The sequence below is a fragment of the Pantoea sp. FN0305 genome (genome assembly GCF_050113845.1).
GTDB classification, from domain to species: Bacteria; Pseudomonadota; Gammaproteobacteria; order Enterobacterales; family Enterobacteriaceae; genus Mixta; species Mixta alhagi.
The window spans coordinates 57672-115342 of sequence record NZ_JBNJSN010000008.1 but is presented as its reverse complement, the minus strand read 5'-3'; the positions used below and the strand labels follow the sequence as shown (position 1 = coordinate 115342).

48 protein-coding genes and 1 riboswitch (2 of these 49 cut by a window edge) are annotated in these 57671 nt (G+C 54.2%); of the genes, 20 read left to right on the top strand and 28 right to left on the bottom strand.

Annotated features, from left to right (window positions below):
* From murE to ilvI, 8 genes are all read right to left on the bottom strand, one after another.
* Positions 1 to 1418 carry the 5' portion of a UDP-N-acetylmuramoyl-L-alanyl-D-glutamate--2,6-diaminopimelate ligase gene (gene murE, locus ACQE3Y_RS16240; RefSeq protein ID WP_426974464.1) on the bottom strand. It extends 70 nt beyond the left edge of the window, so 1418 of the gene's 1488 nt are visible here — the first part of the coding sequence; the start codon lies at positions 1416 to 1418; its stop codon lies beyond the left edge, outside the window.
* Entirely contained in the window at positions 1405 to 3174 is a 1770-nt protein-coding gene (locus tag ACQE3Y_RS16235) for a peptidoglycan glycosyltransferase FtsI (RefSeq protein WP_426974463.1), read from the bottom strand. The genes murE and ACQE3Y_RS16235 overlap by 14 nt, the downstream gene beginning before the upstream one ends.
* A gap of 15 nt (positions 3175 to 3189) precedes the next feature.
* A complete protein-coding gene (ftsL, locus tag ACQE3Y_RS16230; protein ID WP_085068011.1) occupies positions 3190 to 3510 on the bottom strand; it encodes a cell division protein FtsL in 321 nt (106 codons plus the stop codon).
* Entirely contained in the window at positions 3507 to 4445 is a 939-nt protein-coding gene (gene rsmH, locus ACQE3Y_RS16225; RefSeq protein WP_426974462.1) for a 16S rRNA (cytosine(1402)-N(4))-methyltransferase RsmH, read from the bottom strand. Before rsmH ends, ftsL begins: the two co-directional genes overlap by 4 nt.
* 2 nt (positions 4446 to 4447) lie before the next feature.
* On the bottom strand, positions 4448 to 4906 hold the full coding sequence (mraZ, locus tag ACQE3Y_RS16220) for a division/cell wall cluster transcriptional repressor MraZ (protein WP_426974461.1): 459 nt from the start codon (positions 4904 to 4906) through the stop codon (positions 4448 to 4450).
* A 539-nt stretch (positions 4907 to 5445) separates the two neighbouring features.
* Complete coding sequence (cra, locus tag ACQE3Y_RS16215; RefSeq protein ID WP_426974460.1) at positions 5446 to 6450, bottom strand: catabolite repressor/activator; 1005 nt, start codon at positions 6448 to 6450, stop codon at positions 5446 to 5448.
* A 194-nt stretch (positions 6451 to 6644) separates the two neighbouring features.
* A complete protein-coding gene (ilvN, locus tag ACQE3Y_RS16210; protein WP_085068015.1) occupies positions 6645 to 7136 on the bottom strand; it encodes an acetolactate synthase small subunit in 492 nt (163 codons plus the stop codon).
* Positions 7137 to 7138: 2 nt separating this feature from the next.
* Positions 7139 to 8863, bottom strand: coding sequence for an acetolactate synthase 3 large subunit (ilvI, locus tag ACQE3Y_RS16205; protein ID WP_426974459.1), 1725 nt, complete (start codon positions 8861 to 8863; stop codon positions 7139 to 7141).
* Positions 8864 to 9600: 737 nt separating this feature from the next.
* Between ilvI and leuL the strand changes: the two genes are divergently transcribed.
* From leuL to leuD, 5 genes are all read left to right on the top strand, one after another.
* The gene (leuL, locus tag ACQE3Y_RS16200) at positions 9601 to 9699 is read left to right on the top strand and encodes a leu operon leader peptide (RefSeq protein WP_420851615.1); all 99 of its coding nucleotides are present in this window, start codon (positions 9601 to 9603) and stop codon (positions 9697 to 9699) included.
* Positions 9700 to 9798: 99 nt separating this feature from the next.
* A complete protein-coding gene (leuA, locus tag ACQE3Y_RS16195; RefSeq protein WP_426974458.1) occupies positions 9799 to 11364 on the top strand; it encodes a 2-isopropylmalate synthase in 1566 nt (521 codons plus the stop codon).
* A gap of 2 nt (positions 11365 to 11366) precedes the next feature.
* Positions 11367 to 12458, top strand: a complete 1092-nt coding sequence (gene leuB / locus ACQE3Y_RS16190) for a 3-isopropylmalate dehydrogenase (RefSeq protein ID WP_250651816.1) — start codon at positions 11367 to 11369, stop codon at positions 12456 to 12458.
* Between the two features lie 2 nt (positions 12459 to 12460).
* Entirely contained in the window at positions 12461 to 13861 is a 1401-nt protein-coding gene (gene leuC, locus ACQE3Y_RS16185; RefSeq protein WP_426982083.1) for a 3-isopropylmalate dehydratase large subunit, read from the top strand.
* Positions 13862 to 13871: 10 nt separating this feature from the next.
* Positions 13872 to 14477 carry a 3-isopropylmalate dehydratase small subunit gene (leuD, locus tag ACQE3Y_RS16180; protein WP_426974456.1) on the top strand — a complete coding sequence of 202 codons (606 nt, stop codon included), beginning with the start codon at positions 13872 to 13874 and terminating at the stop codon, positions 14475 to 14477.
* Between the two features lie 55 nt (positions 14478 to 14532).
* Here the strand turns inward: leuD and ACQE3Y_RS16175 are convergent, their stop codons facing one another.
* Complete coding sequence (locus ACQE3Y_RS16175) at positions 14533 to 15711, bottom strand: MFS transporter (RefSeq protein ID WP_250651814.1); 1179 nt, start codon at positions 15709 to 15711, stop codon at positions 14533 to 14535.
* A 329-nt stretch (positions 15712 to 16040) separates the two neighbouring features.
* On the opposite strand from ACQE3Y_RS16175, the gene sgrR reads away from it, so the two are divergent.
* The 4 genes from sgrR (at position 16041) to thiQ (ending at position 21154) form a co-directional block, all read left to right on the top strand.
* Positions 16041 to 17702 (top strand): HTH-type transcriptional regulator SgrR, encoded by a 1662-nt coding sequence (sgrR, locus tag ACQE3Y_RS16170; protein WP_426982082.1) that lies wholly within the window; start codon positions 16041 to 16043, stop codon positions 17700 to 17702.
* A 37-nt stretch (positions 17703 to 17739) separates the two neighbouring features.
* Positions 17740 to 17842: riboswitch (TPP riboswitch) on the top strand.
* A gap of 45 nt (positions 17843 to 17887) precedes the next feature.
* Positions 17888 to 18874, top strand: coding sequence for a thiamine ABC transporter substrate binding subunit (gene thiB, locus ACQE3Y_RS16165; protein ID WP_426982081.1), 987 nt, complete (start codon positions 17888 to 17890; stop codon positions 18872 to 18874).
* Entirely contained in the window at positions 18850 to 20460 is a 1611-nt protein-coding gene (thiP, locus tag ACQE3Y_RS16160) for a thiamine/thiamine pyrophosphate ABC transporter permease ThiP (protein ID WP_426974453.1), read from the top strand. Before thiB ends, thiP begins: the two co-directional genes overlap by 25 nt.
* On the top strand, positions 20444 to 21154 hold the full coding sequence (gene thiQ, locus ACQE3Y_RS16155) for a thiamine ABC transporter ATP-binding protein ThiQ (protein ID WP_426974452.1): 711 nt from the start codon (positions 20444 to 20446) through the stop codon (positions 21152 to 21154). Before thiP ends, thiQ begins: the two co-directional genes overlap by 17 nt.
* 89 nt (positions 21155 to 21243) lie before the next feature.
* Here thiQ and ACQE3Y_RS16150 read toward each other — a convergent pair whose 3' ends face one another.
* From ACQE3Y_RS16150 to ACQE3Y_RS16140, 3 genes are all read right to left on the bottom strand, one after another.
* Positions 21244 to 22008 carry a DedA family protein gene (locus ACQE3Y_RS16150; RefSeq protein WP_426974451.1) on the bottom strand — a complete coding sequence of 255 codons (765 nt, stop codon included), beginning with the start codon at positions 22006 to 22008 and terminating at the stop codon, positions 21244 to 21246.
* Between the two features lie 192 nt (positions 22009 to 22200).
* On the bottom strand, positions 22201 to 22665 hold the full coding sequence (locus ACQE3Y_RS16145; RefSeq protein ID WP_426982080.1) for a DUF943 family protein: 465 nt from the start codon (positions 22663 to 22665) through the stop codon (positions 22201 to 22203).
* A complete protein-coding gene (locus ACQE3Y_RS16140; protein WP_426974449.1) occupies positions 22662 to 23504 on the bottom strand; it encodes a DUF3289 family protein in 843 nt (280 codons plus the stop codon). Before ACQE3Y_RS16140 ends, ACQE3Y_RS16145 begins: the two co-directional genes overlap by 4 nt.
* Positions 23505 to 23705: 201 nt before the next feature.
* On the opposite strand from ACQE3Y_RS16140, the gene polB reads away from it, so the two are divergent.
* The 3 genes from polB to rluA all read left to right on the top strand — a co-directional run bounded on the left by polB (position 23706) and on the right by rluA (position 29800).
* A complete protein-coding gene (gene polB / locus ACQE3Y_RS16135) occupies positions 23706 to 26066 on the top strand; it encodes a DNA polymerase II (protein ID WP_426982079.1) in 2361 nt (786 codons plus the stop codon).
* Between the two features lie 153 nt (positions 26067 to 26219).
* Positions 26220 to 29123 carry an RNA polymerase-associated protein RapA gene (rapA, locus tag ACQE3Y_RS16130; RefSeq protein ID WP_426974447.1) on the top strand — a complete coding sequence of 968 codons (2904 nt, stop codon included), beginning with the start codon at positions 26220 to 26222 and terminating at the stop codon, positions 29121 to 29123.
* Between the two features lie 23 nt (positions 29124 to 29146).
* Complete coding sequence (gene rluA / locus ACQE3Y_RS16125; RefSeq protein WP_426982078.1) at positions 29147 to 29800, top strand: bifunctional tRNA pseudouridine(32) synthase/23S rRNA pseudouridine(746) synthase RluA; 654 nt, start codon at positions 29147 to 29149, stop codon at positions 29798 to 29800.
* A gap of 672 nt (positions 29801 to 30472) precedes the next feature.
* On the opposite strand, the gene djlA is transcribed toward rluA, so the two are convergent.
* Positions 30473 to 31300, bottom strand: a complete 828-nt coding sequence (djlA, locus tag ACQE3Y_RS16120) for a co-chaperone DjlA (RefSeq protein WP_426974445.1) — start codon at positions 31298 to 31300, stop codon at positions 30473 to 30475.
* Positions 31301 to 31482: 182 nt separating this feature from the next.
* Here djlA and lptD point away from each other — a divergent pair, with 182 nt between their 5' ends.
* From lptD to apaH, 6 genes are read left to right on the top strand one after another with little or no spacing between them, the layout of a single operon-like run.
* Complete coding sequence (lptD, locus tag ACQE3Y_RS16115) at positions 31483 to 33846, top strand: LPS assembly protein LptD (RefSeq protein WP_426982077.1); 2364 nt, start codon at positions 31483 to 31485, stop codon at positions 33844 to 33846.
* Positions 33847 to 33899: 53 nt separating this feature from the next.
* On the top strand, positions 33900 to 35195 hold the full coding sequence (gene surA / locus ACQE3Y_RS16110) for a peptidylprolyl isomerase SurA (RefSeq protein ID WP_426974443.1): 1296 nt from the start codon (positions 33900 to 33902) through the stop codon (positions 35193 to 35195).
* Positions 35185 to 36177, top strand: a complete 993-nt coding sequence (gene pdxA, locus ACQE3Y_RS16105) for a 4-hydroxythreonine-4-phosphate dehydrogenase PdxA (RefSeq protein WP_426982076.1) — start codon at positions 35185 to 35187, stop codon at positions 36175 to 36177. Before surA ends, pdxA begins: the two co-directional genes overlap by 11 nt.
* Entirely contained in the window at positions 36170 to 36991 is an 822-nt protein-coding gene (gene rsmA, locus ACQE3Y_RS16100) for a 16S rRNA (adenine(1518)-N(6)/adenine(1519)-N(6))-dimethyltransferase RsmA (protein WP_250651800.1), read from the top strand. Before pdxA ends, rsmA begins: the two co-directional genes overlap by 8 nt.
* A gap of 4 nt (positions 36992 to 36995) precedes the next feature.
* Positions 36996 to 37373, top strand: coding sequence for a Co2+/Mg2+ efflux protein ApaG (apaG, locus tag ACQE3Y_RS16095; protein ID WP_085068036.1), 378 nt, complete (start codon positions 36996 to 36998; stop codon positions 37371 to 37373).
* 53 nt (positions 37374 to 37426) lie between these two features.
* Positions 37427 to 38290: a bis(5'-nucleosyl)-tetraphosphatase (symmetrical) ApaH gene (gene apaH, locus ACQE3Y_RS16090; protein ID WP_426974441.1), complete on the top strand. Its 864-nt coding sequence runs from the start codon at positions 37427 to 37429 to the stop codon at positions 38288 to 38290.
* Positions 38291 to 38320: 30 nt separating this feature from the next.
* Here the strand turns inward: apaH and ACQE3Y_RS16085 are convergent, their stop codons facing one another.
* Together ACQE3Y_RS16085 and folA are read right to left on the bottom strand one after the other, a co-directional pair.
* Positions 38321 to 40204 carry a PhoX family protein gene (locus ACQE3Y_RS16085; protein WP_426982075.1) on the bottom strand — a complete coding sequence of 628 codons (1884 nt, stop codon included), beginning with the start codon at positions 40202 to 40204 and terminating at the stop codon, positions 38321 to 38323.
* A gap of 106 nt (positions 40205 to 40310) precedes the next feature.
* Entirely contained in the window at positions 40311 to 40796 is a 486-nt protein-coding gene (folA, locus tag ACQE3Y_RS16080) for a type 3 dihydrofolate reductase (RefSeq protein WP_237172446.1), read from the bottom strand.
* 783 nt (positions 40797 to 41579) lie between these two features.
* Here folA and ACQE3Y_RS16075 point away from each other — a divergent pair.
* Positions 41580 to 42116, top strand: coding sequence for a bactofilin family protein (locus ACQE3Y_RS16075; protein ID WP_426974439.1), 537 nt, complete (start codon positions 41580 to 41582; stop codon positions 42114 to 42116).
* 73 nt (positions 42117 to 42189) lie between these two features.
* Here ACQE3Y_RS16075 and carB read toward each other — a convergent pair whose 3' ends face one another.
* The 10 genes from carB to ACQE3Y_RS16025 all read right to left on the bottom strand — a co-directional run bounded on the left by carB (position 42190) and on the right by ACQE3Y_RS16025 (position 54572).
* The gene (gene carB / locus ACQE3Y_RS16070) at positions 42190 to 45417 is read right to left on the bottom strand and encodes a carbamoyl-phosphate synthase large subunit (RefSeq protein WP_426982074.1); all 3228 of its coding nucleotides are present in this window, start codon (positions 45415 to 45417) and stop codon (positions 42190 to 42192) included.
* 23 nt (positions 45418 to 45440) lie between these two features.
* The gene (gene carA, locus ACQE3Y_RS16065) at positions 45441 to 46589 is read right to left on the bottom strand and encodes a glutamine-hydrolyzing carbamoyl-phosphate synthase small subunit (protein WP_250651795.1); all 1149 of its coding nucleotides are present in this window, start codon (positions 46587 to 46589) and stop codon (positions 45441 to 45443) included.
* A gap of 455 nt (positions 46590 to 47044) precedes the next feature.
* Positions 47045 to 47863, bottom strand: coding sequence for a 4-hydroxy-tetrahydrodipicolinate reductase (dapB, locus tag ACQE3Y_RS16060; RefSeq protein WP_426982073.1), 819 nt, complete (start codon positions 47861 to 47863; stop codon positions 47045 to 47047).
* A 228-nt stretch (positions 47864 to 48091) separates the two neighbouring features.
* The gene (locus tag ACQE3Y_RS16055) at positions 48092 to 48370 is read right to left on the bottom strand and encodes a hypothetical protein (protein ID WP_426982072.1); all 279 of its coding nucleotides are present in this window, start codon (positions 48368 to 48370) and stop codon (positions 48092 to 48094) included.
* Between the two features lie 238 nt (positions 48371 to 48608).
* Entirely contained in the window at positions 48609 to 49562 is a 954-nt protein-coding gene (gene ispH, locus ACQE3Y_RS16050; RefSeq protein WP_426974434.1) for a 4-hydroxy-3-methylbut-2-enyl diphosphate reductase, read from the bottom strand.
* Positions 49559 to 50014, bottom strand: a complete 456-nt coding sequence (gene fkpB, locus ACQE3Y_RS16045; protein WP_426974433.1) for an FKBP-type peptidyl-prolyl cis-trans isomerase — start codon at positions 50012 to 50014, stop codon at positions 49559 to 49561. Before fkpB ends, ispH begins: the two co-directional genes overlap by 4 nt.
* Entirely contained in the window at positions 50011 to 50523 is a 513-nt protein-coding gene (lspA, locus tag ACQE3Y_RS16040; protein ID WP_250651789.1) for a signal peptidase II, read from the bottom strand. Before lspA ends, fkpB begins: the two co-directional genes overlap by 4 nt.
* Entirely contained in the window at positions 50523 to 53339 is a 2817-nt protein-coding gene (gene ileS, locus ACQE3Y_RS16035) for an isoleucine--tRNA ligase (RefSeq protein ID WP_426982071.1), read from the bottom strand. The genes lspA and ileS overlap by 1 nt, the downstream gene beginning before the upstream one ends.
* Before the next feature lie 27 nt (positions 53340 to 53366).
* The gene (gene ribF, locus ACQE3Y_RS16030) at positions 53367 to 54305 is read right to left on the bottom strand and encodes a bifunctional riboflavin kinase/FAD synthetase (RefSeq protein ID WP_250651787.1); all 939 of its coding nucleotides are present in this window, start codon (positions 54303 to 54305) and stop codon (positions 53367 to 53369) included.
* Positions 54306 to 54359: 54 nt separating this feature from the next.
* Positions 54360 to 54572 (bottom strand): hypothetical protein, encoded by a 213-nt coding sequence (locus ACQE3Y_RS16025; protein WP_426974431.1) that lies wholly within the window; start codon positions 54570 to 54572, stop codon positions 54360 to 54362.
* A gap of 50 nt (positions 54573 to 54622) precedes the next feature.
* Here ACQE3Y_RS16025 and rpsT point away from each other — a divergent pair, with 50 nt between their 5' ends.
* Positions 54623 to 54886, top strand: a complete 264-nt coding sequence (gene rpsT, locus ACQE3Y_RS16020) for a 30S ribosomal protein S20 (RefSeq protein ID WP_038628374.1) — start codon at positions 54623 to 54625, stop codon at positions 54884 to 54886.
* Positions 54887 to 54948: 62 nt separating this feature from the next.
* On the opposite strand, the gene ACQE3Y_RS16015 is transcribed toward rpsT, so the two are convergent.
* The 3 genes from ACQE3Y_RS16015 to nhaA form a co-directional block, all read right to left on the bottom strand.
* Positions 54949 to 56289, bottom strand: coding sequence for a hypothetical protein (locus ACQE3Y_RS16015; RefSeq protein ID WP_426974430.1), 1341 nt, complete (start codon positions 56287 to 56289; stop codon positions 54949 to 54951).
* A 320-nt stretch (positions 56290 to 56609) separates the two neighbouring features.
* Positions 56610 to 57503, bottom strand: a complete 894-nt coding sequence (nhaR, locus tag ACQE3Y_RS16010; protein ID WP_426982070.1) for a transcriptional activator NhaR — start codon at positions 57501 to 57503, stop codon at positions 56610 to 56612.
* A 2-nt stretch (positions 57504 to 57505) separates the two neighbouring features.
* Positions 57506 to 57671, bottom strand: partial view of a Na+/H+ antiporter NhaA gene (gene nhaA / locus ACQE3Y_RS16005; RefSeq protein ID WP_426974428.1) — the end only. It continues 1010 nt past the right edge of the window; 166 of the gene's 1176 nt are visible here — the last part of the coding sequence; the start codon falls outside the window, past its right edge — the gene reads right to left on this strand; its stop codon occupies positions 57506 to 57508.

The following is a 57671-nucleotide window of genomic DNA, read 5'->3' as shown; positions in this document are numbered from 1 at the left end:
ATCTGATAATCTTCATGTCCTTTACCGGCAACCAGTACGATATCCTGCGGCCCGGCCTGCATAATGGCGTTGGTTACCGCTTGTGCGCGTCCCGCCATTATGCGAGCACGGCCCGGGTCGAGCAGACCGGTGAGAATATCTTCAACAATCGCGCCCGGATCTTCGCTGCGGGGATTGTCGTCCGTGATCACTATAATATCGGCAAACTGTTCAGCAATGGCGCCCATTAATGGCCGTTTGCCTTTATCGCGGTCGCCACCACAGCCAAAGACGCACCAGAGCTGCCCCTGGCAATGCAGACGCGCCGCTTCCAGCGCTTTTTCCAGCGCATCCGGCGTATGGGCATAATCCACCACCACCGTTGGCTTGTCTGGCGCGCTAAAAACTTCCATCCGTCCGCAAACCGGCTGCAGCTGACGTGCGCTGGCAATTAACAGCGCCAGCGGATAATTCAGCGTTAACAGCGTCGCTAACGCCAGCAGCAGATTGCTGACGTTGAAAGCGCCCATCAGGCGGCTTTCCAGCTCGCCATCGCCCCAGCTGGAAGCGAAACGAATCGTGGCACCGTTATCGTGATAATGAATGTCGGTGGCTTTCAGCCAGCGGCCATGTTGAGCGGGCAGTACGTTGTCAGCCATGGTGACGGCAACCGCATCGGGCAGCCTCTCCAGCCAACGCCGCCCCACCTCATCGTCGGCATTGATAATCGCTTCGCCCACCTGATGCTCGGAAAACAGCAGCCACTTCGCAGACTCATAGCGAATCATATCGCCATGGTAATCCAGATGATCGCGGCTCAGGTTGGTAAACACCGCTGCAGCAAAAGGCAGCGCCGCTACACGATGCTGCACCAGCCCGTGAGAGGAAACTTCCATCGCTGCCAGGGTCGCTCCCTGCTCAACCAGCGAGTTCAGCATATGCTGCACATCAACCGCCGAGCCGGTGGTATTTTCAGTGGGGATCAGATGACCATACAGGCCGTTACCCACGGTGCCCATTACCGCGCCGGTTTCGCCGAGCAGATTCGCCCACTGCGCCAGCAGTTGCGTGGTAGTGGTTTTACCGTTGGTCCCGGTTACGCCGATTAAACGCAACTGCTCGCCAGGCTGCTGATAAAAACGCCCGGCAAGCGCCGATAAACGCTGCGGCAGCTGCGACAGATAGACAACCGGTACGCCATGCATTTCGCGAATTTCACCATCCTCCGCCTCGCCGGCGGCTTCAGCGATAACTGCCGAAACGCCCTGAGCGATAGCCTGAGGGATAAAACGTCGCCCATCAACGTTATGGCCGGCAACAGCCACAAACAGATCGCCGGACGCCGCCACGCGGCTGTCCAGTGTCATTTCACGAAGCGGACGCTCCGGCGCGCCAGGCACCCACGGAGCCAGTAAGTCGCGCAAGTTACGATCTGTCACTTGATTCCTCTTTCTTGTTGTTGACAAGGTCATTCTTTTCAACCGGGGTCGGCAAGGCATCTGGCTCAATATTCATGGTGCGCAGAACGCCGCCCATGATGGCGCCGAATACCGGTGCCGACACCGCACCGCCATAATATTTACCCGCCTGGGGATCGTTGATGACCACCACCAGCGCAAAGCGCGGCTGGCTGGCTGGCGCCACGCCAGCGGTATAGGCAATATATTTATTCACGTAGCGGCCATCAGGACCGACTTTTTTCGCGGTCCCGGTTTTGATGGCGATACGATAACCTTTGATCGCGGCTTTGACGCCGCCGCCGCCGGGCAGCGCGACGCTTTCCATCATATGAACCACAGTTTTCACCACCGATTCAGGGAAGGCGCGTTCGCCCGGTACCGGCGGATCCACTTTCGTGATTGAGAGTGGACGCGCAATGCCATAGCTGCCGATGGTGGCGTAAACGCGCGCCAGCTGTAACGGCGTTACCATCAGCCCATAGCCGAATGAGAAGGTGGCCCTTTCAATATCGGACCACCTTTGTTTATGGGGATACAGGCCACTGCTTTCCCCGACCAACCCCAAATTGGTTGGTTTGCCCAATCCAAAGCGTGAATAGGTTTCCACTAGTGCTGAGGAGGGCATCGCTAACGCCAGCTTTGATACACCGACGTTACTCGACTTCTGCAGAACCCCGGTCAGGGTCAGTTCGTTGTAGCGCGCCACGTCTTTGATTTCATGACCATTAACGCGATAAGGCAGCGTATTCAGCACGCTGTTTTCGCGCACGACGCCGCGCTGCAGTGCGGTCATCACCACCATTGGTTTCACGGTGGATCCGGGTTCAAAGATGTCGGTGATAGCGCGGTTGCGCATCACATCTTTTGGCGTATTGCTGAGATTGTTGGGGTTGTAGGCCGGGCTGTTAGCCATCGCCAGCACTTCGCCAGTGTTGACATCAACCAGCACCGCCGTGCCGGATTCCGCCTTGTTGAAGGCCACGGCATTGTTCAGTTCGCGATAGACCAGCGCCTGCAAACGTTCATCGATACTGAGCGCCAGATTATGCGCTGCCTGACTGTCTACCGAAGAGATATCTTCAATCACGCGGCCAAAGCGATCTTTACGTACCGTTCTCTCGCCTGGCTGGCCTGTTAGCCAGCGGTCAAAGCTTTTCTCGACGCCTTCAATGCCCTGTCCATCAATGTTGGTAAAACCGATAAGATGAGAGGTCACCTGACCTGCAGGATAGTAGCGGCGGGATTCTTCCCGTAAGTGGATACCGGGCAGCTTAAGCTTTTTGATATAGTCGCCAATCGCCGGATTGACCTGGCGGGCCAGATAGACAAAGCGGCCTTTAGGATTGGCATTTACGCGGTTAGCCAGCTGATCGAGAGGCACAGAGAGAGCGTCGGCCAGCGCTTTCCAGCGGCTGTCGAGCGTGATGCCGCCGCGATCGTGCAGCTCTTTCGGATCGGCCCAGATGGCGTTAACCGGCACGCTAACAGCCAGCGGCCTGCCGGCACGGTCAGTGATCATTCCGCGCGCGGTAGGAATCGACTGAACGCGCAGAGAACGCATATCACCTTCGCGCACCAGCCTGTCGGGATTAATGACCTGCAAATAGGCAACACGCAACAGTAGTCCGATCAACGCAAGTAAGATGCCGCCGCACAGCAACGCAAAACGCCAGCTGACAAAGCTGGCCTGATCTTCCTGTTTTTTCAACTTAAGCGCTTTGGTAGCGGATCTCATGGAGTCCGGAATTCCTTATTGCTGTACCACAATATTTTCCTGTGCCGGGTCGACATGCTGCATCTGCAATTTTTCCGTCGCCGTGCGCTCAACGCGGCTATGATCGCCCAGCGCGTTCTCTTCCAGAATCAGGTTACGCCACTCAATATCCAGCGCGTCGCGTTCCAGAACCAGCTGTTCACGCTGAGCGGTCAGCAAACGCGTTTTATGCGCGGTTGTAACCACCAGCACCGCTGAAATCAGCACAGCAACCAGCAGCAGCAGCGGAATCTTAGCGTGCCGCAGCAGATCGCCGCCGATAACGCCGGGCAGGCTATGACGTTCATTGCCGATCATGATGCGGTGCGCTCCGCAATACGCAGCACCGAGCTACGCGCACGGGGGTTTTCAGCCACTTCCGCTTCACCGGGCATCATTTTCCCCAGCGCTTTTAACTGGCGACCACCCAGCTTTTGCAACTGCGCTTCCGTCATTGGCAGCCCTGCTGGCACCTGCGGTCCACGGCTCTGCTCACGCATAAAGCGTTTTACCAGACGATCTTCCAGTGAATGGAAGCTGATAATTGAGAGACGTCCGCCCGGCGCCAGCGCAACCAGCGCGCCTTTTAATGCCTGCTCAATCTCTTCCAGCTCGCTGTTAACCCAGATGCGAATAGCCTGAAAGCTCCGTGTGGCCGGATGCTTGAATTTGTCCTTGATCGGCGTTGCGGCGGCAATCACCTCCGCCAGCTCTTTGGTACGAGTCATGGGCTGCAGGCGGTTACGCTCCACAATGGCGCGTGCAATACGTTTAGCAAAACGCTCTTCGCCATAGGTTTTCAGCACAAAAGCGATATCGTTCTCTTCCGCCTGCTGCAGCCACTCGGCGGCCGAAAGCCCGCGCGTTGGATCCATGCGCATATCCAGCGGCCCATCGCGCATAAAAGAAAAGCCGCGTTCGGCATCATCCAACTGCGGCGAAGAAACCCCTAAATCCAGTAAAATACCGTTGATTTTGCCGGTTAAATCACGCGCTTCAACGTAATCCGCCAGCGCGGAAAACGGACCGTGAATAATGGTAAAGCGCGGATCGTCAATCTCTGCGGCCGCGGCAATGGCCTGCGGATCGCGATCGATGGCAAACAGTTTGCCCTGCTCTCCCAACTGAGAAAGGATCAGACGTGAGTGTCCGCCCCGACCGAAGGTACCATCGATGTAGATGCCATCTTCTTTAATATTGAGCGCGTTGACAGCTTCATCCAACAGCACCGTGGTATGTATAAAATTATCCATAGTTATAACGACAAATCCTGCAACCGCTCTGAAAGCGGCTCCTGAGCGGTTTGCTCAGCGTCAATATCTTCCCTGACTTGTTGATACCAGGTCTGTTCATCCCACAGTTCAAACTTATTAAACTGTCCAACCAGCATCACTTCTTTTGTCAGACTGGCATGCTGGCGCAGCGTACCGGCCAGCAACAAGCGCCCCGCGCTATCCATCTGACATTCGCTTGCATGTCCTAACAGCAACCGCTGCACACGACGCTCTGCAGGGTTCATGCTGGATAAGCGAGAGAGTTTTTGTTCAATAATTTCCCATTGGGGTAAGGTATAAAGCAGCAGGCAAGGCTGATGGAGGTCAATGGTGCACACCATTTGGCCTTCCGACTCCTCAATCAGCGTTTCGCGATACCGCGTAGGCACAGCCAGCCGCCCTTTGCTATCGAGGTTGACTAAGGTGGCGCCACGAAACATGTCAGCAAATGCCCTCAGTTACCCTTTTTTGCCACTTTATCCCACAATTTCCCACGAAAGGAGTTTACGGAGCGGAGGAAATCATTGTCAAGCCACGCAATGGGCGAAGCGAAATTATTTCTTAAGGAATAAAAGGAGCAAAAGTTAAGAATGAACTGACTTCGCTAACATCTGAAAAAATAAACTAATGAATAGTGGTAAAAAAATCAGAGATAAAATAAAAATGGGCAAAAAGAATACAATGTTTATTGCCTGTCAGGCAGGGGGACGCTTTGCGACACAGGCGACATTTTAGGGACATTCTGATAAAGCTTGCATGACCCACCTGACGTCTGGCGCGGCGGTTGGCCTGCTGAAGGAAAAGAGAATAAGTGAAGTGGTAAGAGAAAAAAGCCCCCAGCCGCTTTACTTTAATTTACTTAATATGGCTTCAGAGCGCTTTAAAATAAGCCTGTTTTTTATTAGTGGCGATTTTAAAAGCAAAAATATTTAAATATGTAAAAAAGGCAGCAGCGCTGCCTTACAATTAACTATTCATGTTACGCGCGGCTTAATTTTCCGCGTCGAACCAGATTGCGCCTAATCCGGGTTAAACCTGGTTTTGGCCTGCGCGGTTCATCCAGACTTGCCAATACTAATTCCAGTACCCGCTCCGCAACATCGCGGTGACGCTGCGCCACCGCTAATACCGGGCACTCAAGGAAATCGAGCAGTTCATGATCACCAAAGGTGGCGATAGCCAGATCGGTTGGCAGGCGCCCTTCTCGCTGCAGCGTGACATCCATTACGCCCTGCAACAGACCAAACGAGGTGGTAAAAAGCGCCTCAGGCATTGGATGATCTTCCAGATAATTTTCAAACAGCGTCGCAGCCGCTGCCCGCTCAAAACTGTTGGCATAGATGAAATCAATAGGACGCTTATCATCACGCCAGGCCTCGCGGAACCCCATTTCACGCAGGAAACTCACTGAAAGTTCAGGTAGCGCGCCAAGATAAAGCACGTTTTTTACAGGCAGCTGACGCAATTCAGCTGCCAGCGCCTGCGCATCTTCCTGATCGGCGCCAACCACGCTGGTAAAGTGTTCACGATCCAGCGCACGGTCCAGCGCAATAATCGGCAGCGAATTATTCGCCCAGCGCTGGTAGAAAGGATGCTCCGGTGGCAGAGAGGTGGAAACAATGATGGCGTCGACCTGACGCTGTAACAGATGTTCAATGCAGCGCATTTCGTTATCCGGCTGGTCTTCTGAACAGGCGATAAGCAGCTGATAACCGCGCTGACGCGCCTGACGTTCCAGATAGTTGGCAATGCGCGTATAGCTGGTATTCTCCAGATCGGGAATAACCAGCCCGATTGAGCGCGTTCTGCCCGCTCGCAGCCCGGCAGCTACCGCGTTTGGATGGTAATTATGCTCGCGCACGACCGCCATCACTTTCTCCACGGTTTTATCGCTGACACGATACTGCCGGGCCTTGCCATTGATGACATAGCTGGCGGTAGTACGCGACACGCCGGCAAGACGCGCTATTTCATCCAGTTTCACAATCACTCCACATCGGTAATGCCATGGCGCAGGCCAATAGCCGCAGCATAGCTAAAGGTAAGCTTTTTTTACATCTAACCGCAGAAAGCGCCAGCGGGCAACCGCTTTTAATGGCAAAAATGAGGCATATCAGAAAATAAAAAAACCCGGCAGAACGCCGGGTTAGCAACAGAATGGATTATCACCAAGGATGATTAACGCATAATACGATCGCCGCGTGAAACGCCTACCACGCCGGAGCGCGCAACTTCGACAATTTCCGCTACGTCCCGCAACGTACTAAGAAACGCATCCAGCTTATCGCTGGTGCCGGCCAGCTGAACCGTGTAAAGCGTTGGCGTCACGTCAACGATCTGCCCACGGAAGATCTCCGCGCTTCGCTTTACCTCTTCACGCCCATAGCCGCTGGCCTGAATTTTCACCAGCATAATTTCCCGCTCAATATGCGCCCCCTGCCCCAGCTCGGTAACGCGCAGCACATCCACCAGCTTGTGCAGTTGCTTTTCAATCTGCTCCAGCGCCTTTTCATCGCCAACGGTCTGAATCGTCATGCGTGACAACGTAGGATCGTCAGTCGGCGCGACCGTCAGACTTTCAATATTGTAGCCGCGCTGTGAAAACAGACCGACCACGCGGGACAATGCGCCAGATTCGTTTTCCAGCAGAACCGATAAAATACGACGCATAATTAAGTCCTCTCCGTTTTGCTTAACCACATTTCGTCCATACTGCCACCGCGGATCTGCATTGGATAAACATGCTCGCTGCCGTCCACGTTAACATCCACGAATACCAGACGCCCCTGCGCGACCGTTTCCAGCGCCAGCGCCAGTTTTTCTTCCAGTTCAGCTGGATGAGAAATAGAGATACCCACATGACCGTAGGCTTCCGCCAGCCGCACGAAATCCGGCAGCGATTCCATATAAGAATGGGAGTGGCGACCAGAGTAGATCATATCCTGCCACTGCTTAACCATGCCCAGATAGCGGTTGTTCAGGTTCAGCACCAGAACCGGCAGGTTGTACTGCAGCGCAGTGGAAAGCTCCTGAATATTCATCTGGATACTGCCGTCACCGGTAACGCAAACCACCGTTTCCTGCGGCAGCGCCAGCTTAACCCCAATCGCCGCAGGCAGGCCGAAGCCCATGGTGCCGAGGCCGCCAGAGTTAATCCAGCGGCGCGGCCGCTCAAAAGGATAGTAGAGCGCAGCGAACATTTGATGCTGGCCAACATCAGAGGTGACATACGCCTCGCCTTTGGTCAGACGCCACAGTGTCTCGATCGCCGCCTGCGGCTTGATCTTGTCACTGTTGCGATCGAACTCCAGACATTTACGCGCGCGCCAGCCTTCGATGCTCTGCCACCAGTCGCGCAGGCTATCGAAATCCTGACGCGTATCCCCTTCCGGCAGCAGCTCCAGCATCTGTTGCAGCACCTGCCGCGCATCGCCGACCACCGGAATATCCGCCGCAACGGTTTTTGAAATCGTCGTCGGATCGACATCGATATGCAGCACGGTAGCGTCCGGACAATATTTCGCCAGATTATTGGTGGTGCGATCGTCGAAACGTACGCCAACGGCAAAAATAAGGTCGGCGTTGTGCATCGTCATATTGGCTTCATAGGTGCCGTGCATTCCCAGCATTCCCAGATTTTGACGATGCGTGCCCGGAAATGCGCCCAGCCCCATTAATGAATTCGTAACCGGCAGATTGAGTTTTTCCCCCAGGGCTTGCAGCTCTTCATGACAGCCGGAAAGAATGGCACCGCCGCCCACGTACATTACCGGCCTTTTCGCCCCCAGCAATGCCTGAACCGCGCGTTTGATCTGCCCTTTGTGCCCCTGAGTGGTCGGGTTATAGGAACGCATGCTGACGCTTTCCGGCCAGACATACGGCAGCTTATTGGCAGGGTTAAGAATATCTTTCGGCAGATCGATCACCACCGGGCCAGGACGGCCGCTGGCCGCCAGCCAGAACGCTTTTTTGATGATGGTCGGGATCTCTTCGGTCTGTTTCACCAGAAAGCTGTGCTTTACGATAGGGCGTGAAATACCCACCATATCGCACTCCTGAAACGCATCGTAGCCGATAAGCGAAGAAGGAACCTGGCCGGACAGCACCACCATTGGAATAGAATCCATATAGGCAGTGGCGATGCCGGTGATGGCGTTGGTTGCGCCGGGGCCTGAGGTGACCAGCACCACGCCGACGTCCCCCGTTGCGCGCGCATAACCGTCGGCCATATGCACTGCGCCCTGCTCATGACGCACCAGTACATGGTCAATGCCGCCTACGGTTTGTAGCGCGTCATAAATATCCAGCACTGCCCCGCCGGGGTAACCAAAAACATGCTTTACGCCCTGATCGATTAACGATCGGACCACCATCTCAGCTCCTGATAACATCTCCATTTTTGCCTCCCGGCTTTCAGTTTGCTTTCTACTCAGGCCGTTACCCACCATCGTCGCGCAATGCACCAGCGCCTGGCGATGGCTCTACGCAGAGTTAAACAGTGTGTTAATGCTCAAACCCTGAAATGCATTTTCAGGGGCAGGTACAGGGGGAATAAAGCCCTTGCAGATTTTTATCTTGGCTTTGGACAATTAACATAACCGCAGAAATCTTGTTGGGTAAACCCTAAACTTGTCGACAGGTTCGCAGTGGTTTTCTTAATTTCGCTGTTAACCAGACCGATTGACAGAAAAAACGCTGAAGCTGCCGCTTAGTATCAGCGCATTATGCTGTGTATCGGTTTATTCATAGCAAAAACTTATCATTATCAGTTTTTTTAGCGTAACCGAAGCCGTAAAAGAAAAAACGGGAAATTATCGCTGGTAAGATATTCTGCCATACCCAATAGATTTGCTATTTTGTCCGGCAAATGTGCCGACGTTTCGGGATAAAAAATTCTGCCTTGGCCTTAACAACGCCTTATCAATCAATACCCTTTACATACCCAACATATTTAACCTTTTGATTTAAAAGAATTAAGTAAAAGTAAAAATCAACAAATATCATATATTCTGTTGATAACATCTGCTGTGATATTTATCTCTTTTCCATCAACCCTTTTTATGCAATTTACGGCTCCCCTCAGGGTTGACATCACTCACGCGATCAAGTACCAATAAAAACAGCACAGAAATTAATGGAGCCTGATTCAATGATTCGTTCATTCCGCCTACTCGGACTACTACTAAACGCATATCACTTGCGCGGTAGTCGTGTGGGCGGAATCAGTCACTGATTCAGGCTAACAAAACGAAAAAACCCGCGCCAATGCGCGGGTTTTTTTATGCTCGTGACACAGGCGAACCGGTAAAAGCCAACTGAAAGGAAAAATACGATGAGCCAACAAGTCATTATTTTCGATACCACTCTGCGCGACGGCGAGCAGGCTTTGCAGGCCAGTCTGAGTGTTAAAGAAAAACTGCAGATTGCACTGGCGCTGGAGCGTATGGGCGTTGACGTCATGGAAGTCGGCTTTCCGGTTTCCTCTCCTGGTGACTTTGAGTCCGTGCAGACCATCGCCCGCACCATTAAAAACAGCCGCGTCTGTGGGCTGGCACGCTGCGTGGAGAAAGATATCGATGCTGCTTATGAAGCGCTGCGCGTGGCGGAGGCTTTCCGTATTCACACCTTTATCGCCACTTCGCCGATGCATATCGCCACCAAGTTACGCAGTACCTTGCCAGAGGTGATTGAGCGTGCGGTCTATATGGTAAAGCGTGCGCGTAACTACACCAGCGACGTTGAATTCTCCTGTGAAGATGGCGGTCGTACGCCGATTGATGATCTGTGTCGCGTCGTGGAAGCAGCAATTGATGCTGGTGCCACTACCATCAATATCCCGGATACCGTTGGCTATACCCTGCCGCACGAATACGCGCATATTATCGCTTCGCTGCGTGAGCGGGTGCCCAACATCGATAAAGCGATTTTATCAGTGCATACCCATGACGATTTAGGCATGGCGGTTGGCAACTCCATCGCGGCAGTCATGGCTGGCGCGCGCCAGGTTGAGGGGACGCTGAATGGATTGGGTGAACGCGCCGGTAACTGCGCGCTGGAAGAAGTGATTATGGCAATAAAGACCCGCGCCGCCATGATGGACGTTCACACCAATATTCATCACCACGAAATCTGGCGCACCAGCCAGACCGTTAGCCAGATCTGTAATATGCCGATCCCGGCGAATAAAGCAGTGATTGGTTCCAATGCTTTCGCCCACTCCTCTGGTATCCATCAGGATGGCGTGCTGAAAAATCGTGAAAACTACGAAATCATGACGCCGGAGTCGATTGGTCTGAATCAGGTTCAGCTGAACCTGACATCACGCTCCGGCCGCGCGGCGGTAAAACACCGCATGGAAGAGATGGGTTATCAGGAAAGCGATTATAACCTCGATTCGCTGTATGACGCCTTCCTGAAACTGGCGGATAAAAAAGGTCAGGTATTTGACTATGACCTGGAAGCGCTGGCCTTTATTAACAAACGAAACGAAGAGCCGGAATATTTCCAGCTGAAGGATTTCAACGTCCAGTCAGGCTCCTCCATCACTGCCACCGCCTCGGTGCATATGATCTGCGGCGATGAGATTCAGTCAGAGGCCGCCACCGGCAACGGCCCGGTAGATGCCGTTTACCAGGCGATTAACCGTATCACCACCTTTGATACTGAACTGGTGAAATATCAGCTCACCGCAAAAGGCCACGGCGAGAATGCGCTGGGCCAGGTTGATATCGTGGTTGACTACAACGGGCGGAAATTCCACGGCGTGGGCCTGGCGACCGATATTGTTGAATCCTCCGTTAAAGCGATGGTTAACGCATTAAATACTATCTGGCGCGCCAAACAGGTAGAGCAGGAACTGCAGCGTAAATCGATTAAAGAACAGAAGGAAACGGTATAACCATGACGCAAACTCATCATATCGCAGTATTACCGGGCGACGGTATTGGTCCTGAAGTCATGGCTCAGGCGATAAAAGTACTGGAGGCGATTCGTCAGCGTTTTGGCATGCGCATTACCACCAGTGAATATGACGTAGGGGGCATTGCCATCGATCGTCACGGTGAACCGCTGCCTGCCGCCACGGTGACCGGTTGTGAACAGGCGGACGCAATTCTGTTTGGTTCGGTCGGCGGGCCAAAGTGGGAGCATCTGCCGCCTGCCCAACAGCCGGAGCGCGGCGCACTGCTGCCCCTGCGTAAACATTTCAAGCTGTTCAGCAACTTGCGTCCCGCCAGCTTATATAAAGGTCTGGAAGCTTTCTGCCCGTTGCGCAGCGATATAGCCGCGCGTGGCTTCGATATTCTCTGCGTTCGTGAACTGACCGGCGGCATCTATTTCGGTCAGCCAAAAGGCCGTGAAGGCAGCGGTATGCATGAGAAAGCCTTTGATACTGAAGTGTATCACCGCTTTGAAATCGAACGCATCGCCCGTATCGCCTTTGAGTCGGCGCGCAAACGCCGCAGCAAAGTGACCTCCATTGATAAAGCAAACGTACTGCAAACCTCGGTTATGTGGCGTGAGATCGTCAGCGAAGTGGCGAAAGATTACCCGGATGTACAGCTGAGCCATATGTATATCGATAACGCCACCATGCAGTTAATTAAAGATCCGTCGCAGTTTGATGTGCTGCTCTGCTCTAACCTGTTTGGCGATATTTTGTCTGACGAGTGCGCAATGATTACCGGCTCGATGGGTATGCTGCCCTCTGCCAGTCTGAACGAGCAGGGGTTTGGTCTCTACGAACCAGCTGGTGGCTCCGCTCCGGATATCGCCGGTAAAAACATTGCTAACCCAATTGCGCAAATCCTGTCGCTGGCGCTGCTGCTGCGCTATAGCCTGGATGCGGATGAGGCAGCTAACGCCATTGAAAGCGCCATTAACCGCGCGCTGGAAGAAGGTTATCGCACCAGCGATTTGGCCGGTAACGGTCCCTCTGTAAGCACCGACGAAATGGGCTCGATGATTGCCCGCTTTATCGCCGAGGAAGTATAAAAATGAGCAAAACATTATACCAGAAGCTGTTTGATGCCCATGTCGTGCATGAAGCGCCCAACGAGACGCCGCTGCTGTATATCGATCGTCACCTGGTGCATGAGGTAACCTCACCGCAGGCCTTCGACGGGCTGCGCGCTCATGGCCGCAAAGTTCGCCAGCCGTCAAAAACCTTTGCGACCATGGATCATAACGTCTCGACGCAAACCAAAGACATCAACGCCTCCGGCGAGATGGCGCGTATTCAGATGCAGGAGCTGATGAAAAACTGCGCTGAGTTCGGCGTGCAGCTGTATGACCTGAACCATCCTTATCAGGGCATTGTGCATGTTATCGGCCCGGAACAGGGGATGACGCTGCCGGGCATGACCATCGTCTGCGGCGATTCCCATACGGCGACGCACGGCGCTTTCGGCTCGCTGGCCTTTGGCATCGGCACTTCAGAGGTAGAGCATGTGCTGGCGACACAGACGCTGAAGCAGGGCCGTGCCAAAACCATGAAAATTGAAGTCACCGGCCAGGCCGCGCCAGGCATCACGGCGAAAGATATTGTGCTGGCGATTATCGGCAAAACCGGCAGCGCGGGCGGTACCGGTCACGTTGTGGAGTTTTGCGGTCCGGCGATCGAAGCGCTGAGCATGGAAGGCCGCATGACCTTATGCAATATGGCGATTGAGATGGGCGCGAAAGCGGGCCTGGTTGCGCCCGATGACACCACGTTTAACTATCTGAAAGGCCGTCAGTTCGCACCGCAGGGCGAACAGTGGGAGCAGGCCGTTAATTACTGGCGTACCCTGAAATCAGACAGCGACGCGCATTTCGATGCCGTGGTGACGCTGGACGCCGCTGAAATAGCGCCGCAGGTTACCTGGGGCACCAACCCCGGTCAGGTGATCGCGGTTAATCAGCAGATCCCTGACCCCGCTTCTTTCACCGATCCGGTAGAGCGCGCTTCGGCGGAAAAAGCGCTGGCCTATATGAACCTGCAGCCTGGCATAAAGCTGACCGACGTGAATATCGATAAAGTCTTTATTGGCTCCTGCACCAATTCACGCATTGAAGATTTACGCGCCGCCGCAGAGATTGCCAGGGGGCGTAAAGTTGCACCGGGCGTGGTGGCTATGGTGGTGCCAGGCTCAGGCCCGGTAAAAGCGCAGGCGGAAGCAGAAGGACTGGATAAAATCTTTCTTGAGGCGGGTTTTGAATGGCGTCTGCCCGGGTGCTCTATGTGCCTGGCGATGAACAACGATCGCCTGAATCCCGGCGAGCGCTGCGCCTCCACCAGCAACCGTAACTTTGAAGGCCGTCAGGGCCGTGGTGGACGCACGCATCTGGTTAGCCCGGCAATGGCTGCCGCTGCCGCCATCGCTGGCCGTTTTGCTGATATTCGTGAACTGAACTGAGGAATCGATCGTGGCGAAAAAATTTACTCAACATACCGGTATTGTCGCCCCGCTGGACGCGGCTAACGTTGATACCGATGCGATTATTCCCAAACAGTTTTTGCAAAAGGTGACCCGTACCGGCTTTGGTCAGCACCTGTTTCACGACTGGCGTTTTGAAGATGATGCGGGTACGCAGCCGAACCCCAGCTTCGTGCTGAATAAGCCGCAGTTTCACGGTGCCAGCATCTTACTGGCACGGGAAAACTTTGGCTGTGGCTCATCGCGCGAACATGCGCCCTGGGCATTAACTGATTTTGGTTTTCAGGTGGTGATCGCGCCCAGCTTCGCCGATATTTTTTATGGCAACAGCTTTAATAATCAGCTGCTGCCGGTACGGTTAAGTGAAGAAGAAGTGGATGAGCTGTTCCGTTTGGTCGCGGCCCAGCCAGGCATTGAGTTTACGGTGGATTTAACCAGCCAGACGGTTAATGCCGGCGATAAAACTTACGCTTTTGAAATCGACAGTTTTCGTCGCCACTGCATGATTAACGGTCTCGACAGTATTGGCCTGACGCTGCAGCATGATGCGGCTATCGCCGATTACGAACAGAAACAGCCCGCTTTTCTGCGTTAATCAGTAACAGGCCTTCCGGCGGTTGGCGTCGGAAGGCCTGCTTTTCTATCCAGCCCTATGCGTTGCGTACCCGCGTCGCCAGCGCAAAAGACCCTAGCGCCAGCCCCAGTGCCAGCCAGTAAACCGTATAGTGTCCAAACGACTCCGCCAGCGTTCCCTGTAAGAGACCGGCGAGAATGGTGCCGGTTGAGATACTGTTAGTGAATAAGGTGGTTGCTGCGCCTGGTCGCCCTGGCATTAAATCCTGAAACCACAACATTCCGATTCCGGCGATAATGCCGATAAACAGCGCGTTAAAAACCTGCAAAAACATCAGCGCAGTGCGCGACTGAAACAGCACCAGCCCCAGATAAAACAGCACGCCGGAAGCGATGGCGATCAACATAATACGCCGCTTGCCGGTGCGTTTTACGTAATGTCCGGCTAACAGCATAATCGGGATCTCCAGCCCGGCGGCGGTGCCCATCAGCAGCCCAGCCAGCCGCTCGGGAAGCCCCAGCACCGTACTAATATAGAGTGGCATATCAATGATATACATGGTGTTGCAGGTCCACATCATCATGGATGCCACAAACAGCAGCCGCACATCTTTATTGCGCCAGGCGCTGATCTGCGTCAGCAGCACCTCCGGGGACTGCTCTACGCGCGGCACCGACGGCAGCGCAAAACCAACCAGCGCCAGACAAATCAGAAACAGGATCGCTGCCACCACAAACATCGTGGTAAAGCCGTAATTCAGCGCCAGCGCAAAAGAGAGCGGCGGCCCAATCACCCATGCCAGCGAAAGCTGGGCGCGCATGACCGAACTAAACATCACCACTTCACGCGCCGAACGGTCGGCATATTCCCGTGCCAGCGCAAAGATTTGCGGCATGGAAACGCTGGCCAGCGAAGAGAGCAGCACGCCAAGAGTAATCAGCGTCAGGTAATGACGGTTAAAGGCAAACAGCAGGGCATTCACCAATGCCATCGAGCAACAGAACAGGATCAGCTTACGGCGATCGCCCCGATTATCCGAGCGCTTCGCCAGCAGTAAACTGACCACAATCCCGGCTACCGCGTTAACGGTATAAAACAGGCCTACCCAAAAAGGCCGCACGCCGACTTCATGCGACAGGAACAGGCTCAGCGTTGGCGCCTGCAGAGCGCCAGCGATACCCACCATAAAAGAGACGGCCATAAAAGCGAGATAAACCGGATTCAGACGGCGGCGGCGCGTCAGCAGAAATTTCATAACGTTTCCTGTACCTGGAAAAAAAGAATGGTAAGCACCCGCAAAACAGACGCCGCAGGCAGACACACAAGCTGCATGGCTACGGTTATCGTTGTAGAAGAAAGCACAGGAAAACGAAAAAAGCCAGCAGCGTCAATGCCTGCTGGCGGTGTAATTGCACTCTACTCAGATGTTATAGCGGGGCGAGAGTTCCACAATATCGAACAGGCCCCGCCAGGATAAAAGTACGCCAGCCAATAAGGCTGCCTCCCGCACTTTTATCTGCCGTTATTATCGCCATAATAAGGAAATGGAAAAACTACCCAATCTTTTAACAGAGTTCCCCTTTTATGCCTTCATCACGCCTGCAACATCATTTTATTCGTCTGTGGCAGAGCTGTAACGGCCAGACGCAGGAAACCACGCTGCAAATGCTGGCGCAACAGATGCACTGCTCGCGTCGCCATATGCGTAACCTGTTAAATGCGATGCAGGCTGAAGGCTGGCTGCGCTGGGAGCCAGAAGCGGGACGCGGCAAACGTTCACAGCTGCATTTTTACGCCACCGGGCTGGCGCTTCGGCAGCAACGCGCCGAAGCGCTGCTGGAGCAGGATCGCATTGAACAGTTGGTGCAATTGGTTGGCGATAAAAACCAGGCGCGACAAATGATCACTTCGCGCCTGGGACGCAGCTTTCGTCAGGGCAAACATATTCTGCGCATTCCCTATTATCGTCCGCTGCTTAACCTGCTGCCCGGCTCGCCGCTGCGTCGTTCGGAAACCCATCTGGCACGGCAGATTTTCAGCAGTCTGCTGCGTATAAATGAGGAAAACGGGGAACTGGAACCGGATATTGCCCACCACTGGCAGTGCCTGTCACCACAGCACTGGCGTTTTTATTTGCGTCCCGCTATTCAGTTTCACCATGGCCGCGAGCTGGATATGACGGATGTGATCCTTAGCCTGCAGCGTCTGACGTCGCAGCCGCTTTTCTCCCACTTGAGCGCGATTGAATCGCCTACGGCCTGGACGCTGGATATTCACCTTAGCCAGCCCGATCGCTGGCTGCCGTGGCTGTTAGGCAGCGCCAGCGCGATGATTCTGCCCAAAGAGTGGCCAGAGCTGCCCAGCTACAGCCGCCAGCCTATCGGCACCGGTCCCTATTCGGTGGTTCAGAATCAGCAGTCGCAGCTTAAAATACAGGCGTTTGATGACTATTTCGGCTATCGCGCCCTGATTGATGAGGTCAACATCTGGGTACTGCCTGAAATCAGTGAAGAGCTGGTTTACGCAGGCGTTAAACTGCAGGGCGGCGGAAAGGATGAGAAATCGGAAGAGAGTCGGCTTGAAGAAGGCTGCTACTTTTTACTGTTCGATCAGCGTTCGGAAAAAGGACGCGATCCACAGATACGCCGCTGGGTCAGCACCCTGCTAAACACCATAACGCTGCTGAACAACGCAAGCGTCGGCTATCAGCGCTACTGGTTTCCCGCCTGGGGATTGCTGCCGCGCTGGCATCATCGCCCGCCACAGCATACCCTCGCCAAACCGGAAGGGCTGACTGAACTGACGCTGACCTGGTATAGCGATCATATTGAACATCAGGGCATTGCCAGGCTGCTGGAGCCATTGCTGGCGGCGCAGGGAGTCCGCCTGATTACGCAGGAGATCGATTACGCCAGCTGGTATCACGGCACGGCGAAAAGCGATCTCTGGCTGGGCAGCGTTAACTTTACCCTGCCGCTGAAGTTTTCCGTTTTTGCTCTGCTGTATGAGCTGCCGCTGTTACATCACTGCATCGATATTGACTGGCAGGCTGATGCCGGACGCTGGCGTCGGCAGGAACTATCGCTGGCGGAATGGTGTCAGGCGCTGGTGAATAACCATCACCTGCATCCGTTGTTTCATCACTGGCTGCTGCTGGAAGGAGAACGCAGTATGCGCGGCGTGCGGATGAATACGCTGGGATGGTTTGATTTTAAGTCTGCATGGTTTGCACCGCCGGAAACCTGATGCTTTCGTTAACCCACCGAAAACACTACACTAACAGCCGTTCTCAACGGGGTGTGGAAAACAACAAACTTTCCACTGAGAGAAACCCGTCGAACCTGATCCGGTTAATACCGGCGTAGGGATTTGAGATGCGGTATCCCCTCAGATCATGCGCCCTGTTATTTTTCCTCCTCAAGGAGCGCAACGTGTTGAAAAAATTTTTGCCCGTTCTGCTGTTGCTGTCTGCCCCAGTTTTTGCTGCCAGCCCCACGTTAACCGTTTATACCTATGACTCTTTCGCTGCTGAATGGGGCCCTGGTCCGGCGGTGAAGAAAGCATTTGAAGCGCAATGCGGCTGCGAACTGAAGTTTGTCGCACTGGAAGATGGCGTGTCGCTGCTGAATCGTCTGCGCATGGAAGGTAAAAACAGCAAGGCTGATGTGGTGCTTGGGCTGGATAACAACCTGATTCAGGCGGCGGAACAGACCGGCCTGTTTACGCCCAGCAACGTCAATACCGCCAGCCTGACGCTGCCGGACGGCTGGCGTAACCGCACCTTTATTCCCTATGACTACGGCTATTTCGCCTTTGTATACGATAAAAACAAGCTGAAAAATCCGCCGCAAAGCCTGAAAGAGCTGGTTGAGAGCGATCAACCGTGGCGGGTGATCTATGAAGATCCGCGTACCAGCACGCCGGGCCTCGGCCTGCTGCTGTGGATGCAAAAAGTGTACGGCGACGATGCCCCGCAGGCGTGGCAGAAGCTGGCGAAGAAAACCGTTACCGTCACCAAAGGCTGGAGCGAAGCCTACGGTCTGTTTTTGAAAGGCGAAGGCGACCTGGTGCTGAGCTACACCACCTCTCCGGCTTATCACCTGATCGCCGAGAAAAAGGATCACTATGCGGCGGCGAATTTTGCTGAAGGGCATTACCTGCAGGTTGAAGTTGCGGCGCAGCTGAAAAACAGCAGCCATCCGCAACTGGCGCAGCAGTTCATGCAATTTATGATCAGTGAACCGTTCCAGCAGGCGATCCCCACCGGCAACTGGATGTATCCGGTCACCAAAACCGCCCTGCCCGACGGTTTCAATACGCTGACGGTGCCGAAAACGGCACTGGAGTTTACGCCTCAACAGGTTGCGCAGCAGCGCGCTGAATGGATTAATACATGGCAACGCGCCGTCAGCCGCTGATCCCCGGCTGGCTCTGGCCTGGCCTGCTAACCGCCACGCTGCTGGTTACCGTGGCGCTGCTGGCTTTTGGCGCGCTGTGGTTTAACGCGCCGGAGAGCGACTGGCGCAGCCTGCTGCAGGATAGCTATCTGCGGCATGTGGTTGCGTTTTCATTCTGGCAGGCGCTGCTTTCTGCACTTTTGTCAGTGGTTCCGGCGATTCCGCTGGCACGGGCGCTCTGGCGGCGGCGTTTCCCTGGTCGCCAGCTGCTGCTGCGGCTATGTGCGATGACGCTGGTGCTGCCGGTCCTGGTGGCAGTGTTCGGTTTGTTGAGCGTTTACGGACGCGAAGGCTGGCTGGCGCAACTCTGTGCACTGTTCGGCGTCAGGTATGATTTCTCCCTCTATGGGTTACAGGGCATTTTGCTGGCGCATGTGTTCTTTAATCTGCCACTGGCGACGCGTCTGCTGTTGCAGGCGCTGGAAAATATTCCCGGCGAACAGCGTCAGCTGGCGGCTCAGTTAGGGATCGAAGGCTTTAATTTCTTCCGCCTGGTAGAGTGGCCCTGGCTACGCCGCCAGATTTTACCGGCGGCGGCGCTGATTTTTATGCTCTGTTTCGCCAGCTTCGCTACCGTGCTGTCGCTGGGCGGCGGACCGCAGGCGACCACCATCGAACTGGCGATCTTTCAGGCGCTCAGTTATGACTACGATCCTGCGCGGGCAGCCTTGCTCTCTCTGTTGCAGATGGTTTGCTGTCTGGGGTTGGTGATGCTAAGCCAGCGCCTGAGTAAGGCACTGCCTGGCGGCGATGTTTCTCTGAACGGCTGGCGCGCGGCCCATCGCAGCCTGGGCTCGCGGCTGCGGGATACGCTGTGCATTACGCTGGCGCTACTGTTACTGCTGCCGCCGCTGCTGGCGGTGATTGTTGACGGCGCGCGTCAGGGCTTTAGCAGTTTGCTGCACCAGCCGGCTCTCTGGCAGGCAACCTGGACTTCGCTGCGTATTGCACTGGCCGCCGGTCTGATTGCCGTGCTGTTAACCATGCTGCTGCTGTGGAGCAGCCGCGAGCTGCGTCAGCGTCAGCGTCTGCTGGCCGGGCAGGCACTGGAGATGAGCGGCATGTTGATCCTCGCGATGCCGGGCATTGTACTGGCGACCGGCTTTTTCTTGCTGCTTAACAACAGCGTCGGGCTGCCGCAGCAGGCAGACGGCATCGTGATCTTTACCAATGCGCTGATGGCGATCCCTTATGCGATGAAAGTGCTGGAAAATCCCATGTATGACATTACCGAACGCTATCAGCGTCTCTGTTTGTCCCTGGGTATTCGGGGCTGGCAACGGGTGCGGATGATTGAGCTGAAGGCGCTGAAGCGGCCGCTGACTCAGGCGCTGGCCTTTGCCTGCGTGCTTTCCATTGGCGATTTTGGCGTTGTGGCGCTGTTTGGCAATGCCGATTTCCGTACGTTGCCCTTCTATCTTTATCAGCAGATTGGCGCCTATCGCAGTGCCGATGGCGCGGTAACGGCGCTGCTGCTGCTGCTGCTCTGCTTTATTCTGTTCACTCTTATTGAAAAGCTACCGGGACGCCATGCTAACGCTGACTAATCTCACCTGGATGTATCACCATTTGCCGATGCGTTTTACGCTGTCGCTGCAGCCGGGCGAACGCGTCGCGGTGCTGGGCCCCAGCGGCGCCGGTAAAAGCACCCTGCTCAGTCTGGTAGCCGGATTTCTGTCGCCGCACAGTGGCACTATTGTACTCAACGGCGCGGATCATACGCATAGCGCTCCTGCCCAGCGCCCCGTATCTATGCTGTTTCAGGACAACAACTTATTCGCGCATCTGACCGTGGCGCAGAATATTGGGCTTGGGCTGCATCCGGGATTAAAACTGAATGCGGCGCAGCACCAGCAAATAGAGAACATCGCACGGCGGGTAGGGCTGGAAGCCTGTCTGGATCGTCTGCCAGGCGCGCTTTCCGGCGGGCAGCGCCAGCGGGCCGCACTGGCGCGCTGTCTGGTGCGGGAAAAACCGCTGCTGCTGCTGGATGAGCCATTTTCCGCGCTCGATCCCGCGCTGCGTAAGGAGATGCTGGCGCTGGTGGATGAAGTGTGCCGCGAACGCAAACTTACGCTGCTGATGGTGTCACACAGCCTGGAAGATGCCGCACAGATTGCCGCACGCAGCGTACTGGTGGTTGACGGGCGGATTTACTGGGATGGCGCAACCCATTCCCTGCTGCGCGGAGAAACTGAGGCGGCGGAAGTGCTGGGCATTCACTACCCGCGTAAAGAGTAGATAAGCACTACCGCTTTCTGTGTGAAGCAGCAGGCGAAGCGGGTTATCATGCCCGCTTCGTCATGTGTTGTGGATGAGGTAAGTAATTCTTATCCTACGAACACTTTCCATAGTAGCTGGCGGAAAATCGGCATCATTGGGTGGAACTGGATTGCCGTCAGGCTGCCCACGCCAAGTATAAAGCCCAGCGGCGCTAGCCAGCGCAGCCGCTCCACAGGCAGCCAGCGCGTCGCCCAGTCACGCTGTTTGTCGGCGCGCCACCAGCGCCAGCATAGCCATGCCCCCAGCCAAAGCAGCAGTGCCACCGCCAGCAGCAGCCAGATAAAACCGCCGCTCTGCGAATCCTTCGGCACATCGATCGCTACCCCGGCAAGGATGCCCGGCAACAGATAAAGCGGCGGCCATAAGATACTGCCAATGATGCTCGGCAGCAGAAACTTACGCGCCGGCAACTCCAGCATCCCTGCAGCCATCGGAATAAGCGGTCGCGTTGGCCCAACAAAGCGCCCTACCAGAATGGTAAACATGCTGTGCTGATGCAGCGCATGCTCGGTTCTGTCCAGCATTTTCTGGTGCTTTTTCAGATAGCTCCAGCGATGCAGTGGCCCCTGAAATTTCCAGCCAATACCATAGGAGATCCAGTCAGCCAGCAGGCAGCCCACCAGCCCTGCTGCCCAGGCGGGATAAAGCCCCAACTGGCCGCTGCCCACTAACGCGCCCAGGCTAGCCATCATGACCGTGCCAGGCAGCAGCAGGCCAACCAGCGCCAGCGATTCCAGAAACGTTACCAGTGCTACGGCAAATAGCGCCCATTCAAGCGATTGGGTAATCAGGTGTTCCAGCCAGGCTTCCATAAGCGTCCTCTGAGTCATCTTCGGCTGGATTGTCCTGAGCGGATGAGATAGCGTCAAGTAGGGATTTGTATGGGGATATTGACATGAATTGACAACGACTTTACCGCTGTCAAAGAGGCGTAGCGCTCTGCCCTGCCACAGAAAAGCACGCTGGTCGGAATGATGGCAGGCTGGCGGCTCCGCCTTCCTGATTTAGTTAAATCCCACTTCAACCAGCTCACCATTCGCTTTTTGTATGTAGCGGGTATTATTCAGCCAGTAACTGACTTCACCGTCACGGGTTAAGGTGATATACATTAACCGGTCCTTTTCGATACAGTTTTTTGGCGGTGGCATATCATCAAAACAAAGACGATCATATTTTTCCAGCGCTTTATAACCCTCGCCGAAGCGCCAGATAGCGATACTATAGCTACCGGTTTTATCAGACTTAGGAATGCCATAGTTCCTCTGTAAAAAAACTTTATTTTTCTCCCACCATTCTATTTTACCTTTATCACTCCACGGATAACGATCAACTAAAATATCGCTTCTATTAAGATGCTGATGAATAGCGATGATTTTAATTGGTTTCAAGGAGTAAAAAAAACCACCAACAATTGCAATAATAAAAACTGAAAATAAAAATATAAAAAAGCATTTTAATCGGCAGTTCATTTCTTGCCACCACTCAGGTTGATCACAGCACGCATATTAGTGAAAAAAGGTTTATAGCCATACTTATCATAGTGTTGCAATACAAACCAGATTTTAAAAAACCTAAACTGCCGAAACTTATCTTTCATGATATCGTTATCGTCAAGACCGAAATGATCCTGAGCCACATATTCAACCTTAGCTTCCCATGAATGGTTAAGCACCTGCAACGACAATACTTTAATTTCTATAGAGTGAATATCATGTACGGTTATTCCCAGCCCATTAATACTGTCTTGTTTTCTGGCAAACTTTGGCAATATAGTTGTTTGAATAGCGGTCCCAAACTCGTTGAATTTTTCCATAGGGAAATTTCTCTCTTTATAAATCAGGTTATTATTAATAACAGATTCGATTATTTTCAGAGAAGATTTACCTGAGTTATCTTCCAGTAGCTGATTCCTTAGCGCCATATCCAGCGCCGCATCGCTAAAAGGCGTGCCATCGGCGTACTGCATATGGTCAATCATCTTATTAATCAGCTGGCGATAAGGGCTATAGATGGAGAAAGGCCAGCTCAGGCTGCGCATTTCATCAAACAACAGCTGCGCGCAGGCTTTATGCGAACAGCTTCCCGTGTTGTTAACGGCGTGAGGGCGATAAAAGCGTGACTGCGGCAAATTGAACGGAGTAAGCCGTACGCCGGTGTAAGGGTTAACTTTCTCTGATACATCGGTAAGACGGTAGCGCTTTTGCAGCTGGTCAGCTGTCAGGTCGCCATATCGCATATCCGCAGCCGCCCTGTCATTCATTTTTCGCTGAGTGGAGAAAATAGTACATGGAAAGGTTAAAGCTGTCATTTATCGACTCCCTGCCAATGTTGCTTTTATACAGCCGCATCTGGTGCGGTATCGTTAAGGACTCACTGATACCTCTGAAAATAGAAACATGATGCAAGACCTGTCCCGAATTAGGTGCTCCGTGTCCATACTCAACGCGCCTCAGGCACTGGATAAATAACCATGTTATACTGCCCTTTGTTTCAGATAAGAGGGCTTCTGGTGAGCAACATCCGCGCAGGCTTTTTGCTGACGCGCCACTGGCGCGATACGCCCAACGGCACCGAAATCGTGCTTTGGCTGGCCACTGACCAGGGGCCGCAGCGTGTTGTATTGCCGCCGCAGGAATCCGTCGCCTTTTTGCCCGCCGAATATCAGCAGCAGGCGCAACGGTTGCTGGCCGATGAACGCCACTGGCGGCTTACGCCGCTCGCGCTGAAAGACTTTCGTCAGCGCCCGGTGCTGGGGCTCTACTGCTCGCAGTATCGTCAGCTACAGCGGCTGGAAAAGCTGCTGCGTGAAAACAACATTCCACTCTATGAAGCAGACGTGCGCCCGCCGGATCGTTTCCTTATGGAGCGCTTTATTACCGCACCGGTCTGGTTTAGCGGAGAGTCCGCAGGCAACGATCTCATCAATGCCCGCCTTAAACCGCACCCCGACTACCGTCCGCCGCTGAAGTGGGCCTCGCTCGATATAGAAACTACCCAGCACGGCGAACTCTACTGTATTGGCGTTGAAGGCTGCGGCCAGCGCATTGTCTGGATGTTAGGGCCGGAAAACGGCGATGCCAGCCAGCTCGATTTCGAGCTGCACTATGTCGCCAGCCGCCCGCAGCTGCTGGAAAAGCTGAACGCCTGGTTCGCCAGGCAGGATCCTGATGTGTTGATTGGCTGGAACGTCGTGCAGTTTGATCTGCGCGTGCTGCAAAAGCATGCTGACCGCTACGGCATTCCGCTGCGTCTGGGCCGCAATCAGCAGCCGCTGGAGTGGCGCGAGCACGGCTTTAAGCCGGGCGTGTTTTTTGCCCAGGCGGCGGGCCGCCTGATTATCGACGGCATCGAAGCATTAAAGTCGGCGTTCTGGAATTTTGACTCTTTTAGCCTGGAGTCGGTGGCGCAACAGCTGCTGGGCGAAGGCAAAGCGATCAACAATCCGTGGCAGCGCATGGAAGAGATCAATCAGCGTTTCGCCAACGATAAACCCGCGCTGGCGCGCTATAACCTGAAAGACTGCGAGCTGGTCACGCGCATTTTTGAGAAAACCGAGCTGATGCCCTTTTTGCTGGAGCGCGCCAGCGTCAACGGTCTGGCGGCGGATCGCCACGGCGGCTCGGTGGCCGCTTTCAGCCAGCTCTATTTTCCGCGTATGCATCGAGCCGGCTTTGTCGCACCGAATCTCGGCGAGATTGCGCCGGAAGCCAGCCCCGGCGGCTATGTCATGGATTCACGTCCCGGCCTGTATGATTCAGTGCTGGTGCTGGATTATAAAAGCCTCTATCCCTCAATTATCCGTACTTTTTTGATCGATCCGGTTGGACTGATTGAAGGGCTGGCGCATCCGCAGGATGACGCCTCGGTGCCCGGCTTCCGTCACGCGCGCTTCTCCCGACATAATCACTGCTTGCCTGCGATGGTTAATCAGATCTGGCAAGGGCGGGAAGAGGCGAAGCGTCAGGGCAATAAGCCCTTATCGCAGGCCTTAAAAATTATTATGAACGCCTTTTATGGCGTACTGGGCACCAGCGCCTGTCGTTTTTTCGATCCGCGTCTGGCCTCTTCCATTACCCTGCGCGGGCATGAAATTATGCAGCAGACGCGCCAGCTAATAGAAGCACAGGGTTTCGAGGTGATTTATGGCGATACCGATTCCACTTTTGTCTGGCTGAAATCGCCCCACGACAGCGCCAGCGCTGATGCCATTGGCCGGGAGCTGGTGAACCATGTTAATCAGTGGTGGCGCGTCCATCTACAGGCGGAATACCAGCTAGAGAGCGCGCTGGAGCTGGAATATGAGACGCACTTTGTTCGTTTTCTGATGCCAACCATTCGTGGCGCGGAACAGGGCAGTAAAAAACGCTATGCCGGTTTGATTCGTGAAGGCGATCGGGAACGGATGGTATTTAAAGGGCTGGAAACGGTACGTACCGACTGGACGCCGCTGGCGCAGCAGTTCCAGCAGGAGCTGTACGGACGTATTTTTCGCGGCCAGCCCTGGCAGGACTATATTCGCACCAGGGTACAGCAGCTGCTGGACGGCGAGCTGGATGCGCAGCTGGTCTATAAAAAGCGGCTGCGTCGCCCTTTGCATGAGTATGAGCGCAATGTGCCGCCGCACGTGCGTGCCGCGCGTCTGGCTGATGAGCATAATCAGAAGCTGGGCCGTCCGCTGCAGTATCAAAAAGGCGGTTCTATCCGCTACGTGATCACCACTTCCGGCCCGGAGCCGCTGGAGGCGCGAACGTCAACGCTGGACTACGATCACTATTTATTTAAGCAGCTACAACCGGTGGCTGACGGGATATTACCCTTTGTGCAGGATGACTTTGCTACACTGATTACCGGGCAGTTGGGGCTTTTTTGACAGGTGACGAATCCATTACCTTCCAGTACCATAGCGCCCTTCCTGAACTTCACCGCTCCTGAGCATCAGCCAGACACCCTATTGCCTGGCCGCAACGCTATTGTCCGAGCGGGAGCATGACATCTGTTATTACGAGAATCGAGCTAAATATCTATGCCTTTTACACTTGGTCAACGCTGGATCAGCGACACGGAAAGCGAGCTGGGGCTGGGAACTGTGGTTGCACTGGATACCCGTATGGTTACCCTGCTTTTCCCTGCTACCGGTGAAAACCGTCTCTATGCGCGAAATGATTCTCCCATTACCCGTGTGATCTTCAATCCCGGCGATACCGTGACCAGTCATGACGGCTGGCAGCTGGAAGTGGCCGAAGTGCGCAATGATAATGGCCTGGTAACCTATATCGGTACCCGTCTGGATACTCAGGAATCCGTAGAGCTGCGCGAAGTGCTGCTCGACAGCAAGCTGGTATTCAGCAAGCCACAGGATCGTCTGTTCGCCGGTCAGCTTGACCGTATGGATCGTTTTGCGCTGCGTTTTCGCGCGCGTCGCTATCAGAGCGAGCAGTATCGTTTGCCTGTTAGCGGTTTGCGCGGAATGCGTACTAACCTGATCCCGCATCAGCTGCATATCGCTCACGATGTGGGCCGTCGCCATGCGCCGCGCGTACTGCTGGCGGATGAGGTTGGCCTGGGTAAAACCATCGAAGCGGGGATGATTATTCATCAACAGCTGCTGGCTGGCCGCGCCGATCGCGTGCTGATTGTGGTGCCGGAGACGCTGCAGCATCAGTGGCTGGTGGAGATGCTGCGCCGTTTTAACCTGCGCTTTTCGCTGTTTGACGATGCGCGCTATGCCGAAGCACAGCACGACAGCGACAACCCGTTCGATACCGAGCAGTTGGTTATCTGTTCACTGGATTTTGTGCGCCGTAATAAGCAGCGTCTGGAGCTGCTGGCGGATGCCGAATGGGATCTGCTGGTGGTGGATGAAGCGCATCATCTGGCCTGGAGCGAAGGCGAACCGAGCCGCGAATATCAGGTGATTGAGCAGCTGGCGGAGCAGATCCCTGCCGTGCTGCTGTTAACGGCAACGCCCGAGCAGCTGGGCATGGAGAGCCACTTTGCCCGTTTGCGTCTGCTGGATCCCGATCGTTTCCACGATTTCGAGCAGTTTGTCGCTGAGCAGCAAAATTACCGTCCGGTGGCCGATGCGGTTGCCATGCTGCTGGAAGATAAGGCGATCGGCAACGATGAGATGAACGCGCTGAGCGAGCTTATCGGCGAACAGGATATTGAGCCGCTGCTGCAAACCGCTAACGGCAAGGGCGAAGGCAAGCAGGCGGCGCGCGAAGAGCTGATTCGTATGCTAATGGATCGCCACGGCACCAGCCGCGTGCTGTTCCGCAACACCCGTAACGGGGTAAAAGGTTTCCCGCAGCGCGTGCTGCATCAGATCCGTTTGCCGCTGCCCACGCAGTATCAGACGGCTATCAAAGTTTCTGGCATTATGGCGGCGCGCAAGTCAGCCGAAGAGCGCGCGCACGATATGCTTTATCCAGAGCAGATTTATCAGGAGTTCGAAGGCGACAGCGGCACCTGGTGGAACTTCGATCCGCGCGTTGAATGGCTGATGGGCTATCTGACCAGCAACCGTGATGAGAAGGTTCTGGTGATTTGTGCCAAGGCGGCGACCGCCCTTCAACTGGAGCAGGTGCTACGCGAACGCGAAGGTATTCGCGCTGCGGTGTTCCATGAAGGTCTTTCGCTGATCGATCGCGATCGCGCCGCTGCCTGGTTCGCCTCGGAAGAGAATGGCGCACAGGTGCTGCTCTGCTCTGAGATTGGTTCAGAAGGTCGTAATTTCCAGTTCGCAAATCGGCTGGTGATGTTCGATTTGCCGTTTAACCCCGACTTGCTTGAGCAGCGCATTGGGCGTCTTGATCGTATCGGCCAGGCGCGTGATATTGAAATCATGGTGCCTTATCTGGAGAAGACGGCACAGTCGGTGCTGGTGCGCTGGTATCACGAAGGCTTAAATGCCTTTGAACAGACCTGCCCGACCGGTCGTACCGTATACGATAGCGTGCACGATCAATTGATCGGATATCTGGCCGCGCCGGAGAATAGCGAAGGTCTGGACGCGTTTATCCATGCCTGTCGCAAGCAGCATGACACGCTGCGCTCTCAGCTGGAGCAGGGCCGCGACCGTCTGCTGGAGCTGAACTCTAACGGCGGCGCGAAGGCCGAGGCGCTGGCCGATGAGATTAGTCAGCAGGATAATCATATTGAGCTGGTGAATTTCGCGCTTAATCTGTTCGATATTGTCGGCATTAATCAGGAAGATCGCAGCGATAATTTGATTGTGCTGACGCCTTCCGATCATATGCTGGTGCCTGATTTCCCGGGGCTGCCGGAAGAAGGCTGTACCATAACTTTCGATCGTGCGCAGGCGCTGTCGCGTGAAGACGCACAGTATGTGACCTGGGAGCATCCGATTATCCGTAATGGTCTCGATCTGATTCTGTCCGGCGATACCGGCAGCTGCGCCCTGTCGCTGTTGAAGAACAAGGCGCTGCCGGTGGGCACGCTGCTGATGGAGCTGATTTACGTGGTTGAAGCACAGGCGCCGAAGCATCTGCAACTGACGCGTTTCCTGCCGCCGACGCCGATGCGTCTGTTGGTGGATCGTAAAGGCACCAATCTGGCCGATAAGGTGGAGTTTGAGAGCTTTAACCGTCAGCTGAACGCGGTGAATCGTCATAACGGTAGTAAGCTGGTGAATGCGGTGCAGCAGGATGTGCATGCTATTCTTCAGCTGGCGGAGCCGCAGGCAGCAGAAGCGGCGCGTAAGCTGATTGACGCCGCACGTGTTGAAGCCGATGAGAAGTTGAGCGCCGAGCTGGAGCGTTTGCAGGCGCTGAAAGCGGTTAACCCGAATATCCGTGAAGATGAGATCGCCGCGCTGGAGAGCAATCGCAGCGAGGTGCTGGCCAGCCTGAACGATGCCGGCTGGCGTCTGGATGCGCTGCGTCTGATCGTGGTTTCTCATCAGTAAGCTAACCGGAGAACGCACAGGCTATGGAACCCTATAACCCGCCGCTGGAACCCTGGCTGCATATTCTGTATCAGGACGATCACATTATGGTGGTCAATAAGCCGAGCGGGTTATTGTCTGTGCCTGGGCGTCTTGAGGAGCATAAGGATAGCGTGATGACGCGTATTCAGCGTGATTTTCCGCTGGCTGAATCGGTGCATCGTCTGGATATGGCAACCAGCGGGGTGCTGGTTGTAGCGCTGAATAAAGCTGCAGAGCGCGAGCTAAAGCGTCAGTTTCGCGAGCGTGAGCCGGAGAAGAGCTATGTTGCCCGAATCTGGGGGCATCCGCAGAAAGACGACGGTCTGGTGGATTTGCCGCTGATTTGCGACTGGCCAAATCGTCCAATGCAAAAAGTTTGTTTTGAAACCGGCAAGTCGGCGCAAACGGAGTATCAGGTGCTGGAGCGGGCGGCAGATAATAGCGCCCGTATTCAGCTGAAGCCGATCACCGGACGTTCGCATCAGCTCCGTGTGCATATGCAGGCGTTAGGTCATCCAATTTTAGGCGATCGTTTTTATGCGCATGAGGCGGCGCTGGCAATGGCATCTCGCCTACAGCTGCATGCGGAGTGGCTGACGATTACGCATCCCGCATTTGGCAATAAGATGACGTTTCGCCAGCCCGCCGATTTTTGATGCGTCAGCGGCGGTTTGATGCAGTCTGGATGCGCGCGCCGACGTCAGCGGCAGACGGGGCGCTCCGTAAAGACGTCGTTAACCTATCCCTGGGGCCTCCGCCGCGTCATCTCTGACGCGGAGGCTTTACTCCGGCCCCGTCTGCCGCCTCCCTGAGCTTCCGGGTTGTCTGCTCGCCGCTGATTTAGCTATTGTGAATCCTGTTTGCCAATGACTTAAATAAGGTGTTACCTGCCGCCGCTTCTCATATTTCCGCGTCGCCTGCCCGCTACTGATTTAACTATCGTGAATCCTGTTTACCGCTTCCCTGAGCTTGCGGGTTCTCTGCCGCTGATTTGATCATCGTGATATCTGTTTGCCGTTGGGTTGGCACGATGTGGTTTACAAAGGTTAAGTATTGCAAGCGCGGGCTCAAGGGAGTGGGAGGGCCGGGGCCGTGAGGCGGACCTCCCGCGCCAGGGATGGCGCGGGCGGAGGCCCCAGGGATGGGTGCATGCCGTGCCGCCGATGGCCCCGGCCCTCACGCAACCAGCACGGAGCTGCCCTCAGGTTATCCGCTGGCTATCCGGCAACCAGCACGGAGGTGCCTTCAGGCTATCCGCTGGCCTTCCCGCGTTCAGCGCGAAAACAGCTTCAGACCGATGCCATACTCTGCCGCGCCGGTTCAACAAACTATTTAAAATTTCGTTCCTTGCGAATCAGATCCCACGCAGCCTGAATCTCCTGCGCCTTCTGCTTCGCCATCTCCATCATCTCCGGCGGCAGCCCTTTCGCTACCAGCTTATCGGGATGATGTTCCGCCATCAGCTTACGCCAGGCGCGTTTAATGGTCATATAATCATCGGTGGGTTTCACGCCTAACACCTTACAGGCTGCCTCCAGCGTGGGTCCCTGCTGCGCGCCATAACCTTGCCCGCCCTGCCCGCTACCGCCCCACGAATGATATCCGCCGCCAAACTGCTGGCCGCCTTCCATCATGCGCAGAAACTGATCGAACTGCGTGCGCGAAATACCTAACTCTTCCGCGATCACATACAGCACCTGACGCTCGTTAGGATGCAGGGAACCATCGGCAAACGCGGCCTGAATCTGAATCTCTAAAAACATCCTGATCAGATCAAAGCGCCCAAAACAGGCGCTGCGTAACTCACGCAGCTTATGGCGCAGCGGATAATCGCTCTGCTTGCCTTCACGAAACGCCTGCTGCGCCTGGGCGCGCGCCGTACCGTGCAGCTGCATGCGATCCATCTGCTGAGAAGCGATCTGAATATCCGCTTCGGTTACCCGGCCCTTGGACTTGGTAAGATGCCCCATCACCTGAAACGTGGTGCGGAAAAAAATCGACTGTCGGGTCTGATTGTTAGAAAACCAGGCTTTTCCCTGTGTCTCACGGATTTTATCGACTAAGTGGCCCAGCACCAGCCCTAGCAGCAGCCCCCAAAAGCCTGCTCCGGATAACAATCCCAGCAGTAGACCAATTACTTTTCCCCAATAGCGCATATACTCCTCAATTCGCCATGCCGAAGGCTAAAAATTGCATTATCATACCTGTCATTTATCTCACTGCCTAACGGCAACGCGGACAGACAAGGATTAACACTGGCGCAACGCAGTTCAGTACGTTAGTCTCTGACCGTTTTGTCGGCATGATGCCAGTAATTACGGAATTCTCGATACCGCGTATGAAAAAACGTATACCCACACTGCTGGCCACGATGATTGGCGCAGCGCTTTATAGTCAGCACGCCCTCGCCGACGATTTAATGTCGCAGTGTATGCTGGGCGTACCAAACTATACCCGTCCCGTGGTTCAGGGTGACGCCAATCAACTGCCGGTAACGATACATTCTGATGATGCGAAGGGTAACTATCCCGACGATGCGGTCTTTACCGGCAAAGTGGATATTCAGCAGGGCAACAGCCGCCTGCGTTCCGACGAAGTTCAGCTGCATCAGCGTCAACAGCCTGGCCAAACCACCCCGCTTCGCACCGTCGATGCGCTGGGTAATGTGCACTATGATGACAACCAGGTCATCCTGAAAGGTCCGAAAGCCTGGTCTAACCTGAACACCAAAGATACCAACGTCTGGAACGGCGATTATCAGATGGTGGGGCGTCAGGGGCGCGGCACCGCCGATCAGATGAAACTGCGCGGCAACAACCGCTACACCATCCTGGAAAACGGCACCTTTACCTCATGTCTGCCAGGCAGCAATAGCTGGAGCGTGGTCGGCTCGCAGGTTATTCAGGATCGTGAAGAGGAAGTGGCGGAAATCTGGAACGCACGTTTTAAAATTGGTGCCGTTCCGGTTTTCTACAGCCCTTACTTGCAGTTGCCGATCGGCGATCGACGCCGCTCTGGTTTCTTGATCCCTAACGCCAAATATAGCAACAATGATGGCTTCCAGTTTGCGCTGCCCTATTACTGGAACATCGCGCCGCAGATGGATGCCACTATTACGCCAAACTATCAGAGCAAGCGCGGCCTGCAGTGGCAGAACGAATTCCGCTATCTGACCACCGCCGGTAGCGGCCTGATTGAATTTGACTATCTGCCAAGCGACGACGAATACAAGCGTGACGAAGCGACGCGTAAAAGCAAAGATGGCGACTCTAACCGCTGGCTCTTCTTCTGGCGTCATTCAGGGGTGTATGAACAGCACTGGCGCTTCAACGCCAACTACACCAAAGTCAGCGATCCTTACTATTTCAAGGATCTTGACTCTAAATATTATTCCACGACCGACGGCTACGCTACGCAGAAGTTCAGCATCGGCTATGCGGATACCAACTGGGACGCCACGCTCTCCAGTAAAGACTTCCAGATTTTTGATACCAACAGATCAAGCAACGTTTACCGTGCGCAGCCGCAGTTCGACTTTAACTACTACAAAAATGACCTTGGGCCGTTCGATACGCGCCTTTATGCCCAGGCGGTGCAGTTCACCAACGTAAACGACAATCTGCCGGATGCGGTACGTTTGCACCTGGAGCCAACCATTAACCTGCCGCTGGCCAACGAATGGGGTAGTCTGAACACCGAGGCAAAACTGCTGGCGACCCACTACCAGCAGAGCAATGTTGATTATTATAACTCCCGCACCGGTAACGCAGATAATCAGTTAAAGGGAAGCGTTAACCGCGTTATGCCACAGTTTAAAGTGGATGGCCGCATGGTGTTCGAGCGCAACATGAACTGGGCGGAAGGCTATACCCAGACGCTTGAACCACGCATCCAGTACCTCTACGTTCCGTATCGCGATCAGAGCCATATCCAGGCGTATGACTCTACGCTGCTGCAAACTGACTATACCGGCCTGTTCCGCGATCGTACTTACAGCGGCCTTGATCGTATTGCTTCAGCCAACCAGGTCGCCAGCGGCCTGACCTCGCGGATTTATGATACCGATCTGGTTGAACGTTTTAACGTATCCGTAGGTCAAATCTACTCGTTTACCCCGTCGCGTACCGGGCTGAACAGTACCAGCGATGAAGATGACACCGGCAGCCTGATCTGGGCCGGTGACACCTGGTGGCGCGTTAGCGACCGTTGGGGCGTACGCGGTGGCCTTCAGTACGATACGCGTCTGGATAATATTGCGCAGGGCAACGCGGTGGTGGAATACCGTCGTGACGCTGACCGTATGGTGCAACTGAACTACCGTTACATCAGCCCGGAATATGTCGCCAGTGCGCTGAGCAGCCGTAATATTACCGGCGATCCGATTTACGAAAACGGTATTTCGCAGGTTGGGATGACGGCCAGTTGGCCAATCGCCGACTCCTGGGCCGTAGTGGGCGCGTACTACTACGATACCAAGGAGAAAAAGGCGGCTGATCAACTGGTAGGCTTACAGTATAGCTCCTGCTGTTATGCCATCCGCGTGGGTTACGAGCGTAAAATCAATGGCTGGGAAAACAGCGAAAGTAAGTACGAAAACCAAATCTCATTCAACATTGAGTTGCGTGGCCTGAGCCCGAACTACGGACTGGGCTCCAACCAGATGCTACGTGAGGGCATTTTGCCTTACCAGCGCGCTTTTTGATGTTGTAATGTTTGACAGGCAAACCCGCAGTGCGGAAAGAAAATGGAAAAAGTATGAAGAACTGGAGAATGCTGATACTGGGTGTGGCGCTGGCCGCTAACACCGCGATCGCAGCCCCGCAGGTAGTTGATAAAGTCGCCGCCGTGGTGAATAACGGCGTCGTTCTGGAAAGTGATGTTGATGGCATGATGCATTCGGTGAAAGCGCAGGCGCAGCAGGCTGGACAGCAACTGCCTGATGACCGCACACTGCGCCATCAAATTGTTGAACGTCTGGTGATGGATAACATTATCCTGCAGATGGGCAAGCAGATGGGCATACAGATCTCCGATCAACAGCTGGACCAGGCGATAGCTAACATTGCCGCGCAGAACCGGATGTCGCTGGATCAGATGCGCAGCCGCCTGGCCTATGACGGCGTTAATTACAACGCCTACCGCGAGCAGATCCGCAAAGAGATGCAGATTGCGGAAGTGCGTAACAATGAAGTACGCCGTCGCGTAACCATTCTGCCGCAGGAAGTCGAGACGCTGGCCAAACAGGTTTCTGCACAAAATACGCAGGGCACCGAACTGAATATCAGCCATATCCTGCTGCCGCTGCCGGAAAACCCGACGCAACAGCAGGTTGACGATCAGGAAACGCTGGCGAAACAGCTGATGAGCGAACTCAAGAGCGGCGCTGACTTCGGTAAGCTGGCAGTCACCTACTCCGCCGATCCGCAGGCTTTAAAGGGCGGCAACATGGGCTGGGGCAAAATTGAAGAGCTGCCGACCCTGTTCGCTCAGGCAGTAAGCACTGCGAAAAAAGGTGATATTGTTGGCCCTATTCGTTCCGGCGTTGGCTTTCATATCCTGAAAGTGAATGACCTGCGTGGTGAAAAACAGAATATTTCAGTGACCGAAGTTCATGCGCGTCATATTCTGCTGAAGCCATCGCCGATTCTTACCGATGACCAGGCCCGCCAGAAACTCACGCAGGTTGCTACCGATATTAAAAGCGGCAAAATCAGCTTTGCGGCAGCAGCCAGGCAGTTCTCTGACGATCCGGGTTCAGCGAACCAGGGCGGCGATTTGGGCTGGAGCTCACCGGAAATTTTCGATCCAGCCTTCCGTGATGCGCTGCTTCGTCTGCAGAAAGGCGAAACCAGTCAGCCGGTTCACTCCTCTTTTGGCTGGCACCTGATTCAGCTGCTGGACACGCGTCAGGTTGATAAAACCGATGCGGCGCAAAAAGAGCGCGCTTACCGTCTGCTGTTTAACCGTAAGTTCGCTGAAGAAGCGCAAACCTGGATGCAGGAACAGCGCGCCAGCGCCTATGTAAAAATTCTGGATGCCAATGCTCAGTAACGCTCGCGTTGTTATCACTCCCGGCGAACCCGCCGGGATTGGTCCCGATGTTACATTGCAGCTGGCGCAGCGCGACTGGCCGGTTGAACTGGTGGTTTGCGCCTCGCCCCAGCTGCTGATGGAACGTGCCCAACAGTTGGGTTTGCCGCTGACGCTACGCCAGTATCAACCGGGCACCTCTGCACAGCCGCAGCGGGCCGGTACGCTAACCGTTTTGCCGGTTGAACTGGCTGCGCCGGTTATGGCCGGAAAGCTGGCGGTAGCTAACAGCCACTACGTGCTGGCAACCCTTGCCCGTGCCTGCGATGGCTGTCTCAGCGGTGAGTTCTCTGCGTTAATTACCGGCCCGGTGCATAAAGGCGTTATTAACGACGCCGGTATCGCCTTCAGCGGCCACACCGAATTTTTTGCCGACCGCGCCGCCTGCGAACGCGTGGTGATGATGCTGGCTACCGAAGAGCTACGGGTCGCGCTGGCTACCACGCATCTGCCGCTAAAAGCGGTGTCAGACGCCATTACCGAAGCCAGCCTGCATGAAGTGATCTCTATTCTGCATCAGGATTTACAGCGTAAGTTTGGCATTAGCCAGCCGCATATTCTGGTTTGCGGCCTGAATCCGCACGCTGGCGAAGGCGGACATATGGGTCGTGAAGAGCTCGATACCATTATCCCGGCGCTGGATAAGCTGCGTCAGCAGGGCATGCAGCTCACCGGCCCGCTGCCGGCGGATACGCTGTTTCAGCCCAAATATCTTCAGCATGCCGATGCGGTTCTGGCGATGTATCACGATCAGGGCCTGCCGGTTCTGAAATATCAGGGCTTTGGCCGCGCGGTGAATATCACCCTTGGCCTGCCCTTTATCCGTACCTCCGTTGACCATGGCACCGCGCTGGAACTGGCCGGTCAGGGTAACGCTGATGCGGGAAGCTTCATCACGGCGCTTAATCTCGCCATCAATATGATCAAAGAAGTCAATGAATAATCGTGTCCACCAGGGTCATTTCGCCCGCAAACGTTTTGGACAAAACTTCCTTAACGACTCTTACATTATCGACAGCATCGTTGCGGCGATTCATCCGCAGCGCGGCGAAGCGATGGTAGAGATCGGTCCCGGCCTTGGCGCCCTGACTGAGCCCGTCGGCGAGCGCCTTGATGCGCTGACCGTTATTGAACTGGATCGCGATCTGGCTGCGCGTCTGCAAACCCATCCGTTCCTCGGCCCCAAGCTGACTATTTTTCAGCAGGATGCCATGACCTTCGATTTTGCCCAGCTTGCAGCTGAGCGCGGTCAACCGTTGCGTGTCTTTGGCAACCTGCCCTACAACATCTCTACGCCGCTAATGTTCCACCTTTTCAGCTATACTAGTGCGATCAAAGATATGCACTTTATGCTGCAAAAAGAGGTGGTCAATCGCCTGGTTGCTGGCCCGGACAGTAAAGCCTATGGACGTTTAAGCGTGATGGCGCAATATTATTGTCAGGTGATTCCAGTACTGGAAGTACCGCCGGAATCCTTTACGCCAGCGCCTAAAGTGGATTCCGCCGTGGTTCGCCTGGTGCCGCATGCTGTGCAGCCACATCCGGTTGAGAGTGTTCGTGTGCTGAGCCGCATTACCACCGAAGCCTTCGGCAAGCGCCGTAAGACACTGCGCAATAGCCTTGGCCACCTGTTCAGCGCTGAGGTCATGGAAAATCTGGGCGTTGATGGCAGTCTGCGTGCGGAAAATGTCACCGTTGCGCAATATTGCCAGTTAGCAAACTGGTTATCTGCGCATCCCGAGTCGCAGGAGAGCTAAACGCATGATTGAGTCGTCCCGAGTTTGTGTTCAGGTACAGAGTTTTTACGTCGAATCGCAATCTGCCCCGGATGAAGATCGCTACGTATTCGCCTATACCATTACCATCCGCAATTTGGGGCACGAAAAAGTGCAGCTGCGTAGCCGTTACTGGTTAATTACCAACGGCAACGGGCGCGAAACGGAAGTTCAGGGCGATGGCGTTATCGGTGAACAACCCTCTATTGCGCCAGGCGATGAATTTCAATATACCAGCGGCGCAGTACTGGAAACGCCGATGGGCACTATGCAGGGGCACTATGTGATGATTGACGAACGAGGCGAACAGTTTCATGTCGACATTCCCGTCTTTCGCCTCGCGGTGCCTTCGCGCATTCACTGATGAGAAACCCGGCTATGGCCGGGTTTGCCATTTCTTCTCCGGATAATTATTTCATGAGTACATACCTTATTGGCGATGTTCACGGCTGCTACGATGAACTGCACTCTCTGCTGCAACAGGTCGCCTTTGATGCTGAAAAAGATACGCTGTGGCTAACTGGCGATCTGGTCGCTCGCGGACCAGGCTCGCTGGAAGTGCTGCGCTATGTACGTTCGCTGGGCAGCGCGGTACGCATGGTGCTGGGCAATCACGATCTGCATCTGCTGGCGGTTTTCGCGGGCATCAGCCGTAATAAACCGAAAGATCGTCTCACTCCGCTGCTGGACGCGCCTGACGCGGATGAGCTTATCAACTGGCTACGCCGACAGCCGCTGCTACAGGTAGACGAAGAGAAAAAGCTGGTGATGGCACATGCCGGCATCACGCCGCAGTGGGATATTGAAACGGCAAAAATGTGCGCGCGAGAAGTTGAGTCTGTGCTCTCCAGCGACAGCTATCCGCTCTTTCTTGATGCGATGTATGGCGATATGCCGAATAACTGGACGCCCGAGCTCACCGGCCTGGCACGCCTGCGCTTCAGCACCAACGCGCTGACGCGGATGCGCTACTGCTTTCCGAATGGACAGCTGGATATGATTTGCAAAGACGCGCCCAATTCAGCGCCGCCACCGTTAAAACCCTGGTTTACTATCGCAGGCCCGGTAGCACGCGATTATACGATTATTTTTGGCCACTGGGCTTCGCTGGAAGGCAAAGGCACGCCGGAAGGGATTATCGGTCTGGATACCGGTTGCTGCTGGGGCGGCACGCTGACCATGCTGCGCTGGGAAGATCGTCAGCTGTTTATTCAGCCTTCTAACCGCCTGCAGGCCAGTGAAGCCGTAGAAACCACCCCAGCCGCGCTGCGCTCCGAATAATAACCGGGCCAGATGGCCCGGCATTGATTCTTATGCCCCGACAATACCGCCATCTTCGCGAGTGATCATGATCACTGAAGAGCGCGGACGCGGGCTGTTATGAGGGAAGTGAGAATCGCCCTCTTCTCCTGGGTGCTGTACGTTAACAAACAGGGTGCGATAATCTGGCGTAAAGGTGATGCCCGTTAACTCACAGGATTTCGGCCCTACCATAAAGCGCCGGATTTCGCCGCTGTTTGGATCGCCAACCAGCATCTGATTATTACCCTGTCCCTGATAATCGCCCTCATTGCTGTATTTCCCGTCGGTCAGGATCCACAAACGTCCGGCGCTATCAAAGCCCAGCCCGTCCGGGCTGTTAAAGGTATTGTCTGCCGTGATATTAGGCGTACCGCGCTGCACTCCCTGCGGGTGCGCTATCGGGTTGCCGCACAGCACAAAAATATCCCAGCTGAACTGCTGCGCCGTGGCGTCGCCCTGCTCATCCCAGCGAATAATCTGGCCATAAATATTGTCGGGACGCGGGTTAGCCGCATCCACCGGCATCTTTTCATTACCGCGCTTGTTGTTATTGGTCAGTGTACAGTAGGCGCGACCGTCGTGCGGGTTCACCGCGATCCACTCAGGACGATCCATACGCGTGGCTTTCACCACATCCGCCGCCGCGCGCGCGTTAATCAAAATATCCGCCTGACTCTGGAAACCGTTTTCTGCAGTCAGTCCGTTTTGTCCGTGAACCAGCGCCAGCCAGCGGCCCGAGCCCTTCAGCGGCGTACCGCTTTTATCACCTTCGAACACCGCAACGTACAGCGTTCCCTCATCCAGCAGCGCTTTATTTGCTGCTGGATTAGCGTGATCAACTTTGCCCGTGGAGACATATTTATAGATATATTCGCCACGCTCATCGTCGCCCATATAAACCACCAGCTCACCGCTTTTTGCTACCGTCACCGCCGCGTTTTCATGTTTGAATCGCCCCAGCGCGGTTCGCTTTACCGGCACCGAGGCGGGATCGAGCGGATCTATCTCTACGATCCAGCCGTGGCGGTTGAATTCGTTGGGATTTTTTGCCACGTCAAAACGATCGTCAAAATCGGACCAGTTGCGCTCCGGCTCGCTGGCGTTGAGCGTATAGCGTTTCTGCTGCGCTGTGGGTTTGAAATCAGCGGCTTTGGTGCCGAAGTAAGTATCGAAGTTCTCTTCGCAGGTGAGGTAAGTTCCCCAGGGGGTTTTGCCGTTGGCGCAGTTGCCAAAGGTGCCCAGCACCGTTTTCCCTTCAGGATCGGCTGCGGTTTGCAGCGCCGCATGGCCTGCTGCCGGTCCGGAAAAATGCATCAGGGTGTTGGCAGTAATACGACGGTTATAGCGTGACGGACGCACCACGCGCCAGCGATTATCTTCGCTACGTGCAACCTCAACGATCGATACGCCATGCCCCGCCTGCGATTTTTTTACATCTTCCAGGCTGGTCGCTTTGCTGCCGCCGTGAGGGAACAGGTACTGTTCGTTTACATACTCATTATTGATCGCCATTACGCCACGGTTATCATCCAGGGCGAAAAAGCTCATACCATCATTATTATCACCGAACTGCTTTTCCTGATCGGCAGCGCTGTTATTTCCCTGAGGATCGAACGCAGGCGCGCCATCCACCAGCGGCTCGCCCCAGGAGATAAGCACTTCAGCCCGATAACCCGGTGCGATAGTAATTTCATCAGCGGTAGAAGCAGGAACCGCCTTAAATCCCAACAGCGGGCTACCGTTTGGTGCTGACTGCACTTTAGCCAGAGCAGAAAAGCTGACGCCGCCGCCAAGAAAGCCTGCCAGCCCTAATGCGCCGGTTCCGGCCAGCAATTTACGACGCGCCGGGCTTGGCAGTGATTCCATGTTTAATTCAAGGATTTTATCGCTCATTTTGCATTGCTTCCCGTTATAGTTTCCCAGACTGGAAGCAATGCTAGAGGGCAAAAATGACAGCAATGTTACAGCTGGCGGATAAGGAAGCTTTTAACCGACGTTATCAGCGGCGCTCAAGAATTTCAAAGCAGTAGCTGTGGGAATTTTTCTCATCAGCGTCATGAAATTCACTGAATACCGACTGCCATTCATCCGGTTCGTAGTCCGGGAAGTGCGTATCGCCTTCTACTTCCGCATCAATGTGCGTCAGATAAATACGATCTGCGCGGTCCAGCATCTGCTCATAAATACGACCACCGCCAATGACCATGATCTCTTCAACGTCGCCCGCTGCTGCTAAGGCATCGTCCAGTGAGGTCACCCAGGTTACACCATCCGTTGCTTTTCCTGGCTGGCTGCTGACCACAATATTATGGCGTCCCGGCAACGGGCGGCCTATCGATTCCCAGGTCAGACGCCCCATAATCACGGGTTTATTCAATGTATTACGCTTAAACCAGGCTAAGTCCGCAGGCAGATCCCACGGCATAGCGTTTTCCATCCCAATAACGCGATCGGCTGCTAAAGCCGCTATCAGGCTTATCATCATAAATTCTCAACAGGGTGTAAAATTGGCGCCATCATACGTAAAGGCGAAACTTTCGTCGATAGCCTGATTAGTGGATTTACGTAAAGGTTTTTAAACCGTGACTGATGGTGACAAAGGCGGCTGTTCCAGGCCGATTCGGCACTTTTTCAGGAAAACGCAGCGGCGCATTGTCCTGAAGACATCGGCGAACGCCCTCTTGTTATAGTAAGCAATAATTTGGCTCATTGTTATGCGTTCAGAGCACTTATGCTATTCAACGGGGCTGGATATGCGGGCGATTATTTCTGTGCGGCGCGACAAGAAGTGGTATAACTTCCCTTGAATACTTCCTGAAATATCGATAACTTTAAGTTCAGTTCAATTGTTATTTCCTGTTTAATCTTTAATTCCCGGAATAGCCATCAATTTAAGGCCTACTCTTTGTAATTAAAAATATCAGGATATAGTATATTCCCTAATATAATTTTCTCTACAACCATTTAATAACAAATCAGTACGAACTCTTCGCCAGACGCTCTGCCATTCCAGGAAGAGATAGTCCCGGATGAATATGCTGTTCTTCATCTTATCGCGTGTCGGTTAAATAATTAACACAGACATGGCAGGCACAGGGAGTCATAACAGACTAATATGGACAGGAAATATATTTTCTTTAATGGCGGGATCTGCTGCTGGCTGCTGGGGTTGGTAGCAAGCTTTTTTTCTTTGACCTGGGCGGGGATTTTTGGCCTCCTGGCTGTCGGGTCCTTTTTACTTTACGCATCACAACGGAAGATTGTCACTATGTTTAAAAAACAAAATAAATCAGCAGAAATAGCGTCAAAAAAAGAGCCTGTTACCTCAACGGGATTGCTGGATAAAGCCGCGCCGCATGTGGACGAGCAAACAAATAATACGGTCATTGCTCGTGATGTCTGTTTTGAGGGTAATTTAAAAGCGGTAGGTCAGGTTTATATCTATGGCGAAGTACAGGGAAATATTATCGCTAACGAAGGTGTAGTAAAAGTCATGCGCAGCGGGCTGGTCAACGGCAATATTAGCAGCCAGGAATTAATAATCAACGGCACTGTGAAAGGCGAATGCAAAGCAGAATCGATGGATATTGGCGAACATGCCAATATTAACGGCGCGCTCGATTATGTCACGCTGTCGGTGAAAAAAGGCGCCATGTTTGTAGGCAGCGTGGAAACCTCCAGGAAGCCTGACGCTACGCCTCAAACAAATATTATCGGGCTGGCATCTGCCGCAGCCGCTATCCCCAGCGATCCCGTAATCAACGTAGAAAAGGCAAACCTGCCAACCGGTAAAAAGCGCCCCTGAACGTGGGCTGCCTGCCATAAAAAACGGCTCCCGCAGGAGCCGTTTACGCTATCAGCCGGTGCTCAGGCTGACGTTATTTAGCCTTAAGCTGAGCGTGCATCTCCTGTACGGAAATCACTTTCTCCGTTGGGTCAGCATTCAGCGCCATCGCAGTAGCAAAGCCGCCGTTCAGCGTGGTGTCATAGTGCACTTTGTACTGCAGCGCGCTACGGCGAATGACGCGTGAATCCTCAATGGCCTGCCGTCCTGCAGTGGTATTGACGATATAGCTGTATTCGCCGTTCTTCAGACGGTCCTGAATATGCGGGCGTCCTTCATGCACTTTGTTCACCAGACGGGGGTTAATGCCTGCTTCACCCAGCACAACCGCCGTACCGTGCGTAGCATCAAGCTCAAAGCCGAACTTCAACAGTTTGGCAGCCAGGTCAACCACACGTTTTTTGTCGCCTTCACGCACCGACAACAGCGCCCGGCCCTGCTTTTTCATGTTGGACTGCGCGCCCAGCATCGCCTTGGAGAACGCTTCGGCAAAGGTGCGGCCAACGCCCATCACTTCCCCCGTTGAGCGCATTTCCGGTCCAAGAATCGGGTCCACGCCAGGGAACTTGTTAAACGGCAGTACTACTTCTTTCACTGAATAGTAAGGTGGGATAACCTCTTCAGTTACGCCCTGCTCCATCAGCGTTTTACCGGCCATTACGCGCGCGGCAACTTTTGCCAGCGGCACGCCGGTCGCTTTAGAAACGAAAGGCACGGTACGTGCGGCGCGCGGGTTAACCTCAATCAGATAAACTTCGTTATCTTTTACCGCAAACTGCACGTTCATCAGACCACGTACGCAGAGCTCAAACGCCAGCTTCTCTACCTGCTGCCGCATGACATTCTGAATTTCCTTGCTTAGCGTATAGGCGGGCAGTGAACAGGCGGAATCACCAGAATGCACCCCGGCCTGCTCGATATGCTCCATGATGCCGCCAATCAGCACGCGCTCGCCGTCGCAAATCGCATCAACATCAACTTCTACCGCGTCGTCCAGGAAACGATCCAGCAGCACCGGCGCATCGTTAGATACAGAGACAGCCGTCTGGAAGTAGCGCTTCAGATCCTGCTCGTCATACACAATTTCCATCGCCCGGCCGCCCAGCACATAAGAAGGACGCACCACCAACGGATAACCAATATCTGCTGCTTTCTGTACCGCCTGTTCCAGCGCCGTTACCGTGGCGTTCGCAGGCTGCTTCAGGCCCAGGCGGTCTACCGCCTGCTGGAAGCGCTCGCGATCTTCCGCACGGTCGATAGCGTCCGGGCTGGTACCGATAACCGGTACGCCAGCTGCTTCCAGCGCACGCGCCAGCTTCAGCGGCGTCTGACCGCCGTACTGTACGATAACGCCTTTCGGCTGCTCAATTCGTACGATTTCCAGCACATCTTCCAGCGTTACCGGCTCAAAATAGAGACGGTCGGAGGCATCATAATCGGTTGAAACGGTTTCCGGGTTGCAGTTGACCATGATGGTTTCATAACCATCTTCGCGCAGCGCCAGCGCAGCATGAACACAGCAGTAGTCAAACTCAATGCCCTGACCGATGCGGTTTGGTCCGCCGCCCAGCACCATGATTTTTTCACGATCCTGGTTTGGATTCGCTTCGCACTCCTCTTCATACGTGGAGTACATATAGGCGGTATCGGTCGAAAACTCGGCGGCGCAGGTATCAACGCGCTTATAAACCGGATGCAGGTTGTACTGCTGGCGCAGTTTGCGTACTTCTGCTTCGCTCACGCCGGCCAGATCCGCCAGACGCGCATCGGCAAAGCCCTTGCGCTTGAGCGTGCGCAGGAAATCGGCATTCAGGCCGTTAATACCTTCCTGAGCAACCTGCTCTTCCAGACGCACCAGCTCTTCAATCTGTACCAGGAACCAGCGATCGATATTGGTCAGGTTAAATACGCCGTCTACCGACAGGCCAGCACGGAACGCATCGGCTACGTACCAGATACGCTCGGCGCCTGCATCTTTCAGCTCGCGGCGGATACGCGTCAGCGCATCGGCATCATCCAGATGTACTTTCGGGTCGAAGCCGTTAGCGCCGACTTCCAGTCCGCGCAGCGCCTTCTGCATTGACTCCTGCAAGGTGCGGCCAATCGCCATCACCTCGCCAACCGATTTCATCTGGGTTGTCAGACGATCGTTGGCACCGGCAAATTTTTCAAAGTTAAAGCGCGGGATTTTAGTCACGACATAGTCGATCGAAGGCTCGAACGAAGCAGGCGTACGGCCGCCGGTAATGTCGTTCATCAGCTCATCCAGCGTATAACCTACCGCCAGCTTCGCCGCGACTTTAGCGATCGGGAAGCCGGTGGCTTTGGAGGCCAGCGCCGAGGAGCGGGATACGCGCGGGTTCATCTCGATAATAATCAGACGGCCATTTTTGGGGTTCACCGCGAACTGCACGTTAGAACCGCCGGTTTCCACGCCGATTTCACGCAGTACCGCCATCGAGGCGTTACGCATGATTTGGTACTCTTTATCGGTCAGGGTTTGCGCCGGCGCAACGGTGATGGAGTCACCGGTGTGGATGCCCATTGGATCGAAGTTTTCAATGGAGCAGACAATGATGCAGTTATCATTCTTATCGCGCACCACCTCCATCTCATACTCTTTCCAGCCAATCAGCGATTCATCAATCAGCAGCTCTTTGGTAGGTGAGAGATCCAGACCGCGTTCGCAAATCTCTTCGAACTCTTCGCGGTTATAGGCGATGCCGCCGCCGCTGCCGCCCATAGTAAAAGAGGGACGGATAATGCAGGGGAAGCCGACATCCGCCGCAACCTGCAGCGCTTCTTCCATATTGTGCGCAATGCCGGAGCGTGCCGTTTCAAGGCCAATTTTCTTCATGGCCTTATCGAAACGCTGGCGGTCTTCTGCTTTATCAATCGCGTCCGCCGTGGCGCCAATCATGGTCACGCCGAACTCCGCCAGCACGCCCTGACGCTCCAGCTCCAGCGCGCAGTTCAGCGCTGTCTGGCCGCCCATAGTAGGCAGCACCGCATCGGGACGCTCTTTCTCGATGATTTTACGCACCACTTCCCAGTGGATCGGTTCGATATAGGTGGCATCCGCCATTTCCGGGTCGGTCATGATGGTTGCCGGATTGGAGTTAACCAAAATAACGCGATAGCCTTCTTCACGCAGCGCCTTACAGGCCTGCGCGCCGGAATAGTCAAACTCGCACGCCTGGCCGATAACAATCGGGCCAGCGCCCAGAATCAGGATGGATTTTAAGTCAGTACGTTTTGGCATTATCTCTGTTCCTTTCCTGAAATTTATTTCTGGCCGGCACGGGCCGCTTCAATCAGTTCGATAAAGTGATCGAACAGCGGCGCCGCGTCATGCGGGCCTGGGCTGGCTTCCGGATGTCCCTGGAAGCTAAACGCGGGTTTATCTGTGCGGTGAATGCCCTGAACCGTCTGATCGAACAGTGAAACATGGGTCACGCGCAGGTTGGCAGGCAAATCGTTTTCATCAACCGCGAAGCCGTGGTTTTGCGCGGTAATCATCACGGTGTCGTTATCAAGATCTTTTACCGGATGGTTGCCGCCGTGATGACCCAGCTTCATTTTTACCGTTTTTGCTCCGCTGGCCAGCGCCAGTAGCTGATGACCGAGGCAGATACCGAATACTGGAATCTCTGTTTCCAGGAAACGCTGAATCGCGCGGATAGCATAGTCGCACGGCTCCGGGTCACCCGGTCCGTTTGCCAGGAAAATACCATCTGGATTGAGCTTCAGCACCTCTTCCGCCGGCGTCTGTGCCGGGACCACTGTCAGGCGGCAGCCGCGATCCACCAGCATGCGTAAGATATTTCTTTTTACGCCGAAATCGTAAGCGACCACATGGTAAGGCAGCTCTTCTGCAGTTTTTGCAGCAGGCAGGCCTTCATCCAGCGTCCAGCTTCCCTGCGTCCAGCTGTAGGTTTCGCGGGTACAAACCTCTTTTGCCAGATCCATACCTTTCAGGCCAGGGAACGCCTGCGCTTTTTGCAGCGCCAGCTGCGCATCCGGCGCGTCGCCCGCAATGATGCAGCCATTCTGCGCGCCCTTTTCACGCAGCAGACGCGTGAGTTTACGCGTATCGATATCGGCGATAGCGACGATATTGTTGCGTTTCAGGTAAGCCGACAGCCCTTCTTCGTTACGATAGTTGCTGGCGATCAGCGGCAGATCGCGAATAACCAGACCCTGCGCATGTACCTGAGAGGATTCTTCATCAGCGACATTGGTGCCGACATTACCAATATGGGGATAAGTAAGAGTGACAATCTGGCGAGAATAGGAAGGATCTGTGAGGATTTCTTGATAACCGGTCATTGAAGTATTGAAAACTACCTCTCCCACCGCCGATCCTGTCGCCCCAATGGCCCGACCGTGGAATTGGGTTCCGTCTTCCAGAACCAAAATCGCTGACTTATTCAAAACGTCCTCCAGGGAATAAACAGTCATAATATTTGCATATTAATTCATAACGCATCGATGAATCAATGCAAAAACCGCTGTTATTGTCGATTTTTGGCAAATTGCGCGCATTCTAATGATCGACTTATGGAATGTCTACCCTAAAGGCTATTTTTTATGTCTGTTTTAGCCATCACAGGCTAAAAAGATAAGATTCCCCCTAAAACCGAGTCTATTCCTGGCAAGAAAACCGATTGCATCCAGCAGGCAACAGTAAAAAAGACGTTGGCGTGTGAAAAAGTGGACCAAATGGTCAAATTTAGCTTTAGCAGCACAACGGGAAGCAGTAAAACTTATAGAAAAAGCAATTAGAGCAACATAATAGATCAAAGGCATTATTATTCAATTAAAGCAAAAAGGGCTAAGAAATAGCCCTTTAAATTCAAATATTTAAATTAAAACAAATTTTATATATATTACAAATCATCAAGGTTAAGCACGCTTCTCATATCATAAAGGCCTGTATTTTTCCCGCTAACCCACTCAGCCGCCTTTACCGCGCCTTTTGCAAAGGTCATACGGCTGGAGGCTTTATGAGTTATCTCCAGGCGTTCACCAATATCTGCAAACATAGCGGTATGCTCGCCTACAATGTCACCTGCACGTACGGTGGCGAATCCGATAGTTTGCGCGCTGCGCTCTCCGGTATGGCCTTCACGCGCGTAAACCGCATGATCATTAAGCGACCAGTTCATTGCATCAGCAATCGCTTCCCCCATCGCCAGCGCGGTGCCGGAAGGAGCGTCAACTTTATGGCGATGATGCGCTTCGATGATTTCGATGTCCGCATACTCGCCCATGACTTTCGCCGTTTTTTCCAACAGCTTCAGCATTAAATTTACGCCGATGCTGAAGTTAGCGGCAAATACGATGCCGATCTCCTGAGCCGCCTGTTTAATCGCCGCCTTACCTGCATCGTCAAATCCGGTGGTGCCAATCACCATCCCTTTGTTATGACGGCGGCAGAAATCAAGATAGGTCAGCGTTGCTTCCGGGCGGGTAAAATCTATCAGGATATCGAAATGATCTACCACCGCCTCAAGGCTGTCACTTATTGCCACCCCAAGCGTCCCGATACCTGCCAGTTCGCCAGCATCGCTACCTACCAGTGAAGAACCTTCTCGTGCCAGCGCCGCGCCAAGCGAGACACCTTCAGTCTGCTCTATCGCCTGAATTAACTGTCGTCCCATCCGTCCGGGCGCGCCGACGATAGCTATGCGGATATCATTGCTCATATTTATTCATTCCTGACTCAAGTCTGTGCATACAAAACGCAATTAGGTTAAACAGCGGGTGCGGGACGCGCCACCATTAAGTTGGATAATAAGAATTTTAGGCTGCGGGCAAGAAATTATCAGAAAAGCAACTTATGCGGATGAGAAAAGGGAAAATGCGCCGCAAAAGGTTTACGGCGCGCTGAGCTAAACCGCCCGACGATTAACGATCACACCTCACAGAAAAGGTTATTCCACTGGTGTAACCGGTTCAGGCTTGTTTTTGCCTTTGCTGATAGCGGACATAACGATACCCATAATTGTCATCCCGCCTGATATCGCCGTACCGACAATACCGGCTGTCATAGCGACAAAACCCAGCCCAAGGGTAGGCACGCCAAGAACGGCACCGCCAACAATAACGGGAATGTTTAACGCCAGGCCAGCATAGCCCATGCCAAGCATGGCATCGGCAGGCATAAGCGCACCGCTGACGGCCTGAATCTGATTGATTTGCAACTCTCTCATTTGTAACTCCTTTTAACTTTATTATCAGAATGCTACACGCAGTCTGCATCCCTTCGAAATCAACAGGCGTTTAACGCAAAGAATAAAAGCCTGCGTGTAACAGAAAAATGCTACTGCAAGCCTCTTGCTAACTCAATGCAGCCAGAGGACATGAGTAAAATCTAACACTTAAAGGATTAGGCTGGCGGGAAGAGAGATGAAAACGCCCGGAACGGGAAAGCATTCCGGGCGATGCAGATCAACCGATCTGGCGGGTTTCGAGACGTAACTCTTTGGGCACCTCAAAAACAATATTTTCTTCACGTCCGCTCAGTTCAGTGACCTCTTCGCCACCAAACTCGCGTAGCCGCTGAATCACTTCCTGTACCAGGATATCGGGTGCAGAAGCGCCTGCGGTAACGCCAACGCAGTCAATGCCCTGTAGCCAACTCTCCTGGATATCAGCGGCGGAATCGATCAGCTGTGCACGCTTACCGGCACGCTGAGCCAGCTCTGCCAGCCGGTTGGAGTTAGACGAGTTTTTAGAGCCGACCACCAGCACCACATCCGCTTCGGCAGCCAGACTGCGTACGGCTTCCTGACGATTAGTAGTGGCATAGCAGATATCATCTTTGCGCGGCCCAACGATATTCGGGAAACGCTGGCGCAGCGCATCGATCACCGCAGAGGTATCATCAACCGACAGCGTGGTTTGCGTCATAAAACACAGGTTATTTTCATTTTTCACCTGTAGTTTAAACACATCCTCTGGCGACTCGACCAGATACATGCCGCCCTGAGCGTTGCTGTATTGTCCCATGGTGCCCTCCACTTCCGGATGGCCCGCATGACCGATCAAAATCGCTTCGGTGCCTTTGCGGCTGGCACGTGCCACTTCCATATGGACTTTAGTCACCAGCGGACAGGTGGCATCAAACAGCATAGTCAGTTGACGCGCTTTCGCCTCGGCCCGTACCGCCTGAGAAACGCCATGTGCAGAAAAAATCAGGATCGCACCATCTGGCACTTCGGTAATTTCTTCAATAAAAATCGCACCGCGCTCACGCAGACTGTTGACGACGTAGCGGTTATGCACCACTTCATGACGCACGTAGATCGGCGCGCCATACATTTCCAGCGCCCGCTCGACAATGCTGATGGCACGGTCAACGCCAGCGCAAAAGCCACGCGGATTAGCTAACAGGATCCTCATGCGCCGTCCTCCAGAACCGGGTTAACTTCCAGTACTTCAATATCGAAATGAACCTTATGGCCCGCTAAAGGATGGTTAAAATCCACGGTGATTGAATCTCCGGCGATCTCGCGGATCACGCCGGGCATCTCGCTACCGTCCATACCGGTAAACAGCATAATGGCTCCAATCTCCGGCTCGCCCGCCTGCATAAAATCACGACGGGAAAAGTATTGGATCAGATCGGGAATAACGTTGCCAAAAGCCGCCTCCGGCTCAAGCGCGAACGCTTTCTTATCGCCGGACTGCAACCCCAGCAGCGCCGCTTCCAGTGGTTCTGAAAGGCTGCCGTCGCCAAGGCGAAACAGTGCCGGTTTGCCATTAGCTCGCGTGGACTCAGCCGTAGAGCCATCTTCCAGTTTTAAGGTGAAGTGCAGCAGCACCGCGCTATCGCGCTGTACAGAATCGGTCATGCCTTGCCCTTTTGCTTCGCCTGCTTGCCGGAAGGCGTGATAAAGCCCTCCAGCACGATCAGCGCGGCGCCAACGCAGATACCGCAGTCGGCAATATTGAAGGTGGCGAAATGCCACCCGCCAATATAGAAGTCGATAAAATCGACGACAAAGCCGTGCCAGGCGCGATCAAACAGGTTACCCAGCGCGCCGCCAATAATCAGCGCGTAGGCAATATTGTTAAGTTTTTGGCTGGCGGCAGTACGATACATCATTACCAGCAGCGCCACCGCAATCGCGATGGCGATACCCGCAAAGAACCAGCGCTGCCAGCCGCCTTTATCCGCAAGGAAGCTAAAAGCCGCCCCGTAGTTGTGGGCATAAAACAGGTTGAGATACGGCATAATCGGTATCGTTTCATGCAGCGCCATGTTGTTCATCACCCACAGCTTGCTGGCCAAATCGATACCAATGACCACCACCACCAGCCAGAGCCAACGCAGTCCGGTTGCAAAAAGAGATTTACGCATCAGGCAAACTTACGCTCTTCGCCGTTACCGGCAACGTTAGTGACGCAGCGTCCGCAGATATCCGGGTGTGCGGCGTCCAGTCCAATATCGGTAGTGTAATGCCAGCAGCGCGGACATTTCTCGCCTTCCGCTTTATGCAGCACGATTTTCAGACCTTTTAACGCTTCGCTCTGCTGTGCTTCTTCCGGCGCCAGTGCATAATCTGCAACCTGAGCCCCTGAGGTCAACAGCACAAAGCGCAGCTCATTACCCAGCGCGGTCAGTTTCTCTGCCAGCGCGGCATCAGCGTACAGCGTGACCGTTGCTTCCAGCGAACCGCCGATACGTTTGTCGCTACGCGCCTGCTCAATCACTTTGTTTACTTCGCTACGCACTTTCAGCAGCTCAGCCCAATAGGCATCATTCAGCGATTCGCCTTCATCCAGACCAAACAGGCCGTCATACCACTCTTCGGTAAAGACATACTGCGCGCGTTTACCCGGCAGATAGCCCCAGATTTCATCGGCGGTAAAGGACATAATCGGTGCCATCCAGCGCACCAGCGCCTCGACGATATACCACAGCGCGCTTTGGCAGCTGCGACGCGCCACGCTGTCGCTTTTCGCGGTGTACTGACGATCTTTAATGATATCGAGATAGAAAGAGCCCATCTCAATCGAACAGAACTGCATCAAACGCTGCACAACTTCATGGAAGTCGTAGCTGGCATAAGATTCAATAATATCTGCCTGCGCTGCCTGCGCACGACCCACGGCCCAGCGATCCAGCACAACCATCTCTTCCGGCTTCAGCAGATCGGTTTCAGGATTGAAGCCGTTGAGGTTCGCCAGCAGGAAGCGCGCAGTATTACGGATACGACGGTAAGCATCGGCAGAACGCTTCAGGATCTCATCTGAAACCGCCATTTCGCCTGAATAGTCGGTCGAGGCGACCCACAGACGCAGAATATCGGCGCCCAGCTTATTCATCACATCCTGCGGGCTGACGGTGTTGCCCAGCGACTTGGACATCTTGCGGCCCTCGCCGTCAACGGTGAAGCCGTGCGTCAGTACCTGACGGTAAGGCGCTTTGCCTTTCATCGCCGTGGAGATCATCAGCGAAGACATAAACCAGCCGCGATGCTGATCCGAGCCTTCCAGATACATATCGGCACTGTGACCGTGGAATTCCGGACGTACATCAACCACAGAAGCGTGCGTGGAGCCAGAGTCAAACCAGACATCCAGCGTATCCGGCACCTTCATATAGTTGTCGGCATCATCGCCCATCAGATCGCGCGGATCGAGATCCCACCACGCCTGAATGCCATCCTGCTCAACGCGCTGCGCCACTTTCTCCATCAGCGCCAGCGTATCCGGATGTAGCTGCTCGGTCTCTTTATGTACGAACAGCGCCATCGGCACGCCCCAGGTGCGCTGACGTGAAATACACCAGTCGGGACGGTTGGCAACCATCGATTCAATACGCGCCTGACCCCAATCCGGGATCCACTGCACGCCTTTGATCTCTTTCAGCGACTGCGTGCGCAGCCCTTTCTGATCCATGCTGATAAACCACTGCGGCGTGGCGCGGAAGATAATCGGCGTTTTATGACGCCAGCAGTGCGGGTAGCTGTGATGCATTTTCTCTACATGCAGCAGCGCGCCTTTCTCACGCAGCAGCTCAACGATCATATCGTTGGCTTTGAAGACATTGACGCCATCCAGCTCAGGATAAGTTCCCGGCAGATAGCGGCCATCCGGCCCAACCGGGTTAGCGGTTTCCAGATTATATTTCTGACCGATCACATAGTCGTCCGGGCCGTGGCCTGGCGCGGTATGTACCGCACCGGTACCGGCATCCAGCGTAACGTGTTCGCCCAGCACCACCGGTACGTCAAAAGCGAGGAACGGATGCTGGAAGCGCATCAGCTCCAGCGCCGCGCCGGTTGCATTGCCCAGCACGGCCCACTCGCTGACGCCTGCGCGTTGCATAACGCTTTCCACCAGATCTTTTGCCAGGATCAGCGCGCGGCCTTCAATCTGCACCAGCTGATATTCAAACTCAGGATGCAGTGAAATCGCACGGTTGGCCGGCATGGTCCACGGCGTGGTGGTCCAGATAACCAGCGCGATCGGTCCCTGAACCTGGGCTGCGCCGAATTTAGCCGCTACCGCAGCCGCGTCGATGGCGTTAAACATCACATCAATGGAAGGAGACGTTTTGTCGTAATATTCCACTTCCGCTTCCGCCAGCGCCGAACGGCAATCCAGACACCAGTGCACCGGCTTGGCGCCCTTGTGCAGATGACCGTTGCCGATGATTTTGCCCAACGCGCGGATAATATTGGCTTCGGTCTGGAAATCCATCGTGAGATAAGGACGATCCCAGTCGCCCAGCACGCCCAGACGGATAAAGTCAGTTTTCTGACCGGCAACCTGCTCCGCCGCATACTTACGGCACGCTTCGCGGAACTCCGCAGCGCTGACCTTTTCGCCCGGCTTACCGATCATCTGCTCGACTTTGTGTTCGATCGGCAGACCGTGACAGTCCCAGCCCGGCACGTAAGGTGAATCGAAGCCCGACAGACCCTTGGACTTAATAATAATATCTTTCAGAATCTTATTAACTGAGTGACCAATGTGAATGCTGCCGTTCGCATACGGAGGGCCATCGTGCAGGATAAAGGTTTTTTTCCCTTTTTTGGCGGCGCGGATGATGCCGTACAGGTTGTCATCAGTCCAGCGTTGCAGCATACCCGGTTCGCGTTTGGCGAGATCGCCACGCATCGGGAACCCCGTTTCCGGCAAATTCAGGGTAGATTTATAGTCACTCATCAGATTCTCGATTCCGTGTTTCGGTTGTTACACCGGTGTTTTAAGCCCAAAAAACTCGCGGGCAGTCACCACATCTTTAGCAATTTGCTCTTTAAGCGCATCCAGCGAGGGAAAACGCTGCTCGTTACGTATTTTTTGGCGCAGCACCACGTCAATATGACGCCCGTACATATTCATTGATATATCCAGCAGATGCACTTCCAGCTGCTGACGCAGGCCGGCAACCGTAGGGCGCGTACCTATATTCGCCACGCCAGGCAGCGGTTGCTCGCTAAGTCCATGGACCTCTACGGCGTAAACGCCTTTAACCGGCGATACCATGCGCCGCAGCAGAACGTTAGCGGTAGGAAAACCGATAGTGCGGCCCAGCGCATCACCATGCACGACACGCCCGGAAAGCGCAAATGGATGGCCCAACAGCGACTGCGCCAGCGACAGGTCATCATTCGCCAGCGCCTGGCGAATCGCCGTGCTGCTGATACGTTTGCCGCCTTCACTGAAAGTTTGGGTGCTGATGACATCAAAGCCATACTCCACACCCGCTTTCTGTAATAACAGGAAATCCCCTTCGCGACCAGCGCCGAAACGGAAATCATCACCAACGGCAAGAAACCGGACGCCAAGCTTATCAACCAGCAGATCGTTAACAAAGCTTTGCGCGCTAACGGCGGCGAAACGGCGGTCGAAGCGCACGCACAGCACGGCATCGACGCCCGCCTGCGCCAGATATTTCAGTTTATCACGCAGACGCGTCAGGCGCGCCGGCGCTTTATCAGCGGCAAACAGCTCAAGCGGCTGCGGCTCGAACAGCATGACCACGACCGGCAGATGACGCTGCCGCCCCTCTTCGCACAGGCGAGCCAGCAGCGCCTGGTGGCCCCGATGTACTCCATCGAAATTGCCGATAGTCAGCACACAGCCGTCAGGCTGCGTCCGGAGATTATGAATGCCGCGTATAAACTTCATGGCTGACTCAAGTTGGTGGAAATCGGCGGATTATACCTTGTACAACCGCCAAGGTTAACCCGTCACGGCGCCTTTCCCGCTTTCCGGCGGCGATTTCCGTGCGGTAATGGCCAGGCGGCGGGGATAACGCTTTTTTTCTTGCGAAATACTGTATTCAGGCTGGGGAAACTGGTAGAATCTTGCGCCATCAATTACGTAACCGAGCGTTGTTTGTAAAACGGCGCTTATTTGCACAAATCCATTGACAAAATAAGGCGTAAAAGGCATAGTCCTCGGCCTTTGATTTGTCCGTATAGAACATATTTGGGAGTTGGACCTTGGCTAATATCAAATCAGCTAAGAAACGCGCCGTAACATCTGAGAAACGTCGCAAGCATAACGCAAGCCGTCGTTCTATGATGCGTACTTTCATCAAGAAAGTATACGCAGCAGTTGAAGCTGGCGATAAAGAAGCTGCACAGAAAGCATTTAACGAAATGCAACCGATCGTGGACCGTCAGGCTGCTAAAGGTCTGATCCACAAAAACAAAGCTGCACGTCATAAAGCTAATCTGACTGCACAGATCAACAAACTGGCTTAATCGCCACTTGTTAATCAGCTTTGAAAGAACCGGCCAGTGGCCGGTTTTTTTTCGTCCTGATTTTACGAGTCCCAAATCGCTCCGTAAGCGGCGATGCCCTGCGCTTCACACCCTTCCACTACATAATCGGTTAACGGGCGGTTCGCAATACAGATTACCGCTTCCGCATTAATCTCTTTGACCTTCTGACAGGCCAGCAGCAGCAGATCCGGTTTGCCGTGCGCATCGGTATCCCAAATCAATACGCCTGGGTGGGCCGCAATAATCTCATTAACGAACGCTTCGCCATAGGTCACAACCGGATTACGGGTTGACCAGATCAATTTACAGGGACGCGGATTGTTCACCAGATGCGGCAGCAGCGGACCAATTCCACTTCCGGTGGCGACATAGACTACCGAGTTAAATAGCTTGTTCATGCTGCCAACGCCGGGCGTGGGTATGCCCTTAAACCAGACGTGTGACGGTGGATTATCGATAAAGCGCGAGGTCCAGTCTCCGGCACGGGAGATCAGCATCCGGCAACCAGGTCGTTTTACCAGCGGAATATTGGCAAACGCATGCCATTCCGTTAGCGGATGCAGGCTAATGGCCAGCGTCGAACCAGGAAAGGGATCCTGCGGCAAAGCAAACTGAATAATTACCGCATGGGAAGAAGGCCGCGTCACTTCGATAGGAATGCGCCGTAAACGCAGCCAGGGAAGCAGAATGCTACAGGTAATAGCCAACAGTCCCCAGAAAGCGAAAGCGTGGCTGAGATGATGCCAGCGCCACTCACCGTGATGGCTGTCACGCACGAACCATAAAACCTGTAGCCATGAGAGCGCAAGCGAGCTCCAGCCAACGTAGCGATGCATATGTTCAAACAGGTTATGATAGCGTCGTCTCACCTGCGGCAGCGCCGTCAGGGAAATGGCACACAGCATCAGCACCAACAGGATATTGACCGTAAGAAGCTGAGTGGATAGCCCGCCCTGCGCCTGTTGTTGACAAAAAGCAGCTAACGTAAAAAGCAGCAACCACAGACAGCTAAAGGTGGCACAGCCAGAGTGAAGCCCGCCGAACTGATAAACGTTAGCCAAATGACGCCGCAACCGTAGCGGCCAGTGTACGGGCACACGCCATACCAGCTGAAACAGCCCGTTGATAAGGTATTGCTGACGAATCAGTACCGTCACGCAGAGGTTAGCGATCACCATATTGCCAAAGTTGCCAAGCAAAATATGATTTTCGTCCCACCAGCTACCGCTGACCAAAGCCCAACTCATTATTGACAGATTGATCATGCTGACAGTAATAAACAGCATTTGATAATGAGTAAGAACCGGAGAAGAAAATTGCTGTGTTAATTCCTGGTGAAGAACAGGTAATACCGACGCCGTTTTATTTTTTTCGTTCTGCATACTTCGCTCCTGAGATGACCTTATTCCGTCCGATGGATGGACGCCATACTCCGCCGTCAGCGCGCCGGGGAAATATGGTGGTCCTCAAGGTGGTTGGTTGACAGCGCGTAGCGTAAAGAAAGGTAAAATGGCAGTAAATGGGAAACGGAAAAATGAGACTTTTGCCTAATAGCCCGTTTTTGAATTATTGTTGGTAAATTCTTAATTATTTTATTAATGGCTGGATCGAAGAGTTTCCTCCGCTATTTCTGTTGCCGCCACCAGGCGGCAACAGGAAATAAACACAGCGCTGGAATTAGATCCAGCAAAACTATCAGTTTCTATTTATCACTAAATAAAGCGGTAAAATCTTGATTGCAGATGCGCTGCACCGCAGGATGCTGAATCATCCGCTCGGCGAAGATCACGTAATACTCTTCCATGACATCTTCCAGCCGTCCAACCTCTTTGATAGCGCCATCCTGATAAATCTCCTGGCCGTAGAGCGTCGGGGCCACAAAAATAGCGTGGTTAGCGGCCCCAAATGCTTTCATCAACGCCGCATCATCAAACTCGCCAAGGATCTCTATCTGCAGCTCCTGGTTGCTGATCCACCGTTGCAGCTGACGCCCTAACATTGAGCGACGGCCCGGAATGAGTAGGCGTCGCTCCTCCAGGCAGGCGGGAAAAGGTTTCTGCGGCAGCGGCGGCGTACACCAGAAGCTGATGCCACACTCGCCCAGCTTCACGGAAAACAGCCCCTCCTGCTGAGTCGAATCAACCGGACAATCAGATAAAATCATATCCAGCTTGTGCTGACTCAGCTGCTCCAGCAACATCTCGTGCGTAGACTCAAAACAGCGCAGGTGAATGCGCTCATCATCCTGCACTGCCGTTTCCAAAACTTTACTGACCAGCTGTTTCGATAAGGCATCCGCCACGCCGACATCAAACAGCAGATGCGACTCCTTGCGGTAGTTAACGATATCCATCATCTCCTGACTCAGCGTAAACATCCGATCGGCGTAGCGAAAAACCAGCTGTCCCAGTTCCGTTGGCACGATTCCCCTGCCCTGACGTCGAAAGAGCTTGCCCTGGAGTCGCTCCTCCAGGGACTTGATCTGGCCGGTTATGGTTTGCGGCGTTAAGAAGAGTTTCTCCGCCGCGTTAACAATCGATCCCTGCTTACAAACGTGCCAAAAGTAGTAGAGATGATTGTAATTAAGATGTGTCATGCTCAGGTCTTCTTCAGGCTGTGCGGCTGATTTAACTTAACGCGTAACAGCGAATAGCCCACCACAGCAGAGAGCAGCGATCCGATCAAAATAGCCAGCTTAGCCAGTACCATCAGTTCCGCGCTCAGGTCGCCGTAGGCCAGCGAGGCGATAAAGATAGACATGGTA

What these genes read in the sequence shown, in the direction of transcription:
- pdxA (WP_426982076.1), top strand. Translation starts at nt 35,185, where the DNA reads ATGCTCAGTAACGCTCGCGTTGTTATCACTCCCGGCGAACCCGCCGGG.
- ACQE3Y_RS16025 (WP_426974431.1), bottom strand. Translation starts at nt 54,572, where the DNA reads ATGCCTTTTACGCCTTATTTTGTCAATGGATTTGTGCAAATAAGCGCC.
- thiP (WP_426974453.1), top strand. Translation starts at nt 18,850, where the DNA reads ATGGCAACGCGCCGTCAGCCGCTGATCCCCGGCTGGCTCTGGCCTGGC.
- folA (WP_237172446.1), bottom strand. Translation starts at nt 40,796, where the DNA reads ATGATGATAAGCCTGATAGCGGCTTTAGCAGCCGATCGCGTTATTGGG.
- fkpB (WP_426974433.1), bottom strand. Translation starts at nt 50,014, where the DNA reads ATGACCGATTCTGTACAGCGCGATAGCGCGGTGCTGCTGCACTTCACC.
- ilvN (WP_085068015.1), bottom strand. Translation starts at nt 7,136, where the DNA reads ATGCGTCGTATTTTATCGGTTCTGCTGGAAAACGAATCTGGCGCATTG.
- ilvI (WP_426974459.1), bottom strand. Translation starts at nt 8,863, where the DNA reads ATGGAGATGTTATCAGGAGCTGAGATGGTGGTCCGATCGTTAATCGAT.
- ACQE3Y_RS16075 (WP_426974439.1), top strand. Translation starts at nt 41,580, where the DNA reads ATGTTTAAAAAACAAAATAAATCAGCAGAAATAGCGTCAAAAAAAGAG.
- ACQE3Y_RS16140 (WP_426974449.1), bottom strand. Translation starts at nt 23,504, where the DNA reads ATGACAGCTTTAACCTTTCCATGTACTATTTTCTCCACTCAGCGAAAA.
- lptD (WP_426982077.1), top strand. Translation starts at nt 31,483, where the DNA reads ATGAAAAAACGTATACCCACACTGCTGGCCACGATGATTGGCGCAGCG.
- nhaR (WP_426982070.1), bottom strand. Translation starts at nt 57,503, where the DNA reads ATGACACATCTTAATTACAATCATCTCTACTACTTTTGGCACGTTTGT.
- ACQE3Y_RS16235 (WP_426974463.1), bottom strand. Translation starts at nt 3,174, where the DNA reads ATGAGATCCGCTACCAAAGCGCTTAAGTTGAAAAAACAGGAAGATCAG.
- rsmA (WP_250651800.1), top strand. Translation starts at nt 36,170, where the DNA reads ATGAATAATCGTGTCCACCAGGGTCATTTCGCCCGCAAACGTTTTGGA.
- surA (WP_426974443.1), top strand. Translation starts at nt 33,900, where the DNA reads ATGAAGAACTGGAGAATGCTGATACTGGGTGTGGCGCTGGCCGCTAAC.
- rsmH (WP_426974462.1), bottom strand. Translation starts at nt 4,445, where the DNA reads ATGGATAATTTTATACATACCACGGTGCTGTTGGATGAAGCTGTCAAC.
- ispH (WP_426974434.1), bottom strand. Translation starts at nt 49,562, where the DNA reads ATGAGGATCCTGTTAGCTAATCCGCGTGGCTTTTGCGCTGGCGTTGAC.
- apaG (WP_085068036.1), top strand. Translation starts at nt 36,996, where the DNA reads ATGATTGAGTCGTCCCGAGTTTGTGTTCAGGTACAGAGTTTTTACGTC.
- ACQE3Y_RS16055 (WP_426982072.1), bottom strand. Translation starts at nt 48,370, where the DNA reads ATGAGAGAGTTGCAAATCAATCAGATTCAGGCCGTCAGCGGTGCGCTT.
- sgrR (WP_426982082.1), top strand. Translation starts at nt 16,041, where the DNA reads ATGCCTTCATCACGCCTGCAACATCATTTTATTCGTCTGTGGCAGAGC.
- leuA (WP_426974458.1), top strand. Translation starts at nt 9,799, where the DNA reads ATGAGCCAACAAGTCATTATTTTCGATACCACTCTGCGCGACGGCGAG.
- leuC (WP_426982083.1), top strand. Translation starts at nt 12,461, where the DNA reads ATGAGCAAAACATTATACCAGAAGCTGTTTGATGCCCATGTCGTGCAT.
- djlA (WP_426974445.1), bottom strand. Translation starts at nt 31,300, where the DNA reads ATGCGCTATTGGGGAAAAGTAATTGGTCTACTGCTGGGATTGTTATCC.
- mraZ (WP_426974461.1), bottom strand. Translation starts at nt 4,906, where the DNA reads ATGTTTCGTGGCGCCACCTTAGTCAACCTCGATAGCAAAGGGCGGCTG.
- ACQE3Y_RS16175 (WP_250651814.1), bottom strand. Translation starts at nt 15,711, where the DNA reads ATGAAATTTCTGCTGACGCGCCGCCGCCGTCTGAATCCGGTTTATCTC.
- leuL (WP_420851615.1), top strand. Translation starts at nt 9,601, where the DNA reads ATGGAGCCTGATTCAATGATTCGTTCATTCCGCCTACTCGGACTACTA.
- ACQE3Y_RS16145 (WP_426982080.1), bottom strand. Translation starts at nt 22,665, where the DNA reads ATGAACTGCCGATTAAAATGCTTTTTTATATTTTTATTTTCAGTTTTT.
- rluA (WP_426982078.1), top strand. Translation starts at nt 29,147, where the DNA reads ATGGAACCCTATAACCCGCCGCTGGAACCCTGGCTGCATATTCTGTAT.
- ileS (WP_426982071.1), bottom strand. Translation starts at nt 53,339, where the DNA reads ATGAGTGACTATAAATCTACCCTGAATTTGCCGGAAACGGGGTTCCCG.
- ribF (WP_250651787.1), bottom strand. Translation starts at nt 54,305, where the DNA reads ATGAAGTTTATACGCGGCATTCATAATCTCCGGACGCAGCCTGACGGC.
- ftsL (WP_085068011.1), bottom strand. Translation starts at nt 3,510, where the DNA reads ATGATCGGCAATGAACGTCATAGCCTGCCCGGCGTTATCGGCGGCGAT.
- carB (WP_426982074.1), bottom strand. Translation starts at nt 45,417, where the DNA reads ATGCCAAAACGTACTGACTTAAAATCCATCCTGATTCTGGGCGCTGGC.
- lspA (WP_250651789.1), bottom strand. Translation starts at nt 50,523, where the DNA reads ATGCGTAAATCTCTTTTTGCAACCGGACTGCGTTGGCTCTGGCTGGTG.
- ACQE3Y_RS16015 (WP_426974430.1), bottom strand. Translation starts at nt 56,289, where the DNA reads ATGCAGAACGAAAAAAATAAAACGGCGTCGGTATTACCTGTTCTTCAC.
- rapA (WP_426974447.1), top strand. Translation starts at nt 26,220, where the DNA reads ATGCCTTTTACACTTGGTCAACGCTGGATCAGCGACACGGAAAGCGAG.
- dapB (WP_426982073.1), bottom strand. Translation starts at nt 47,863, where the DNA reads ATGAGCAATGATATCCGCATAGCTATCGTCGGCGCGCCCGGACGGATG.
- ACQE3Y_RS16085 (WP_426982075.1), bottom strand. Translation starts at nt 40,204, where the DNA reads ATGAGCGATAAAATCCTTGAATTAAACATGGAATCACTGCCAAGCCCG.
- ACQE3Y_RS16150 (WP_426974451.1), bottom strand. Translation starts at nt 22,008, where the DNA reads ATGGAAGCCTGGCTGGAACACCTGATTACCCAATCGCTTGAATGGGCG.
- thiQ (WP_426974452.1), top strand. Translation starts at nt 20,444, where the DNA reads ATGCTAACGCTGACTAATCTCACCTGGATGTATCACCATTTGCCGATG.
- leuB (WP_250651816.1), top strand. Translation starts at nt 11,367, where the DNA reads ATGACGCAAACTCATCATATCGCAGTATTACCGGGCGACGGTATTGGT.
- apaH (WP_426974441.1), top strand. Translation starts at nt 37,427, where the DNA reads ATGAGTACATACCTTATTGGCGATGTTCACGGCTGCTACGATGAACTG.